The organism is Nocardiopsis mangrovi, assembly GCF_042653925.1.
GTDB lineage: Bacteria > Actinomycetota > Actinomycetes > Streptosporangiales > Streptosporangiaceae > Nocardiopsis_B > Nocardiopsis_B mangrovi.
The window spans coordinates 57216-114886 of sequence record NZ_JBHSFQ010000015.1 but is presented as its reverse complement, the minus strand read 5'-3'; the positions used below and the strand labels follow the sequence as shown (position 1 = coordinate 114886).

The 57671-nt window shown below is 69.7% G+C and carries 32 protein-coding genes (2 of these 32 cut by a window edge); 23 read left to right on the top strand and 9 right to left on the bottom strand.

Translation table 11 applies throughout. The features are described from left to right. Positions 1–430 carry the end of a S9 family peptidase gene (locus ACFO4E_RS16430; protein ID WP_378575790.1) on the top strand. 1481 nt of this gene lie to the left of the window's left edge, so 430 of the gene's 1911 nt are visible here — the last part of the coding sequence; its start codon lies off the left edge, out of view; it ends in the stop codon at positions 428–430. Between the two features lie 61 nt (positions 431–491). Here ACFO4E_RS16430 and ACFO4E_RS16425 read toward each other — a convergent pair whose 3' ends face one another. Both ACFO4E_RS16425 and ACFO4E_RS16420 read right to left on the bottom strand, forming a co-directional pair. Further along, positions 492–1214, bottom strand: a complete 723-nt coding sequence (locus ACFO4E_RS16425; RefSeq protein WP_378575787.1) for a CE1759 family FMN reductase — start codon at positions 1212–1214, stop codon at positions 492–494. A 59-nt stretch (positions 1215–1273) separates the two neighbouring features. Next, entirely contained in the window at positions 1274–2458 is a 1185-nt protein-coding gene (locus ACFO4E_RS16420; RefSeq protein ID WP_378575784.1) for a CE1758 family FMN-dependent luciferase-like monooxygenase, read from the bottom strand. Positions 2459–3005: 547 nt separating this feature from the next. Between ACFO4E_RS16420 and ACFO4E_RS16415 the strand changes: the two genes are divergently transcribed. Then, the gene (locus ACFO4E_RS16415) at positions 3006–3731 is read left to right on the top strand and encodes a flavodoxin family protein (RefSeq protein ID WP_378575781.1); all 726 of its coding nucleotides are present in this window, start codon (positions 3006–3008) and stop codon (positions 3729–3731) included. A 24-nt stretch (positions 3732–3755) separates the two neighbouring features. Then, a complete protein-coding gene (locus ACFO4E_RS16410; protein ID WP_378575778.1) occupies positions 3756–4697 on the top strand; it encodes a DUF5996 family protein in 942 nt (313 codons plus the stop codon). A 21-nt stretch (positions 4698–4718) separates the two neighbouring features. Here the strand turns inward: ACFO4E_RS16410 and ACFO4E_RS16405 are convergent, their stop codons facing one another. Further along, a complete protein-coding gene (locus ACFO4E_RS16405; RefSeq protein WP_378575775.1) occupies positions 4719–5105 on the bottom strand; it encodes a MerR family transcriptional regulator in 387 nt (128 codons plus the stop codon). Here ACFO4E_RS16405 and ACFO4E_RS16400 point away from each other — a divergent pair. The 7 genes from ACFO4E_RS16400 to ACFO4E_RS16370 all read left to right on the top strand — a co-directional run bounded on the left by ACFO4E_RS16400 (position 4995) and on the right by ACFO4E_RS16370 (position 10750). Next, positions 4995–5807 carry an NmrA family NAD(P)-binding protein gene (locus ACFO4E_RS16400; RefSeq protein WP_378575772.1) on the top strand — a complete coding sequence of 271 codons (813 nt, stop codon included), beginning with the start codon at positions 4995–4997 and terminating at the stop codon, positions 5805–5807. The two genes, ACFO4E_RS16405 and ACFO4E_RS16400, sit on opposite strands and share 111 nt — an antisense overlap. A 184-nt stretch (positions 5808–5991) precedes the next feature. Beyond that, positions 5992–6459 (top strand): MarR family winged helix-turn-helix transcriptional regulator, encoded by a 468-nt coding sequence (locus ACFO4E_RS16395; RefSeq protein ID WP_378575769.1) that lies wholly within the window; start codon positions 5992–5994, stop codon positions 6457–6459. Between the two features lie 207 nt (positions 6460–6666). Beyond that, positions 6667–6975 (top strand): GNAT family N-acetyltransferase, encoded by a 309-nt coding sequence (locus ACFO4E_RS16390; RefSeq protein ID WP_378575766.1) that lies wholly within the window; start codon positions 6667–6669, stop codon positions 6973–6975. A 37-nt stretch (positions 6976–7012) separates the two neighbouring features. Continuing rightward, on the top strand, positions 7013–7258 hold the full coding sequence (locus ACFO4E_RS16385) for a (4Fe-4S)-binding protein (protein ID WP_378575763.1): 246 nt from the start codon (positions 7013–7015) through the stop codon (positions 7256–7258). Between the two features lie 206 nt (positions 7259–7464). Beyond that, the gene (locus tag ACFO4E_RS16380; RefSeq protein WP_378575759.1) at positions 7465–8592 is read left to right on the top strand and encodes a serine hydrolase domain-containing protein; all 1128 of its coding nucleotides are present in this window, start codon (positions 7465–7467) and stop codon (positions 8590–8592) included. Positions 8593–8671: 79 nt separating this feature from the next. Next, positions 8672–9511, top strand: coding sequence for an alpha/beta fold hydrolase (locus tag ACFO4E_RS16375; RefSeq protein WP_378575756.1), 840 nt, complete (start codon positions 8672–8674; stop codon positions 9509–9511). A 201-nt stretch (positions 9512–9712) separates the two neighbouring features. Beyond that, positions 9713–10750 (top strand): extracellular catalytic domain type 1 short-chain-length polyhydroxyalkanoate depolymerase, encoded by a 1038-nt coding sequence (locus tag ACFO4E_RS16370; RefSeq protein WP_378575753.1) that lies wholly within the window; start codon positions 9713–9715, stop codon positions 10748–10750. Between the two features lie 142 nt (positions 10751–10892). Here ACFO4E_RS16370 and ACFO4E_RS16365 read toward each other — a convergent pair whose 3' ends face one another. The 4 genes from ACFO4E_RS16365 to ACFO4E_RS16350 all read right to left on the bottom strand — a co-directional run bounded on the left by ACFO4E_RS16365 (position 10893) and on the right by ACFO4E_RS16350 (position 14396). Next, a complete protein-coding gene (locus ACFO4E_RS16365) occupies positions 10893–12176 on the bottom strand; it encodes a glutaminase (RefSeq protein ID WP_378575750.1) in 1284 nt (427 codons plus the stop codon). Between the two features lie 220 nt (positions 12177–12396). Continuing rightward, positions 12397–12855, bottom strand: a complete 459-nt coding sequence (locus ACFO4E_RS16360) for a carboxymuconolactone decarboxylase family protein (RefSeq protein ID WP_378575747.1) — start codon at positions 12853–12855, stop codon at positions 12397–12399. Then, positions 12852–13244 (bottom strand): GNAT family N-acetyltransferase, encoded by a 393-nt coding sequence (locus ACFO4E_RS16355; protein WP_378575744.1) that lies wholly within the window; start codon positions 13242–13244, stop codon positions 12852–12854. The genes ACFO4E_RS16360 and ACFO4E_RS16355 overlap by 4 nt, the downstream gene beginning before the upstream one ends. Before the next feature lie 99 nt (positions 13245–13343). Further along, positions 13344–14396, bottom strand: a complete 1053-nt coding sequence (locus ACFO4E_RS16350; protein ID WP_378575741.1) for a pirin family protein — start codon at positions 14394–14396, stop codon at positions 13344–13346. Positions 14397–14835: 439 nt separating this feature from the next. On the opposite strand from ACFO4E_RS16350, the gene ACFO4E_RS16345 reads away from it, so the two are divergent. The 3 genes from ACFO4E_RS16345 (at position 14836) to ACFO4E_RS16335 (ending at position 17701) form a co-directional block, all read left to right on the top strand. Continuing rightward, positions 14836–15492 (top strand): hydrolase, encoded by a 657-nt coding sequence (locus ACFO4E_RS16345; protein ID WP_378533056.1) that lies wholly within the window; start codon positions 14836–14838, stop codon positions 15490–15492. A 1-nt stretch (position 15493) separates the two neighbouring features. Next, complete coding sequence (locus ACFO4E_RS16340) at positions 15494–16687, top strand: amino acid ABC transporter substrate-binding protein (RefSeq protein ID WP_378575738.1); 1194 nt, start codon at positions 15494–15496, stop codon at positions 16685–16687. 261 nt (positions 16688–16948) lie between these two features. Next, the gene (locus ACFO4E_RS16335) at positions 16949–17701 is read left to right on the top strand and encodes a helix-turn-helix domain-containing protein (RefSeq protein WP_378575735.1); all 753 of its coding nucleotides are present in this window, start codon (positions 16949–16951) and stop codon (positions 17699–17701) included. A 7-nt stretch (positions 17702–17708) separates the two neighbouring features. Here the strand turns inward: ACFO4E_RS16335 and ACFO4E_RS16330 are convergent, their stop codons facing one another. Beyond that, a complete protein-coding gene (locus ACFO4E_RS16330) occupies positions 17709–18101 on the bottom strand; it encodes a MerR family transcriptional regulator (protein WP_378575732.1) in 393 nt (130 codons plus the stop codon). A 358-nt stretch (positions 18102–18459) separates the two neighbouring features. After that, positions 18460–19977, bottom strand: a complete 1518-nt coding sequence (locus tag ACFO4E_RS16325; RefSeq protein ID WP_378575730.1) for a helix-turn-helix domain-containing protein — start codon at positions 19975–19977, stop codon at positions 18460–18462. Positions 19978–20437: 460 nt separating this feature from the next. On the opposite strand from ACFO4E_RS16325, the gene ACFO4E_RS16320 reads away from it, so the two are divergent. The 10 genes from ACFO4E_RS16320 to ACFO4E_RS16275 form a co-directional block, all read left to right on the top strand. Continuing rightward, positions 20438–21199, top strand: a complete 762-nt coding sequence (locus ACFO4E_RS16320; protein ID WP_378575727.1) for a helix-turn-helix domain-containing protein — start codon at positions 20438–20440, stop codon at positions 21197–21199. Then, a complete protein-coding gene (locus ACFO4E_RS16315) occupies positions 21196–21363 on the top strand; it encodes a DUF397 domain-containing protein (RefSeq protein ID WP_378575724.1) in 168 nt (55 codons plus the stop codon). Before ACFO4E_RS16320 ends, ACFO4E_RS16315 begins: the two co-directional genes overlap by 4 nt. 558 nt (positions 21364–21921) lie before the next feature. After that, a complete protein-coding gene (locus ACFO4E_RS16310) occupies positions 21922–22245 on the top strand; it encodes a hypothetical protein (protein WP_378575721.1) in 324 nt (107 codons plus the stop codon). Between the two features lie 77 nt (positions 22246–22322). Then, on the top strand, positions 22323–22622 hold the full coding sequence (locus tag ACFO4E_RS16305; RefSeq protein WP_378575718.1) for a WXG100 family type VII secretion target: 300 nt from the start codon (positions 22323–22325) through the stop codon (positions 22620–22622). Positions 22623–22683: 61 nt separating this feature from the next. Beyond that, complete coding sequence (locus ACFO4E_RS16300; protein ID WP_378575715.1) at positions 22684–23109, top strand: hypothetical protein; 426 nt, start codon at positions 22684–22686, stop codon at positions 23107–23109. A gap of 86 nt (positions 23110–23195) precedes the next feature. Further along, positions 23196–26333 carry a hypothetical protein gene (locus tag ACFO4E_RS16295; RefSeq protein ID WP_378575712.1) on the top strand — a complete coding sequence of 1046 codons (3138 nt, stop codon included), beginning with the start codon at positions 23196–23198 and terminating at the stop codon, positions 26331–26333. Beyond that, positions 26269–26595, top strand: a complete 327-nt coding sequence (locus ACFO4E_RS16290) for a YbaB/EbfC family DNA-binding protein (protein WP_378575870.1) — start codon at positions 26269–26271, stop codon at positions 26593–26595. Before ACFO4E_RS16295 ends, ACFO4E_RS16290 begins: the two co-directional genes overlap by 65 nt. A gap of 51 nt (positions 26596–26646) precedes the next feature. Further along, a complete protein-coding gene (locus ACFO4E_RS16285) occupies positions 26647–27009 on the top strand; it encodes a hypothetical protein (protein ID WP_378575709.1) in 363 nt (120 codons plus the stop codon). A gap of 17 nt (positions 27010–27026) precedes the next feature. Next, positions 27027–57212: a hypothetical protein gene (locus ACFO4E_RS16280; RefSeq protein ID WP_378575706.1), complete on the top strand. Its 30186-nt coding sequence runs from the start codon at positions 27027–27029 to the stop codon at positions 57210–57212. A 233-nt stretch (positions 57213–57445) separates the two neighbouring features. Next, positions 57446–57671, top strand: the start of a protein-coding gene (locus tag ACFO4E_RS16275) for a TIGR03086 family metal-binding protein (protein WP_378575703.1). 383 nt of this gene lie beyond the right edge of the window; 226 of the gene's 609 nt are visible here — the first part of the coding sequence; it begins with the start codon at positions 57446–57448; its stop codon lies beyond the right edge, outside the window.

The window sequence follows — 57671 nt, the reverse complement described above, 5'->3', positions numbered from 1 at the left end:
GTTCGCCGCGGTCATCGACGTCGTGGGCATCTCGGACCTGGCGAACTACCTGCGGACCCAGCCCGAGTTCGTCCGCCCGGGCCTGGTCAACAACTTCTACCGCTATGTCGGCGACCCGGCCGTCCCCGAGCAGGAGGCGGACATGCTCGCCCGCTCCCCGATCACCCGCATCGATCAGATCCGCGCGCCGCTGATGGTGGCGCAGGGCGCCAACGACCCCCTCGTCGTGAAGGCCGAGTCCGACAACATCGTCGAGTCCCTGCGCTCGCGCGGTGTCGACGTCGAGTACCTCGTCTTCGACGACGAGGGGCACGGCTTCGTGAACCCGGAGAACCAGATCACCCTGTTCGAGGCCGCCGACCGCTTCCTCTCACGACACCTGGGGAGCCGGTCCGTATCCGAAGAACACGGGACACACCACCTCGAATAGACCCGGTACGAACCACTTCATGAGTCGTGTCTCCGCGTGTCCTCGTCGTCGGACCGGAGCCTCACGAAGCGGGCCGTGACGTGCCGCCGGTCGCCAGGCGCATCAGATCGGTGTCGAAGTCGACGTCGTCGGCCGTGTGCTGCGAGCGGGTGGCGTTGCCGGCGAAGCGGTGCTGATAGCCGTCCCATTCCGAGTCGGCGATGGTCGTCCGGATCCCGGAACCGACCAGGTGGGCCAGCTCCCCGGCGGCGCGTTCGATCCGCCGGGTGAACGCCGGTGAGGCCCATTCGCCGGGCGCCGCGAACAGCGACGTCGGGACCGGGAGCGCCCGCAGGAAGGCGAACAACGGGCGCATCTGGTCGTCCACCACCATGGCGTGGCGCTCGCTGCCGGCGGTGGCGGCGAGGACGACCGGGGTCGCGATGACCAGGTCGTCGTCGAGGACGTCGATGAACGACTTGAACAGCCCGCTGACGCCGGCCTTGTAGACCGGCGTGCTCACGACGAGCCCGTCGGCGGCGGCGATCCGGTCGACGGCCTCCTGCACCGGGCCGTCGAGGTGGCCCGAGACGACCGCACGCGCGATGTCGCCGGCGATCGGAGCCAGCTCGATCACGCTCGCCGTCGCGTCGCGGCCGCCGCGGCGCAGGGCCTCCAGGGCCTTGCCCGCGACGCGGTCGGCGAGCATCCTCGTGCTCGAGGGATCGCTCACCCCCGCGCTGACGACGACCAGCCGGACCGGCTCGGGCCCGCCCGCGCGGGGCTGCGTCAGGTGATCGTTCATGACTGTCCTGCCTTCTTCCTACCGGGTCCGGGAGCGTCTGCGGCCGGGGGGGGCGATGGTCATAGGGCCGGGTAGCGGGCCGACACCTTGGGGTCGCTGTCCTGGTAGGGGGAGTCCCCGGACAGGTTGTCGCCCCGGTTCGGATTGGGGCGCGGCTGACGCGGCTCGGCGTCGCCGTACTTCGCCCGCACCAGCGTGGCGTGCGCGGGCGCGTCGGGGACACCGGGGGCACGGCGGGACTCCAGCTCGCGGCGCAGCACCGGGACGACCTCGGTGGCCAGCAGCTCGACCTGCTCGAGCGCCGCCTCGATCGGAATGGACAGAGCGTCGAGGGCCCACAGCTGGCGCTGGTAGTCGCCGAACCCCTCCTGGAAGGTCAGGGTCTTGTCGATGACCTCCTGCGGGCTGCCGACGCTGAGCGGCGTCCCGCTCGCGAAGTCCTCAAGGCGGCTCCCGCGGAAGAGAGCGCTGTTCTCGAAGTAGGGACGGAACGCGGCGTAGGCGTCCTGGGAGCGGCGGGCGATGAACGCCTGTCCCCCGAGCCCCACGATCGCCTGGTCCGCGGTCCCGTGCCCGTAGTGCTCGAAGCGCGTGCGGTAGAGGTCCACCAGGGGCTTGAAGTGGAAGTTGGGCGCCAGGATGTGGTTGGCGAAATAGCCGTTTCCGTAGAAGGCGGCCTGCTCGGCGATCTCCGGAGTCCGGATCGCGCCGTGCCAGACGAACGGCGGCACATCGTCCAGCGGTCGCGGGGTCGACGTGAACCCCTGCAGCGCCGTGCGGAATTTGCCCTCCCAGTCCACGACGTCCTCGCGCCACAGCCGGTGCAGCAGGTTGTAGTTCTCCAGCGCGAGCGCGACGCCGTCGCGGATGTCCTTGCCGAACCACGGGTAGACCGGCCCGGTGTTGCCCCGCCCGAGCATGAGGTCCAGGCGGCCGTCGGCGAGGTGCTGGACCGTCGCGTAGTCCTCGGCGATCTTGACGGGGTCGTTGGTCGTGATCAGCGTGACCGACGTGCTCAGGACGATGGTGCGGGTGACCGCCGCGACGTGGCCCAGGATCGCCGGTGGGGAGGACGGCACGAAAGGCGGGTTGTGGTGCTCGCCGAGCGCGAAGACGTCGAGGCCGAGCTCGTCGGCGCGCCGGGCGATACGGACGATGTTGCGGATGCGTTCGGCCTCGCTCTGCGTCCGCCCGGTGACCGGGTCGGGGGCGATGTCGCCGACGGTGAAGATGCCGAACTGCACGGTGGGGGTCCTCTCGGAAGGTGTGGCCGCCGGGCCGGGATCGGCCCGGGGGGATCGCGGGGGTTCAGTTCCGTCGTTTCCGGTCTGCTCCGGCAGCGGTGTGCCCGGAGGGACGACGCCGGTGTTGTTGCGGGATGGTGCGAGCTCGGCCGGTGCGCGGCGCGCAACGTCCATCGGACCGCACCCACCACCCCTTAGGGACGATGCTGGTCAGTGGCCTTAAAGGGTGGAAGGGGTGGTGAGTTGGTTTAGTTGACCTGTCCACTTCCATCACTGTATAACAGCCACCGGAGCCGGAGGGCGTGTCGGCGGCCGAGCCCATGACCGGCGGCCATTCGGGTAGCTGAACCGCGTTGGCCGGCCGCGTCGCCGGGCCGGCCGGATCGGCGACGGGATCCGCCAGGGGTTCGTCCGGCTTCTCCGGCGTGCTCGGCCCTTCCGTCCCGGACCCGGCCGGTGGCCCGGGAGGTCCACTCCTCCGGGTTGCCGACCGGTCTGCCTGCCCGCCGCACATCCACTACGTCGCCACCATCCCGGAAGGACACCCATGACCGCACCCGTGACCGAGAAGCCCGACTTCACCGGGCTGCGCGCGACCTACATCAACTGCACCCTCAAACGCTCCCCCGAGCGCAGCCACACCCAGGGCGTGGTCGACCGCAGCGTGGCGATCATGGAGGCGAACGGGGTCGGCGTGGACCAGATCCGCGCCGTCGACCACGACATCGCCACCGGCGTCCGCCCGGACATGACCGAGCACGGGTGGGACACCGACGAATGGCCCGCACTTCTGGACCGGGTCCTTGCCGCCGACATCCTGGTCATCGCCGGACCGATCTGGCTCGGCGACAACAGCTCGGTGACCCGCCGGGTGATCGAGCGGCTCTACGGCTACTCCGGCGTGCTCAACGAACACGGCCAGTACGCCTACTACGGACGCGTCGGCGGCGCCCTGATCACCGGCAATGAGGACGGCCTCAAGCACTGCGCGATGAGCATCCTCTACAGCCTGCAACACATCGGGTTCACCGTGCCGCCCCAGTCCGACGCGGGCTGGCTCGGCGGGGTCGGCCCCGGCCCCTCCTACCTCGACGAGGGCTCCGGCGGCCCGGACAACGACTTCACCAACCGAAACGTCGCGTTCATGACCTACAACCTGCTCCACCTCGCGTCGATGATCCGACGCGCCGGCGGCTTCCCGGCCTACGGAAACCAGCGCGCGGCCTGGGACGCCGGTTCCCGCCCCGGCAACTCCAACCCCGAATACCGCTGAGCGCCGCGAAGGAAGCGAGAACCGATGTCCATCCCGGCAACGATGACCTGGCCGAGCCTGCGGGTCTCGGACTGGACCCCCACCCGCGACACCCTGCACATGTGGACCCAGATCGTGGGCAAGATCCGCATGGCCCACGCCCCGCTGATCAACCACTGGTGGCAGGTGACCCTCTACGTCAGCCCGCGCGGGTTGACGACGTCGACCATCCCGTACCGCAACGGTGCCTTCGAGATCGAGTTCGACTTCGTCGACCACCGGCTCGAGGTCCGCAGCAGTGACGGCGGCGCGCGGAGCCTGCCGCTCCGTCCGATGCCGGTCGCCGAGTTCTACACCCGGATCATGGACATGCTCGGCCAACTCGGGATCGAGGCACCGATCCGGCCGCACCCCAACGAGGTCGAGCCGGCCATCCCCTTCGCCGAGGACCACGACCACGCCTCCTACGACGGCGAGGCGGTCACCCTGTTCTGGCGTCAGCTGCTACAGGCGAACCGGGTGATCGGCGAGTTCCGGTCGCACTTCGTCGGCAAGGTCAGTCCGGTGCACTTCTTCTGGGGAGCGATGGATCTCGCCTGCACCCGCTTCTCCGGGCGGCCGGCTCCGCCGCACCCGGGCGGAGCGCCCAACTGCGGGGACTGGGTCATGGTCGAGGGCTACTCCCGGGAACTGTCCAGCTGCGGGTTCTGGCCCGGCGGTGGTGAGGAGGGCGCCTTCTACTCCTACGCCTACCCCGCACCCGACGGGTTCGCCGATCAGCCGATCGGCCCCGAAGGCGCGTACTTCAGTACCGAATTCCAGCAGTTCCTGCTGCCATATGAGGTCGCCCGCGCCGCACCCGACCCCGACCGCGCGGTCGCCGAGTTCCTCCGCACCACCTACGAAGCGGCCGCGGACCGCGGGCACTGGGACCGCCCCGCGCTGGAGGACAACCCCTTGCGGTGGCAGGAACCCCCTGCGCTTTGAGGAAACGACACGGGCAGGCGATTAGTGAGGGCCCGGGTCCTGCTCGCGGGCCTCGGTGATGCAGGCGTGCAGCCGGGTGCGTGCTTCCCATAGGTCCGTCATCTGCCGGTCGAGGCGGTCGCGCTCGGCCTCGAGCAGCTCCAGCAGTTGCGCTGGCTCCTCACCGGAGTCGGCGAACGGCAGGACCTCGCGGATGGTTCTGCTGGACAGGCCCTGGGCGTAGAGCCGTTGAATCAGCCTGACCCGTTCGACGGCACCGGCCGAATACTCGCGCTGGCCACCCGGATTCCGGGTGGAGTGCAGCAAGTCCTGCTGTTCGTAGTAGCGCAGCGCCCGGACGCTGACGCCCGCCTTCGCGGCGACCTCGGCGATCCGGAGTCGCTGCGCGCGGCCTTCTCCGGCGCCCATGGCGTCTTCAGCGTCCAGCCGAACTCCGGCCAGGCCGGCTCCGGCGTGACCGACGAGGACGAGCTCCGCTTCGGCACGACGGTGGCCGACACCGCCGAGCGCTGCGGTGTCACCCACCTCGTCTACAGCTCGACGGTCGCCGTGGGGCCCGCACCGACGGGCGTCGCCCATCTCGACGTCAAGAGCCGTATCGAGGCCCATATCCGGGATCTGGACATCGCCGGCACCATCATCCGGCCGGCCACGTTCATGGAGGTCCTGGTGCAACCCGGAACGGGCCTGGACCGGGGCCACCTGTCCTTCCTGATGCGCCCCGACCAGGCCATGCAGTTCATCGCCGTACGCGATATCGGCCGGATCGCCGCCGCGGTCTTCGGCTCACCCGACCGCTACGCCGGCCGCACCGTGGAGATCGCCGGTGACGCGCTCACCGGCACGGCCCTGGCCGGGCATCTGACCCGGGCCGCCGGCCGGCCGATCGGCTACAGCCGCCTTCCGGAGACGCTGCTCGCGCAGGATGGGATCCTCGGCAAGGTGGCGGCACTCGTCGACGACGGCCGACTGGTGGGAAACGCGGACCTCGACGCGCTGCGCGCGGAGTTCCCCTTCCTGCTGCGCTTCGACCGCTGGCTGGCGGGCCCTGGTGCGCGCCTCCTCGAAGAGGCGCTCCGCTCCACGGACACGGGCATCGCTCTGCGCTGAACGAGGCCCCGTGGGCGATCCGTCCCGCCCTCGGGGGCCGGAGACCGAGTAAGCCGGACACTCTGAGGCAGCAACGGGGGTACGAGATCCTCCGCGTCACATGCCGCCGCGGACCCGGCCATCGGCCCCTTCCGGACATACGCTCAAGTGGATGAGCTGTCAACAATGTCGTTACACTGCGGCTATGAACGCGACGCCACGCTGGCTCGATGCGGATGAGCAGGCCGCCTGGGACAGCTTCATCCGCATGCAGGAGACGCTCGTCGGACGGCTGTCCCGACTTGTCCAGGCAGACTCTGGAATGTCCGCCTCCGACTACCTCGTGCTTCACAAGCTCACCGAAACCGACGGCAGGCGGATGCGCATTCTGGAGCTCGCCAAACACCTGGAGTGGGAGAAGAGCCGGATGTCCCACCAGACCAGGCGGATGATGAAGCGCGGGCTCGTGGCAAGGGAGGAATGCCCGGACGACGCGCGCGGAGCGTTCATCGTCGCCACTCCGGACGGCTGCAAGGCGATCGAAACCGCCGCACCCCTACACGTCGAGCACGTCCGCCGTCTGTTCATCGACGCCCTGACCCCGAATCAACTCAGGACACTCGGCCGGCTCTCCAAGCGCGTCTCCGACCACATGGAGAAGCAGCCGGACTGAACGGGGGGCGATACGAAGTTCTCCGCGAGAGGTTCAGTTGACCTGTCATCAATCGTGCGTGGGACTGTCGCGGATGCTCGCTTGACGTGGGGATTCGATGTTGCCGTGAGCTGCGACGGCTCGAGTCGTCCTACTGAGAATAAGTTGATAGATCAACTGAATCCCGTTAGTGTGGTGGCATGGTCGAACGACCCCGGAGGAGGACGTATGGCGGTCGAAGTGAGCGACGTGCCCGAGGCGAAGCGCTACCAGGCCCGCGTTGACGGAGAGTCCAAGGTCGCGGGCGTCGCGGAGTACATCCGTACGTCAGAACTCGTCGCGTTCGTGCACACCGAGGTCACGCCGGAGTACGAGGGCAGGGGAGTCGGGTCCGCGCTGGCCCGCACCGCCCTTGATGAGGCGCGGGCCGCGAACCTGCGGGTGCTGGCGACCTGCCCCTTCTTCTCGGGCTGGATCGCCCGTCATCCCGAATACCAGGACCTGCTGTACCGGTCGCGCAGCAAGGTCAGCGACTGAACGACCGGAGTCGGACACGATGGTGACGGAGGCCGGTATGAGCGGCGGATCCGAGAAGAAGGCGTACGAGGGGCGGTCGATCACGGTCACCTTCGAGGCCCGGCGCTGTCTGCACGCCGCCGAATGCGTCCGCGGTCTGCCTGAGGTGTTCGACACGGCCCGGCGCCCGTGGATCCAGCCGGACCGTGCCCCCGCCGACCGCCTGGCCGAAGTGGTGCGGCGCTGCCCCTCAGGCGCACTCCAGTACCGGCTCGCGGACGAGGGCATCGACAAGGTCACCTGATGGTGTGACGGCGATGCACCACGGCCCTGATCGCCACCACCGTTCATCGGATCCGTGTTCCTGATTATCACTCGCTGATTCGCGGTCGGATTGCGGGAGTCCGTGACCTCGGGGGGCGCGGTGACAGTCCGGTGCACGGGAATGAGCCCGCGGAGCGCATTTCTGCTGTATCGAAATGTCCGTGACAGTGAGAAAGGGGCTGCTCGGTGCAGGTGCACGGGTGGCACGACCCCTCATTCCGGCCGGTGCGGGAGGTGTTCGCGCAGCAGTTGGAGACGGGGAACGAACTGGGCGGTGGCATCGTCGTCGATATCGACGGGCACGTCGTCGTCGACATCTGGGGCGGTTGGCGCGACGCCGAACACCGCGAGCGGTGGGCGGAGAATACGATCACCAATCTCTGGTCGACCACCAAAATGGTCACCAACCTCGCCGCGCTGATGCTGATCGACCGAGGCCGGATCGACCCGTATTCGCCGGTGGCGCGGTATTGGCCGGAATTCGCCGAGAACGGCAAGGAACGCGTCGAGGTCCGCCACATCCTCGGCCACACCTCAGGTGTCGCCGGCTGGGACGCGCCGTTTCAGGTGGAGGACATGTACGCCACCGCCATGGCCACCCGCCGGCTGGCCGCGCAGGCACCGTGGTGGGAACCGGGGACGGCTTCCGGGTATCACGCGCAGAGCCAGGGCCATCTGGTGGGTGAGCTGGTTCGCCGGGTCAGCGGCAGGTCCCTGACGGATTTCGTCGCCGGGGAGATCTCCGGTCCGCTCGCCGCGGACTTTCAGATCGGCGCGACCGAGGCCGACTGGGGCCGGATCGCGGCGGTCACACCTCCACCGCCGCTGGACATGGACCTGGACCGGGACGGTCTGCCGTACAAGGTCCTCATGAGGACGCCCGTCCCCGCCGAAACGGCCAACACCGCCGCGTGGCGTCGCGCCGAATTGGGTGCGGTCAACGGTCACGGCAACGCGCGCTCGGTGGCCAGGATCCTGAGTTCACTGGCACTGGACGGCGTGGTGGACGGGGTGAAACTCCTCTCCCCGGACACCATCTCGCTCATCTTCGATGAGCAGAGCCACGGCGTTGATCTGGTCCTCGGTGTCCCGCTTCGATTCGGCATCGGCTACGCCCTGCCCGAAACCGCGACACTGCCGTACGTGCCTCAGGGGCGCGCCTGCTACTGGGGAGGTTGGGGCGGGTCGCTCTCCATCATGGATCTCGATACCCGCACGACGATCAGCTATGCGATGAACAAGATGGCGCCCGGGATCATCGGATCGGACCGATCCGAGGCCTACGTGCGCGCCATTCACGACTGCCTGCGATAACGGACGCGCTGATAACAGGAGGCGGCTCCAAGCCCCTGCCCTCCAAGGCGCACCCACCGGGAAACGACGGGAAGAGACCATGGGATACATCAATGTCGGAAACGAGAACAGCACGCCGATCGACCTCTACTACGAGGACCAGGGCACGGGTCAGCCGGTCGTGCTCATCCACGGGTACCCGCTGAACGGCCACAGCTGGGAGCGCCAGACACGGGAGCTGCTCGCCGCCGGTTACCGCGTCATCACCTATGACCGTCGCGGCTTCGGCAGTTCATCGAAGGTCGGCACCGGCTACGACTACGACACCTTCGCCGCCGACCTGAACACCGTGCTCACCACCCTCGACCTGAGCGACGTCGTCCTCGTGGGATTCTCGATGGGCACGGGCGAGCTCGCCCGCTACGTGTCCCGCTACGGCCACGTGCGCATCGCCAAGCTCGCCTTCCTCGCTTCGCTGGAGCCGTTCCTGGTCGCCCGCGACGACAACCCCGAGGGGGTGCCGCAGAAGGTCTTCGACGGCATCGAGGCGGCGGCCAAGGGCGACCGCTACGCCTGGTACACGCAGTTCTTCTCCGACTTCTACAACCTTGACGAGAACCTCGGCGTCCGGATCAGCCCGGAAGCGGTCACCGGCAGCTGGAACACGGCGGTCTCCAGCGCTCCGGTGGCGGCCTACGCCGTCGTCTCCTCCTGGATCGAGGATTTCCGCGCCGATGTCGAGGCGGTGCGCGCAAGCGGCAAGCCGGCCCTGATCCTGCACGGCACCGCCGACAACATCCTTCCGATCGACGCCACGGCCCGCCGCTTCCGCAGGCTCCTCCCCGAAGCGCGGTACGTGGAGGTCGAGAACGCCCCGCACGGGCTGCTCTGGACGCACGCCGACGAGGTCAACACCGCGCTTCTCGATTTCCTCGGCTAGATCGGCAGGGCCGGCGGTGTGGCCACCGCCCGCTGACCGCGCGGCGTGGACCGGGCCCGTCCGGCCCCGCCGCGCGGCCTGATGCCCGGGCGGTCACCCGCACGACGCTGAAGACACCCCCCGGACGAGCATGCTGGAGCCCGGATGCCGACACCACCCCGAGAACGGGACCCCGACCATAGCCATAGGGGCTCCGGCCGTGTGCGGCGCCGGCGGCGATGGCCCTGGATCACCGCGACCGCCGCCGTCGTGCTCATGGCCACCGCCGGGCTCCTCACGGCGGCCTTCCAGTTCGGCCTTCCCACGTGGATGGGGGAGGGAGACCGCAATCACGTGTACGCGAGCGACGAGGGCCGCCAGCGCTACCAGGTGCACCTGCCGCCGCAGCATGACGGGACGACCCGGCTGCCGGTCATCATGGCGATCCACGGCTGCGGAATGACCGGCTACGGCTGGAACTCGATGAAGTCCACGACCCGGTTCAACCGGCTGGCCGACCGTGCGGGATTCATCGTCGTCTACCCCACCCAACGGCTCTTCCGCAGCGCGATCAACTGCTGGAACTCCTCCGATCCGCGACAGCAGCGGCGCGGCTCCGGTGAGCCCGCACTCCTCGCGGGTGTCGCCCGGGAGGTGGTCGAGGAGTACAACGCCGACCCGGCGCAGGTGCACGCCGCCGGCGCCTCGTCGGGCGCGGGGACCGCCGTCATCCTCGGTGCCACCTATCCCGACGTCTTCGCGACGGTGACGTCGGTCGCGGGCGGTGAGTACGGGCTGAACCAGGTGGACCCGGACCACCCGGACATCACTCCGCCGACCGCCACCGCACGCCAGGCGTGGTCCCAGATGGGCGAACACGCGCGACCGGTCCCGCTGCTCGTGGTCCAGGGAGGGCGGGACGAGGTCGTGCCGCCCATCGTCGGTGAACGGCTGGTCGAGCACTGGACGGCCGTGAGCGACCTGGCCGACGACGGCATGCTCAACGACAGCCTCGGCCTGCGCGAGGAGACCACGCGCGTCTCACCGGCCGGCGGCAGGTACGGCGGTACGCACACCACGGTGTCCACGGCGGAGGGGACCTCCGTCGTCGAGGCGCACGTCGTCGACGGTCTGGGGCACGCATGGCCGGGACCGGACGGGGCCGGCGTGTACATCGACCATGCGGGGCCCGATGCCACCGCCCTCGTCTGGGACTTCGCGCGGCGCCACCCGATGCCCGACGGGCGCGGCAACGGCTGAGCCGGACGGCTGATCCGCGCATCGGGCGCGGTGCGCCGGGATAGGCGACGCGGTGCCGCTCAGGGCCGTCGCCACGTGCGGGCCGGGGCCGGGGCACCCCGTGTGCCGCCCGGGCCGCGTGCGCGGGCGAGCACGCGGCCGGTCATCCATGACGGTGCACGAACTCCTCCACGGTGCGAACGGCGACAACGCGGCCACCGTCGCCGGGATCGGGATCGGGCACCATCGTTTCGGGGTCGACCAGATAGACGTCGTGGCCATCGAGGGTGAGCCGCCGCACGACCTCCAAGAGCATCCTGCGAGCCACGTCGTCGATGGAGTGGACGTGTGTGAGGTCCAGGGCCACCCCGGGCTCACGGGGCGCGATGGACACGATTTCGCGCACGAGCCGCTCGGCACCGGTGAAGCGGATCGCGCCCTGGATCTCCACGACCCGGCCCGCGGCCGTCCCGGTACCGACGACGCGCGTACCGCGTACGACCGCGCGCGCCGATGCCGGAACCTCCATGAGATGCAGCCCCATGTCGGAGGAGAAGCGTTTGAACAGTGAGACCCCGCGGACACTGTTGCCGTGCGCGTCGAGCCGTGGGGAGAACGTGGCGATACCGACCTGCCCTGGAAGGGACCCGATCAGCCCTCCGGCCACACCGCTCTTGGCGGGGATGCCGACCTGGGTCGCCCAGTCTCCGGCGGCGTCGTACATCCCGCAGGTGGACATCACGCTCAGGACCTGTCGTACCACCGGGCCCGGCACCACCCGCTGCCCGGAGACCGGGTGGACGCCGTTGTTGGCCAAGGTCGCGGCCATGACGGCGAGGTCGCGCACGGTGACCAGGACCGAGCACTGCCGGGTGTAGCCCTCGACCACCGTTGCGGGGTCCTCGGTGAGGATGTCGTGCGTCCGCAGCATGTGCGCGATCGCGAGGTTGCGGTGGGCGTGTGCCATCTCCGAGGCGAACACCGACTCATCGGTCGCCAGGCTGCGCCCGGCGAACGCGGACAGCCCGTCGATCACCCGTTGCAGCCGGTCGCCGGCCCCCATCTGCTCGGTGCCGGCGAGGGAGTGCGTGGCGATCGCGCCCGCGTTGATCATCGGGTTGAGCGGGCGGCCGGTCCCCGCTTCCAGGGAGATCTCGTTGAAGGCCTCTCCCGAGGGTTCCACCCCGATCTTGTCCAGCACGGTGTCGAAACCGCGGTCCGCCAGCGCGAGCGCGTAGACGAACGGCTTGGAGATCGATTGGATGGTGAACGCCTGATCGGCGTCGCCGCAGGCGTGGACTTCGCCGTCCACCATCGCGAAGGCCATGCCCAGGCGCTCGGGGTCGGCTGCCGCGAGCTCGGGGATGTAGCCCGCGGGCGCGCCGGAGCGGTCGGGTTCGACGGCTCCGCGTACCTCGGCGAGATAGTCGGGTATCGGTGATCGCATTCCGCGCTCCTTGGGACCGGGACACGACGACGGGTGAGCGGCCCTCACAACGGCGGTCGGCCCCTGCGCGTCACGGCCCGATGTCGGCGAACTGAGCGGCCGAGGCCGGGCAGCCCCGGCGATGAGGCACGCCATCGCGAAACAGCGCGCCCCGGCCCTGCCGCCGTGGCACCGTTCATTGAACCCGCTGGCCACGGCGGCAGGGCCATTCTCCTATCTCCTACGATGTCAGCGCCGGGTGGCCACTGGCGATCGAGACGCGGTTGAACGCGTTGATCATGGTGGTGATCCACTCCACCGCGGAGATCTGGTCCTTGGTCAGGTGGACGGCCGCACGCGCGTTGACGGAGTCCCGGTCGATCGCCGGATCGATCACCGTGAGGGACTCCGCCAAAAGGAGCGCGGCCTTTTGCTCATCGGTGAAGACGCCGGCCTCCCGCCATGCCGGCAGCAGGTCCAGGGTGCTCTGCTCCACCCCGGCCTTGAGCGCCTTGGGGAAATGGACGCTCAGGCAGGTCGGGCACCCGTTGATCTGCGACACGCGGATGTTGATCATCTCGATCGTGTCGTCGCCGAGGCCGGCCTCGTGTGCCGCGGTCCGGGAGGCCGCCGCCGCCTTGACGGCGGCCTTGTACACCTCGGGGTGTTGCTTGTCGATGTAGGGTCGCTCCGCGCTCATGCCGCACCCTTGGTCGCCTGCTGGACGGTGGCGAGGTCGGCCGGCCGCGGCCGGCGGAACCGCCCTCCTTCGGCTGTGTAGTCCTCGCCGTGCTTGTCCAGGTGGTTGCGGAAGAGCGGGCACACGGGCACGACGGTGAGGTCCTTGCGGATGCTGTCGGCCAGCGCCTCGCGGACGAGGAGCCCCGCCAGGCCACGACCGCCGAACTCCTCGGCGATCTCGGTGTGGTAGAAGATGCGCTCGCCGCCGGCCCCCGGCGGGTCGACGAAGGCCGCACGGCCGGCGAGGGTTCCGTCGTCCAGGCTCACGGTGTAGGCGCTGATGGCGTCGGTCTCGTCGAGCGCGATACGCACGGGGGCGCCGGTTCTGTCGGTTTGTTGTCCGGTCACTTCGACTACCTCTCAGTGGGGATTGGGGATGGTGTCCAACTCGGTGGGGTGGGCACGGCGGTTCGCGGCGCCTGGCGGGGCAAGCGGCGGCGGGGCCTGTCAGCCGTCGAACCGTGCGTGCGGTGCGGGGTTCTTCCTCGGTAGCATCGGGACCTGGGGCAGCTCCGGGGCCGGTATTCTCGCCATCTGCTCGCGGTTGCGTCCCGGGCCGCCGTGTCCCACGTAACCTTCGACACGCCCGAACCGCTCGCCGTGGTTCTCCCACTCCTCCCGGTACCGCCTGATCTCCTCCGTCGAGCGGCCCAGGAAGTTCCACCACATGAGGACCTCCTCGCCGAAGGGGGTGCCTCCCAGGAGCACGAGCCGGGCCGGTTCGCCGCCGCCGTTGGCGACGCGCAGTGTCCGCGACCCCACCCCGGTGTAGCCCACGGCGTCCTTGGGCACGTGCACGCCTTCGAGCGTGACGGACTCGCCCGCGTCCACCAGGAGGCCGTGTTCGAACCCGGGATCGGCCTCGACATCGATCTCGGCGCCGGGCGCGAGCCGGAGTTCGGCCCCCACCACCGGCGTGTACGTCTTCACCGGCGACCGCGAACCCAGGAGCGAACCGAGGAAGACCAGCGCGTCCCCTCCGGGAAACGCGACGGGTTCGGGCACGAAGCGCTCGAATCGGCGTTCGGTGGTGTGACGGGCCTCCTCCGGCAGGGCGAGCCACAGCTGCACCCCGTGGAGCCGGCCTGAGGCCGGGTCAGAGGTCTCGGAGTGGCAGATGCCGGCCCCGGCCGTCATCAGGTTCATCTGCCCGGGGAGGACGTCCGCGCTGTGGCCGCCGGAGTCGAGGTGGGCGACGGCGCCCTCGAAGAGCCACGTGACGGTCTGCAGCCCGGTGTGGGGGTGCGGCGCCACGTCCATCCCGCCGGTGGCCGCCACGTCGTCGGGCCCGTAATGGTCGACGAAGCACCAGGCTCCGATCAGCGAACGCTGCCGTTGGGGCAGGGTGCGGCGCACGTTCATCGCGCGCGGCCCGCCCAGCGGAACGTCACGGGCGCTGATGATCTCGACCGGGGCTCTGCCCGCGCGTTCCGCCCACGGCCCCGGTAGACCGCCCTCGGTGCACACGTGGGGAGCCGGGCGGGCCTCTGGGTTGGTCATTGCGGTGTCCCTTCTGCCTCGCGGGCGCGACTGCGAACCGTCCGTCCCGGCTCATCCTTGACCAAGGAGGGGATGCCGGCCTACGGCGGGACCGCCTCTCATCCCTTGTCGGCGCACGGCCCCAAGCTGCTCTCGATGGATGATAGATGATGTATCAACTCTTGGCTCCAGGGTGCGCCCGTGGGGCGGACATAGGGTTGGCCTGCATGGTTGACACATCATGTATCTGCCCTAATGTAGGTGAAGTATCAACTACTTGGCCGGGCCGTCACCGACGCGAAGGCCGTGCTGGTCGCCGGAGCCGGCAACCGGCACGGCGCGATGTTCCACCGATTCGGCTCAGGTGCGTCGGCGTGGACGCACACGGCCCTATCTCCCGCGCCGAGAACGACGGTGTCCCGCCAAAGCCCCCAGAACACCGACCCCTGGAGAGGGATCCATGAGCGCTGCAGCGAAGTCCGGACTTGAGGCACTGCTGACGCCCGAGGAGAGCGTCCTCGTGCTGATCGACCACCAGCCGTTCCAGTTCGCCAACCTCCACAGCCACGAACCGTCGATGGTCGTCAACAACGTCCTCGGCCTCGCCAAGACCGCCAAGGTCTTCGACGTCCCGACCATCCTGACGACCGTGCTGGAGGAGCGCGGCGGCTACCTCATCCAGGCACTGCAGGACGTGTTCCCGGATCAGAAGCCGATCAACCGCACGCTCGTCAACACCTGGCAGGACCCCAACGTCGTCGACGTCGTCAAGGCCACCGGCCGCAAGAAGCTGATCATCGCCGGCCTGTGGACGGAGGTCTGTGTGGCCATGCCGGCGATTCAGGCGGCGGGCGAGGGCTTCGAGGTCTTCGTCGTCACCGACGCGTCGGGCGGGGCCTCGGCCGAGACCCACGACATGGCCGTGCGGCGCATGGTCCAGGCCGGCGTGGTGCCCATCACCTGGCTGGCGGTGGCCAGTGAGTTGCAGCGCGACTACGCCCGCGAGAAGACCTTGCCGGGCCTGTCCGAGATGCTGATGCAGCACGCCGGTGGCTCCGGCATCGCCCTCACATGGGAGACGCAGCTGCTGGGAACCCACCTGGGAAGCGGCGCCTGACGTGAGCGGGGGACAGGCTCCTATCCGCATCGGGTACTGCCTGTCCCTGACAGGCCCCCTCGCGGACAACGGCCGGTCGGCCCTCCTCGCCCATGAGATCTGGCGCGAGGACGTCAACGCTCGCGGCGGCCTGCTCGGCCGCCGGGTCGAGTTCGTCCGCTACGACGACCAGGGGAATGCCTCCCTGGTGCCCGGTATCTACGAGCGGCTGATCGACAAGGACGAGGTCGATCTCGTCATCGGTGGTTACGGCACCAACACCCTGCTGGCGGCCATGGGGTTGATAGCGGAGCGGGAGCGCTTCTTCGTCGGGCTCATGGGCCTCGGCGTCAACAACGCGCTCGCCTATCCGAACTACTTCGCCATGATCCCGACCGGACCGGATCCCAACGCCGCGCTCACCGAGGGGTTCTTCGAACTCGCCGCGCGACAGGACCCGCGGGCGGCGACCGTGGCGCTCGTATCGGCCGACGCCGAGTTCTCGCGCAATCCGATTCTCGGCGCCCAGGCCAATGCGGAGAAGTACGGGATCCGGGTCGTCCACGAGGCCACGTATCCGCTCTCGACCGAGGACTTCGCGCCCGTCATCGACGCCGTCGCCGAAAGCGGCGCTGATCTGCTGTTCCTGTGTTCCTACCTGGCCGACTCCATCGGCCTGGCTCGGGCCCTCCGGGCTCACCGCTACCGGCCGCGGATGGTCGGCGGTGCCATGATCGGCCCGCAGAACACGGCGGTGAAGACGACGCTCGGGCCGTTGCTCAACGGATTCGTGAACTACGAGTACTGGGCTCCGGTCCCCACGATGATGTTCCGGGGCGTTCGGGAACTGCTGGACGCCTACCAGGCGCGGGCCGGCGAAGCCGGCGTCGACCTCCTGGGGCATTACATGGCGCCGCTCGCCTACGCCCAGATGCAGGTGGTCGCCCAAGCCGTCGAGGCGACCGGCGGTTTCGACGACGCGAGCCTCGCGGCCTACGCACGCAAGGAGACCTTTCCGACCGTCATGGGCGATGTCCGGTTCGGTGCCAAGGGGGAGTGGTCGCAGCCGCGGGTCCTCCAGGTCCAGTTCCAGGGCATCTCCGGCCATGAGGTCGGGCAGTTCCGGGACGGGTCGCGGCAGATCGTGGTATCGCCGCGGGAATCGTCCTCCGGAGAGCTGGTCTTTCCCTACGCGCAAGCCCTCGCTGCCGGGTAACGGGGCCGATCGCCATGGTCATGACGGGTCGCCGAGTTCTCCGGGTGACCCGTCATGCTCGGCTCGGAGCCCCGGTGACCGGGTGCTCGGCCGCCAGGGACGGCGTTCGCGCCGCCGGCCGCAGGAATGCCGGCGGCGCATCGCCCGGGGGAGCACAGGCACGATGCGTCCCGGCGACGCCGGCATCGAGCGCCGGGCGCATGAACCAGGAACCGGACGAGTGCGTCTCGCTGCCGGCCACTGTGAACGAGGAGAGATGTCGTGGCATGGAGCACCCGTGAACTCGCCGAACTGGCGAACATCAAGGTGAGCGCCATCCGGCACTATCATCGGATCGGGCTGCTCAAGGAACCCGCGCGCCAATACAACGGATACAAGAAGTACGGCGTACTGGATCTCGTGCGCGTTCTCCACATCCGCCGGCTCGCCGACCTGGGAGTCCCGCTCTCCCAGGTCGACGAGTTGACCGACGACCGCGCCAGAGCCCCGGATGTCCTGCGGGAGATCGACGCCGAGCTGGCGTTGGCCATCGAGCGCATCCAGCGGACCCGCGCCGATATCGCGGCCATGCTGCCCGACAGCGCCTCGGTCGACGTGCCCGCAGGATTCGAGCCCATCGCGTCGCGCCTGTCGGCGGCCGACCGCGCGCTGCTCCACATCTACACGCAGCTCTACGACGACGCCGCGATGTCGGACCTGCTGCAGATGATGAAGACCGGCGTCGGCTCCGTCGACGACGACATCGAGGCCTTGCCGGCCGACGCCGACGAGGCGACCCGGCAGAGCCTCGCGAAGCGGCTCGCACCGATCATCGCCGAGAGCCTCAACGACTATCCCTGGCTGAGCGACCCGGCGACGCACCTCTTGAAGAGCGAGCAGGTCACACGGGAGACCTTCATCAAGGCGATCCTCGAGCTGTACAACCCCGCCCAGCTCGACGTGCTCAAGCGCGGCAGCACCCTGGCGCACGAGCAGGTGCGCGCCATGCGGGAAGCCAATGAGGACGCCGAATGACGCGCCGTCAGCCCTTCCCCTTCACCCCGTGGCCGGTGGGCGCCTGGTCGGCAAGCAAAGCGCGGGCGTCGGCGTCGCTGACCAGGATGCGTCCGGTGGGGGTACGGAGGTGGGGCACGCGCCGTTGCTGGACTATCCACCTCCACACCGTGATCCGGCGCACGTTGCAGGCTGCGGCGATCTCACTCGTGCCCCACCACCAGTTCCGTTCCGGGGCCGAGTAGCGCCGGTCCTCGCTGGGCGCGTCGGCCAGCCGTGCCGGTGTGATCGGTGGGGCGGGGTGTACACCCGGGCGGAACGTGTTCGTGCCGCGGTCTCGGCGCGGCAGGGGCTCTGTGGTGTCGGCGTCGGTCATGCCGCCGGCCTCGACGGTGCGGGCGGCTGGGGGAGCTGCTGCCATGACCACCCGCCCAGGCACACCGCGGGGGCGTGGCTGCGGGCGCACGTGCAGTGGGAGAAGGGCTTTCCGCACCCCGTGCAGATGTTGGTCGGGGGGTACTCTGTCATGCGAGAGATCCGTTCGTGTGAGCGAATGGGCGTCGCGTGTCCCGGTCCTGGTCAGGTGTGGGACACGCTCGTGAGGGACCGTCCGGCGGCAACCGTGGCGGTCCCTTCGTCGTGTGCGCTTCCGTCCCCTGCCGGGGCCTGGAACAGGACGGAAACGGCCGTCCGGCCCACAGGGGGACCGGTCCGGCGGAGCCAGCCGCGTGTTTCTGCCCCTCCCTCTCCTGCTGCCGGGTCGGGACGCGCGCGCGGGGTCAGGTACGGGCATCGGGGCCGCGGCGTTCCTCGTCGGCGCGTTCGGCCATCGCGCGGATCTCGGCGCTGTAGAAGCGGCGCGTGTGGGTGAGGGGCCAGCGGATGGACCGGATGATGCCCTGGTTGGCGATCCGGTTTACGAAGCTGCTGCTCCTGCCCAGTAGGCGCGCGGCTTCCTCGACGCCCATGTCCGGCACCACCCACGGTTGACCGGTGGCGGTGGGCGTCGCCGGGGCGAGCCACTGTGCCTCCAGCTCGTGCACGGCATCGGCCACGATGCGGAAGCGCCTGTACAGGGACCGGACGGGAAGGACCCCGTTGTGCACCCAGCGGCGTATGACGCTCTCACCGGCTGCGAGGATGCGCGCGGCCTCGGCGACCGTGTAGGTGTCGTCCCGGGTGCCCTCGGCCGTCACCCGGGTTTCGAGTCGTCGGCTCACGATGCCGGCGAGGTCGGACTCCCGGTAGCAGCGCGGCGTCTGCCCGGGGATGCCGATGCCGGGAAGTGTGCCGCCTACCGCCCAGCGGCGGATGGTCGCGATGGTGACCCCGGCGATCTCCGCGGCCTCGCCTGTGGACACCTCGTCGATGGCGGTGGGCGCTAGGGCTGTCGATCCGGGGTGCACGGCCGCCACGCGCATGACGTCGGAGCGCCGGTAGCGACGCAGCGAGCTTGCGGGGCTGCGGACGACGGGGAGAACGCCTTGATCGGCCCACCTGCGGATGTCGATGGTGTCCACCCACGCGAGATCCGCGGCTTCCCCGACCCACAGCAGGTCATCGCTCTCGGCGGTGAGGGCGTCGAGATCGGCGGCCATGCGGAAGATGGCTTCGCGGTCGAACCAGCGGCGCCCGTCCGGGGCCTGTTCGGTGGGGATGTGGCCCTTGAGAGCCTTGGCTCTGACGGTGCATGGGGCGAGATGCAGGATGCGGGCGACCTCTTCGGGGTGTATGGCGTTGGGGGGAAGGGGCCGCATGGTGGAGGCATCGGCCGCGCTGCGTGCTGCGGTGTGGGCCTGCGATGTGTCGAACATGGGGGGCTTTCCATCTCGGGGGGTTGGGGGTGCCCCCTCCCGCGACCGGGGGCGGGCACGGGAAGGGGCTGCGGTCGGGCGATCGGCGACCCGGCCCGGTGGGCGTCTTTGGGTCAGGTCTGCCAGTTGAGGAGGAAGTACCGGCCTTCGTCGGGGAGCGCCCCCCCACTGGGTGGTGAACGCCTCCATGAGCGCGGTCGCGTACATCTGGGTGTCGGCGTCGGCGACGGTCCGGGGCGCGCGGGTGCGCACGCCGGTGGTGGGGCGGGACTCGACGTAGAGGTGGTCGGCGCCCACCGAGACCGACAGCTTGGCCGCGCCGGTGCGGGCCGTGGTGGCGGTCATGACCTCCGACAGGCACAGCGCCGCCGCGGCGGCCATGTCGTCGGGCATCCCTGCCTCGATGGGCAGGAGCGCGGTGAGCCACGCGCGGGCCTCGGCGATCTCGGCTCCGGCGTGGAAGGTGCGGGCGTGCGTGCTCACATGCGGTGCGTGGGTCGCCATCACGCGCCCACCAGTTCCCCAACGCTGAACGCCCCGGTCTCCCACGCGATGAGTCCTCCGCGCACGACTTCGGCGGGCGGCGAGACGTTGTCGGGGTCCACGACCGGCGCGGGCCGGCGCTGGACACCGGGGCGGATCGGGTCGGGCTGGGGCGGTGGGGAGGAAAGGCGGTGCCGGGCCGCATACCTCCGGTTTCGGGTCCTGGTCCCGGTGTGTGGGGGCCATACGAACCGGACGATCAGCCACAATATGGCGGTAATCTGCATGACGTCATCAGCTCCGAACTGGTGGCCACGCCCCCGGGTGATTCGCCGTCACCGCGGGGGCCTCGCCGTTCAGAGTCGTTCATAAGCGGGGAGATGCGCTATCAACATCAGAAGCTCCCGTTATTTTCGAGATTCGCTGTTCGTTTCCGAACGCTTCCTGAATACTTGTGGCTATGAGTGACTTCACGAGCGCGCTTCGCTCTCTGATTCGACAGTCCGGGATCAGTCAGGCGAAACTTGCGCGAACGGTCGGTTGGTCCCCTGCTCAGATATCGGCGCTGGTGAATGGCAAGGCGAACCCCAAGAGGGATCACGCGGAAGCACTGGACAGGGCGCTTGGCGCTGAGGGTCTGTTGGTGCGCCGCTGGCTTGAGCAGAAGCGGCGCGAGGCCGAGCCGGAATGGATGCAACGGATCTCTGATGTGGAAGACCACGCGGTTGAGATCCGGATCTGCCAGCCGGTCATCATCCCGTTCGTCCTCCAGAGCCCCGACTACACGCGAGCAGTGGTGCGCATGGGCCGTCCGCTGGACACAGACGAGCAGGTGGGCACGATCGTGGACCAGCGCATGCGACGCAATAAGCACCTGCTGCGAAAGGACGGCCCCAAGATCTCTGTGATGGTGCCCGACGCCGTGGTCCGGGCCGCTCCGCAGATAGCCCCCGATGCGCTGTCCCACGTGCTCGACCTGACAGAATCGTCCGTGTGCTTGCAGCTCATCCCCGACGCTGTGCACCTGGCTGCCGCAACAGGAGCGTTCCGCCTCATCAGCTTCGAAGACCGCCTGCCCGTGCTGTTCGCAGAACATGCCATGGGAGGAACGCCCTTCGATCTTCCCCGAGAGGTAGCCGCGTTCAACGCGGCGGCCAACCAGTTGCAGGCATCGGCGCTCAGTCCTGAGGAATCCCGCAAGAGGATCGAGGAACTAACGTGAACGACTTCCACAAATCCAGCTACTCCCACTCTTCCGGTGAGTGCGTAGAGGTTGCAGAGGGCCCGACGACCCTCGTTCGGGACACGAAGCACCGTGACGGCGTGGTCCTCGCCGTGCCCGCGTCGGAGTGGCGTGCGTTGCTGGCCGACCTCGACTCCCTGTAGCGCCCGCGCCCCCTGGCCTCCCCTCCCGTCGACGGCGAATTCCAGGGGGCGTTGCAACACAAGTGATCCACTGGCTGTCGCCAGGAGCTTAGCGAGACGCTCGGCTGGGGTTTCCCAGCCGAGCGTTTTACGTGGCTGGCTGTTCATCTCCGCCGTGACGGCGTCCCGGGTACCCAGACCAAGCCACCGTCCACGACCTGCGCTCCCCGGGCCACAGCATCCGCTCGCTCCGACGTCGGCCGCGCATGGGCACCGGCACCGTGCCCCGCTGTATCCGCGCGCGCTTCTGGGCTCACGCTGGGTAACCGCTCCATGGAAACCGGGCGAGAGCAGCCAAAACGCGAATAGCACCAACTGGATCTCCGCAGCGGGTTGACCATGCTCTAGGAGCATGGTTTTGGCTATCCGTGCGCCCGCTGTTTCGGGGGAACGGAGTAGACGCCGGATCGCGCGTCATGGTCGCGCGCTCGCATGCGCGTAGTCGGCTCGATCCAACTGGTCTGTGACCACCTCCCCGCCCGGGCAGTGCTGCCCCATATGTCGCGAGGAGGAGCGGATATGAGTCTGACTACCAGTACCGAATACGGGATGACGACCGGCAGGGACGCCATGGAGGAGGCCCATGGCGAGTGCAACGCCGTCTACACCAAGGTGGACTTCCTGCGCGACTCGCTGAAGTCGAGCTGGCAGGGCGGCGCGGAGGCGGGCTATGAGACCGCGCTGGTCAAGTGGCTGGAGGAACTCCGGCTCATCGTCAACGGCATGAACAACATGATCGGCACGTTCGGCGGGACCACGCTCGGCATGTTGAACCTGGAGGACGAGAACCTCGTCACCTCCAACGCCTGGATGAGCCAGCTCAACCCCAACCAGAGCGCCTGAACGCCACCTCCCCCTTTTCCATTCTGAACCAGGCCGTCCCCTGGGGCGGATCCGGGAAACGAAACGAGCAGCAGCAAATGAGCGATTTTTCCGTCAAGTATTCGGGCATGGACGATTCGGCGTTCGACCTGCGTGCGCGCACGCAGGAGATCCGCGAATCCCTCGACAAGCTGGCCTCGAAGATGGCCCGGGTCCGCGGCGAGCTCGACGGTGCCACGGCCGAGAACTACGACAACAGCATGGCGCAGTGGCAGCTCAACGTGCAGGACATGGAGTTCCTGCTCACCCGGGCGGAGCAGGCGCTGATCCTGATCCGCGACAACTACCAGAACACCGACAACAAGCTGTCCCTGGAATGGGTCTCGCGGAACATGTAGCCGCCGCCCGCCGGTGACGGGTACGACCGGCCGGCGGGTCGAGGAGTGAGGAGATCGAGTAATGGCGGAGCAGACCGAGATCACTTTCGGGTACCTGCGCAGATTCCGTGATGAAAATATCCAGGGCATGTTGACGGACCTCCGTGATCAGAGAGACAGGCTGAACGCCTACGTCGACGATGAAGTCTCCAAGGATAAGCCGCCGATCAATGGAATTCACTTCGGGAACCCGGAGGTCTTCCCTCAGGCGGGCAATCTCGGCGTCACTCTGAATAACAATGTGCGACTGATTCGCGAGCAGCTCAACGGACTGATCAAGGAGTTCGAGGGGTTGGACTACCGATTGGAAAAGGTGCACATAAGGTTCGAGAACACCGAGGACGACCAGGTGGTGACCGCTCAAGAACTCGCGTACATCATCGACCCCGAGAACGTCGCGCAGGCGCGCAATACCCTCGGCGATGACAGCGGCGAGGATGCCGGCTGATCAGTCAAGATTCACCGGGTCGGACGCCTAACGGTCCGGCGGGAGGTCGCGTGGCGGCGCTGAGGGAGATCGGGTGAGGAGGAGTCATGCCGAAGGGAAATGAAGGGGATATCCCCCTAGAGCAGGATGAGGGGCTGGGTGAAAAGGATCCCGAAAATCCCGATCTCTCAGCGCATCCGGTACCCACTGAACTCCACCATATTATCAACTCCATCTCCGACAAAGGGATGGGCGACCCATACGCGCCGATGATGTCCGCCGGGGACGTCCTGAAGGCCGACTGGTTCCAAAGCTTCAAGTCCGACCAGAAAAGCCCGGACGGACTCACTCATTGGCTGGAGTCGCATCTCGGACCGACCGAACCGACATGGGTCCCGAACCCGGCGGGTGGCCCCATGGGCGGATCGTTTGTCGGGGGCTCCGACGCGAAGACGTACTACTCCGGGATCGCCATAGGAACCTTCTTCAACGAAGACGACGGCCAATCCTTCTTCAAGCATTTGGCCACCAACCTCGGTGGGCCGTGGGCGGGGAAAGACAGCAATACCTTCAGCCCGACGAGAATGGTCGAACTCGAAGCGGTACTCGAGGACGTGGTGGCCCTGGCGAACCGCTCGGCCGACGATGCCGGGGACTGGGTTACCAGTGCCGGCGACGCTCTGAAGGGGGCGACCGGCGACATTTTCGTGGAGCACCTACGCAACTTGCATGCGCGCTTCGATCACCTCGCCACGCAGGTTGCCCCCTACCCTGGTGCTCTCCAGGAAGCCAGGCACACGATCCTCTCCGGTGGCATCATTCTGAATGCAGCTGCCACTCACTGGCTCAAGACCCCCAGGGGGATCCCCTTAAAGGCCATCGACGACTGGTTCGAGCGGAACCGGACGATCGCCACCATCGAACCGGGCGACAAGACCACGTGGATCGGGTTTCTCGGTAAAGCCAACAATCCCGACACGTGGAAGTTCATCCAGGAACTGATCAAAAAAGAGTGGACCGATAACCTGAATGACAACTTCGCTGCAATCGCCTCGGAGACCATGCAGGTGGTCGACAGCCACTACAGAGATGTAGGCGGCGAGCTCACGGCGATCACGGATGCGGAAGGCCTGATGCCGCTCGACTGGTCCGGCGGGAGCGGCGGGGGTGGCGGCTTCGGACCCGACGACGATGACGAGAGTGAGGACAACGACAAATCCGACACCCAGAAGGAGTACGAGGAGCTACTCGAAGATTATTACAAGAATGAGATCGAAAACCTCAACGATCTCATGAATGACGACGACGGCGATGGAGAGGGAAGTGACAACGATGACGACGGCGGGCCGTCCGACTCCCAGAAAGAGTACGAAGAGGCGCTCGATAAGTACTACCAGGACCTGCTAAAGGATCTGGAGAGTGGTCCCGAGAGCAGCGAAGACGACCTCACGGAGGACGGTGGCGGGGGAAATAACGATGGCCCCGACATGGAGGACGAGTACAACAACGCGCTCGACGACTACTACCAGAACTCGATCAACGATCTGAACTCCGGTCCCGAGGGCGGCGGTGGCGACCTCGACGAGGACGGCGGTGGCAACGGCGGTGACGGCCCGGCCTCGGAGGACCGGTTCAACCGGACGCTGGACGACTACTACAACCGGCAGTCCGACGACCTTGAATCGGAGATGAACAGTGGACCGCCTCCGCCGGTCGGTGGCGGCGGGTCTCTGGGCGGTGGCGGAGGCGGGAACAACAACCGCCGGTCGTCGGAGGAGCGCTACAACCGGCAGCTGGACGAGTACTACGACCAGGCCGCCCGCGACCTCGACCGGGACCTGGACTCCGGCCCGAACGGTGGCGGCGGCAGCCTGGGGGGCGACGGTGGCGGAGAGCCGCCCACGGCCGAGGAGTACGAGCGCCGCCTCAACGAGTACTACGAGGAGCAGTCCGGGGGCCTGGACCGGCTGATGGCCGAGTCACCCGACCCCGACGGCGACGGCCGCAACGACGACGGCCAGGCGCTGACCCCGGCGGAGCAGGAATACCAGCAGGCACTGGACGAGTACTCCAAGAATCAGCGCGAGGACCTCGAACAGCTCCGGTCGGGTCCCGAAGGGGGCGGCGGCGACCTCGGTGGCGGGGGCGACGCCGCCGAGTACGAGCAGCACGTTCAGGAGTACGCCGACCAGGAGAAGGCCAACCTCGACCGGCTGCGGGACGACGTCAACGGCATCACCGACGAGAACGGGAACCCCGCGCCGGAGCTGGAGGAGTACCGGCAGCAGCTCAACGACTACTACGACCAGCGCTCCCAGGAGCTGGACGACCTCGTGTCGGGACCGGACTCCGGCGGTGGCGACCTGGGTGGTTCCGGCGGGGACGGTTCGTCGGCGGATGAGTACCAGGACCGCCTGAACGAGTACTACGACCAGCAGGCCGCGGACCTCGAAGAGCGAATGAATTCCGGCCCTGAGGGGGGCGGTGGCGACCTGGGTGGTTCCGGCGGGGACGGTTCGTCGGCGGATGACTATCAGGACCGGCTGAACGAGTACTACGACCGGCAGACGGCCGACCTCGAAGAGCGGATGAATGCCGGCCCTGATGGCGGTGGGCTCGGCGACTCCCTGGGGCGCGACAACGGCGGGGACCAGGAGGGCTCACCTCCGCCGTCGTACTCCATCGGCAACGGGTGGGACAGCCCGGGGTCCAGCGAGGACCCCAACGCTGCGGGCGACCAGCCCGACGCCAACGGCATCACGGGCGGCGGCGGCGACCTGCGCAGCAACCCGCCCGCCGACGAACCCGACACGTTCACCGGCGGGGTCGACAACGGCAATGGCAATGGCCAGGGCGGCGGCAACTTCAGCGGCCTCGGCGGCGGGATGGGGGGCATGGGCGGCGGGATGCCACCCATGATGCCGCCGATGGGCGGCATGGGCGGGGGTATGGGCGGCGGCGCCGGTCAGGGCGAGAACGCGCGCACCCGTGCCGCCTGGATGTCGGAGGACGAACGCGTCTGGGGCACCAGCGCGGGCGAGCGGATCTCGGTGCTGGGCCGCCCCGGCGCCGACGGGAACACGAAGGGAAGTCCAGATGAGTACGTACCCGGAGGAGATCGAGCAGGCGCTCGCACGTCTACGGGAGGACCAGGAGAAGCTCACACAGGCAAGCGCAAGCCTGGCCTCGGCAACCGAAGAGGCCGTCTCCAAGGATCGGGCGATCAGCGCGAAGATCAACGCTGAGGGCCAATTGGTCGAGCTGAAGTTCCGCACCGGCTCCTACAAGTCGATGGCGCCGGCCGAATTGTCGGCGGCCGTCATGGACGTGGTCGAGCGCGCCCGCGACCGGATGCAGGACCGGGTGCTGGAGGCCTACGCCCCCTTCGCACCCGAGGGGACGGACATGGAGGCCGCCCGGGCGGGCGGATTCGACCCCGCCAAGATGATGGCCGATCTCGGCCTCGACAAGTTCGACTTCCCCGGCCCGGGCCGCACCGGCCGCTGACACGCGCGGCCGTCGGCCACATTGACCCGAGACACCCAAAGGGGCCCCAATATGTCCGGCGATTACATGCGCCTGTACACCGAACTGATGGCGAAGGAAGGCTCGATGCTGTATGAGCCGGCTGATCTCGTCGAAAAAATCCGGCAGGAACTCCTCCAGGAAGTAGAGACCCATCGTGTCGCCGCCTGGGGCCACGACGACGAGATCGCCAAAGCAGGCACGACAAATTACGATCCTGTCGTTGAGCAGATGGAGGAATTCTTGTCCGCTTTCGAGGAGGCCCTCAGGGGAACTGCGGACAACTTCGTGCGAAACGCCGGGCTCGGAGACCGGACCGAGGACGGCAACCTGGACGTCACCGAAGGCCTGGACAGCCTGATCAACGGCGGGCCCGGCAACGGGTCCAGGAAGTAGCGGGCAGGCGGTCAGGGATGCGGATTCCGGAGGGGCTGGCGGAGCTCTTCTATTGGTTCACGGGCACGGAGTGGTTCGACGCGGACACAGCGCGGCTCGGCCTGCTGCGCGACGCCCATCTCAGGACCGCCGAGACGCTGGAGGCCGAACTCCCCGAGCTCATCAGATCGGTCACGGGCCGGATGCGCTCGACCTTCGACGCCAAGTTCGCCGATGACTTCTCCGAGGCGATGGGTCAGTTCATCTCCGGGAAGAACAACTATGTCCAGGCCGGCGCCGACGCGAACAAAGAGACCGCCAAGTTCCTGACCGATACGATAGAGCAGGTCGAGTACACGCAACGCACGATCTTAGGGCAGCTCGTCCAGCTCTTCCTAGAGATCCAAATGGCCATCTTCATGGCCAAATTCACCTTCGGTGCCACCGCGCTCAAAATCCCCTTCCTCAGGCGGCTCGGAAACCTGCTGGCCCAGAGGATCATCCTCTTCCTGATCAACTGGCTGCTGACGCAGTTGGTGATCAGCGTCTCCTTCTCGATGACGCTGGACCAGGTCGTCCAGCGATCCCTGATTGAGCAGGGACTCGCCAAGGGCAATAACAAGGACTTCACCAGGGACGCGGGCCTCGGCGGCATCTTCGACGGCTTCTTCGGGGCCGTGTTCGGCGCGCTCGGCAGTGGGCTCAGCCACTGGATCAGCAACAACTTCGGCGACATCCTCAAGCTCAACCTGCGCGACGGAGGACCGGACCCCACGCCGACCCCGAACACCATCAGAGGGCTCGGAGACGACATTCCGGCTCCGCCACCGCGCAACGCTGTCGACGCGCCGAACGGCAGCCCGTCGCCGGACGGCGGCCCCGCGCCCAAGTCGGACCGCGACGTCGAGACCGGCCCGTCAGGCGGTCCGGGGCGCAACCCCGATGACGTCCCCGGGGGCGGGCCGGTCCCCGTTCCGCCGCCGGTCCGTGGGGCCGACGGGAGCCCGCTGCCTCCGGTGCGCGACACTCCGCCCCCGCCGACGCGCGATGCCCCGCCTCCGCCCGGCGGTCGCGAGGGAGTGCCCGAGCCTCCGCCCGGCGCCGGCGGGCGCGACCTTCCGCCGAACCTCGTCGATGACGTGTCCCGCGTGTTCTCCCGCAACGTCGAGGACCTGATGGGGCCGGTGGGGCCCCGCCCGCGCCCGTGGGACAACGTGGCCACCGTGAACCGGTTCCGCGACGACATGGGCACGGTCTTCGCCAACAACTTCGGCGATCAGATCGGCCGCGATGCCGCTCGCGACCTGGGGCGCGACTACGCTGGCGCCTTCGCTGCGAACTGGGGCCGGCACGACATCGGCGATGCACTGGCGCGGGTCCTCGACGACGTCCCCGGCGGCCCGGCCGGCCGGCTGTCGCCGGAGGTGAACCAGTTCCTGTCGCGGAACCTGCCCGAGGGGATCGGTTCCAGTCTGTCGGAATTCGCCGGGAACTGGCGGCGCATGGCCGCGGAACTCGTCATCAACCCCGCGGAGGGCGCGGCGACCAACGTCTTGGCCGAGGGCACCACCAACGTGGCCGTCTCCCCGGAGCACAAGTTCGTGGTGACCGGCGGGACCCCCGTCGCCGGGGCCTTGAACTCGCTGGGCGCCATGGCCGGCACGGCCGGTGGGATCAAGTTGCTGGACGGGGTGGAGAACCTGTTCTCGTCCACGCCCGGCGGGCCCGGTGCCCCCACACCGCCGCCGGCCATGGAGTCCGACCCCACAACGGGCTCCGGCGCTCTTGGAGCGTCCGGCGACGGCGGCGGGCCCGCCGACCGTAACGGTTGGGGAGGCAACGGGGGGCAGGGCGGGGACCGCGGCAACGGGCCGCACGACCGGCAGGGCCCGGCCGACGATGAGGGCATCGGCGGAGCCCGGGACCGACTCGACCTCCGTGAGAGCGACGACCTCGCCGACGACGCCCCCGACGCGGGCCCTGGACACAGGGACCTGCCGGGCACCGGCGACAACGCGCGCTCCACCTTGCCGCCGGGGCCCCTCGTGCATCCGGCCCCGCCGCCCGGCGACCCCGCGGCCCAGGACATCCCGAGCCGGCCTCCCGGCCTAGAGGACTCGCCCACACCCGTGCGCGAGAACGACCCCGGCGTGGCCGTGATCCCGCCCGCCGGCCTACCGGGAGACGGGGACGCCCGCGGCGTGGACACCCCTGCCGCCCCGCCCCGGACGTCCACCGAGTCCCCGGCGCCGCCGCCGAGCGAGGACGCTCTCGCGGACGGGGCCCTCGTAGAGGGCCCCGACGAGGTCGCCGGGGCCCCGCAGGGCAACGGCGACGGGGGGCAGCGTCCCGTCGGCGACGTCCCCATCGCCCCGGTCGGATTCGCGGGCACCCCGCCCCCCGCGTCGACAGCCCCGCCCGCGCAGGGCGCGGACGGCGCGGGAGCCCCGCGGCCCAACGCCACCGCCCCACGCGCCGGCGCCGACAACGGTGCGCCGCGTGGTGAGGGCGCGTCGGCGACCGCACCCCGGCCCGCACCGGGCGAGGAGGGTGCGCCCGGCGTCGCGGACGACGCCGCCGTCGTGACCACGGAGAATAGGCAGGACGGGACGCTCCTGCCGGAGGGGTCGCCGACCCCGGAGACGGCCCCCACCCCGTTGGCGAAGGAGTTCGCCGAGGCCCTGACCCCTCCGGTCACGGAGAGCGCCGACCAGCCCCGGATGGACACCGGGGCGGATCAGCAGGTCCCGGACCTGGCTGCGGACGATGCCGTGGCCGATGCCCGCGAAGAGGCGACCCGGTTGCGGGCCATTGCCGATGCCGCGAGGACGCGTGCGCAGGAGATGGCCGCCGGGGCCGAGTCCGAATCCGTCGTGCAGGAGGCGCAGGCCGCCGCGCGCGCCGCGGAGATCGCGGCTGATGATGCGGAGTACTTCGCCGATTTGGCCGAGGTGGATGTGCGCACCGCCGAAGAGCGCTTGGAGAACGCCCGCCGGGCGGCGCGGGCCGCCGAGCGGCACGCCGCCGACCTCGCCCGGGAATCGTCCCCCGAAGCCGAGGCCGACGAGCGGACAGTTATCGACGACGCCGCCGACGATGCCGGGAACCCGTATGACAGCCTGTCGGTGAAGTCGCCGGCCGTCTCCGAGCCTGTTGATCCCGATGCCCCGTTGCACGGGAAGCCGTTCACACCGCTGGATCTTTCGGCCCTCATCGGTCCCAAGCAGGAGTCGGGGGACGGGCCGGTCCTCCCGGGCGGGCTCGCTGACCCCTACGGTCAGTTCTTCGGGGGGCAGTCGCCGCTTCAGGTCTTCATGGCGGGCCAGCGTCGGCGCCGCCCTCGCCGCTACGCCGACGCCACGCAATACATGCAGCCCGGACCTTCGTCCCAGGAAACCGGATACCCGGCGACCTTCCCCGCTGAAACGCAGATCCCCCAGAACACGGAACCCGAGCACTCCGAGCAATCCCAGTACCCCCAGCAATCGCCGTACTCCCAAGACACCGGGCAATCCCAGTACTCCCAGTACTCCGCCGGGTCCTACGACGCCTCGGCGGTAATGCACGACCAGCAGCCCGAAGCTTCGTCCCGGGAAACCGCGCAGGCCCAGGTCGATCGGTCCGAAGTGCTTGAGCGGTGGAACGGGACCTTCGAGGGCATCGAGGACCTCTCCGCCGGCATCCAGGACCTCGTCGCCGCCGCCGCATCGGGGCCCGTGCACCGGCAGGTGTTCGACGACCAAGGTGACGACGGCCGCACCGAACTCGTGCACTTCGCCAATGGCGCACAGGCGGTCCACAAGGACATCGAGACGAGATGGGACCGCAGCAACCGCGCCGACGCCGAACACCTCGCCTCACTGGTCGGGCGCTCCATCGGCGCCAACGTCCCCGGTGTCCTCCGGCTCGGCGAGAACGACCTCTACATGCACTTCATGTACGGCGAATCGGGGTTCACGCACTTCGGCAACCCGGAGTCCCCCCTCACCCACACGCGCGACGGGCATGTTCTGGGCCTGCTCGACGTGCTGATCGCCAACGGCGACCGCAGCCCCGGGAACTGGCTGGACCAGGGCAACGGCCGCGTCGCGGGTATCGACCACGCCAGGGCGTGGCTCTTCACACCCGAAGACCCCACCGACCTGGAGGGAATGCGCCACACCGACTCCATGCGGCCGTTCTACGACTTCGACCAGAACAGGTGGATCGCCAACCCGCTGACCCAAGCCGACATCGAGTGGCTGGGGCCGCGGCTGGACCGGCTGCGTCCCGAGTTCGAGCGCCTGGGCCGGGCCGCGTGGTTCGACGAGATGATGGCGCGCTTGGACATGCTGGCCCGCAACGCGCGGGGGACGACCGGCCTACTGGGGCAGGACACCGATCTCCCCGGTTCTCGCCGTGATGACGACCCGCCCGCGCCCGGGGGCGGGCGGGGTGGGTCCTCTTCTGCCGGGCCCGCGTCGGGCTCCGGGGGAGGTACCCGGCGGCCGGGCCACGGGTCGGGTCATGGGGGCGATTCCCGGCATTGGTACTCGGGTTCGGGCGGGTATCGCAGGCACGATGTCAGTGAAGCACCGCTTCAGGACTCCATAACCGCGGATCGGCAGGTCCCGGACCTGGTTGCGCATGACGCCGTCGCCAATGCCCGCGAGGAGGCGGCCCGGTTGCGGGCGGTTGCCGATGCCGCGAGGACGCATGCGGAGGAGGTGGCAGCTGGGGCGGAGGCCGACTCCGTCGTGCGGGAGGCGCGGGCGGCCGCGCATGCCGCTGAGGTCGCGGCCGATGATGCGGAGTACTTCGCCGATTCCGCTGAGATGAACGTGAGCAGGGCCGAGGAGCGCGTGGAGGACGCCCGCCGGGCGGAGCGGGCCGCCGAGCGGCACGCCGCCGACCTCGCCCGGGACTCGTTCCCCCGAGCCGAGGCCGACGAGCGGGCAGTTGTCGACGGCGCCGCCGATGATGCCGGGAGCCCGTACGACAGCCTGTCGGTGAAGTCGTCGGCCGTCTCCGAGCCTGTTGATCCCGATGCTCCGGTGCACGGGAAGCCGTTCACACCGCTGGATCTTTCGGCCCACGTCGATCCCAAGCAGGCATCGGGGGACGCGCCGGTCCTCCCGGGCGGGCTCGCCGACCCCTATGGTCTGTTCTCCTGGGGGCAGTCGCCGCTTCAGGTCTTCATGGCGGACCGTCACCGCTACGGCTACGGCTACGGCGCCGATGGCTACGGCGCGGACCCCGGCCCCTCCGGCCAATACCAAGGTGCGGACGGATACGACAACCCCGCTGAAGCCTCGGGCCCGCAGTACCCCGCCGGGACGCAGATCTCCCAGTTCGCAGCCCCTCAGTACTCCCGGTACTCCACGCAGGACCAGTACACCCAGTACCCGACGGCCGACCAGTACACCCCACACTCCACTGGGCCTTACGACGCCTCAGCACTGACGCACTACCAGCAGCCCGCGGCTTCGACCGCGGAAACCGGGCAGGCCCCCTACTCCGCGTACTACGGCGCCCCCGACCAAGGCCACGCGCCCACGGCGCCCCCGCAGTCCCGGCAACCCGCGGGCAGCCACACCCAGGCGGGACCCGCCAGATGGCACGGGTCCTACAACGGGATCGACGACCTGGTCGCCTCCGCGCACACCGGAATCGCCCAACGATGGGCGTTCGGCGAGGGAGGAGGCGAGGGCGAACTCACCGAACTCGTGCGGTTCGCAGATCGGGATGGCACGCTGGCGGTCCACAAGGTCACCGAGAACACCGAACTCACCGCGGACCCCGAAGCCGACCCCGAGGACGTCGCCAACGAGTCGGCGTCGGCCCGCCAGCGCGCCGACGCCGAGCAGCTCGCCTCGCTGGTCGGCCGCGCCATCGGCGCCGACGTTCCCGGCGTCTACCGAGTCGGCTACAACGAGTTGTACATGCACTACATGGCCGGCAGGTCAGGGGAGGAGCTGGGCGGCCGGCTCGGCCCTTTGCTGACCGGGACGGCGTCCGGGCGCAGATTGGGGCTGCTGGACATCCTCATCGGCAACAGCGACCGCAACCCCGGAAACGTGCTGTACACCGACCACGGGACGGTCATCGGCATCGACCACGGCGGTGGCTGGACCCTCGTGGACGACGAGCCCTACGATCCCAACGATCCACCGGACCTGAGCGAGACTCGCCACACGACGGCGATGGAGACCTTCTACGACTTCGCGAACGACCAGTGGATCGCCAACCCGCTGACCCGGGCCGACATCCAGTGGCTGGGTACCCGGCTCACCTCGCTGCGACCCGAGTTCGAGCGCCTGGGCCGGACCGACTGGTTCGACGGGATGATGGCGCGCTTCGGCATGCTGGCCCGCAACGCGCGGGGGACCGCGGGCCTGCTCGTGGAGGACAGCGGTCCTCCTCGTTCTCGCCGTGATGACGACCCGCCCAGGGGCGGTCAGGGCGGGTCCTCTTCGGGCCGGGGCGCGTCGGGTTCCGGGGGAGGTACCCAGCGGCGGGACCACGGGTCGGGCCATGGGGGCGACTCCCGGCATTGGCACTCGGGTTCGGGCGGGCATCGCAGGCACGATGTCAGCGAGGCACCCCTTCAGGACTCCACGACCGCGAATCAGCGGGTTCCGGACTTGGCTGTGCACGACGATGCCGCCGATGCCCGTCGGGAGGCGGTGGAGCTGCGGGCGGTTGCCGATGCCGCTCAGGAGCGTGCGCAGGAGGTGGCCGCTGGGGCCGAGGCCGAATCCGTCCGGGGGGAGGCGCAGGCCGCCGCCCATGCTGCCGAGATCGCGGCCGACGATGCGGAGTACTTCGCCGATTTGGCCGAGGTGGAAGCGCGCACCGCCGAAGAGCGCGTGGAGAACGCCCGCCGGGCGGCGCAGGCCGCCGAGCGGCACGCCGCCGACCTCGCCCGGGAATCGTCCCCCGAAGCCGAGGCCGACGAGCGGGCAGTTATCGACGGCGCCGCCGACGATGTCGGGAGCCCGTATGACAGCCTGTCGGCGAAGTCGCCGGCCGTCGCCAAGGCGGCTGATCCTGATGATTCGTGGCGCGGGAATCCGCCGACGTCGTTGGAGCTTTCGGCCCTCATCGGTCCCAAGAAGGCATCGGGAGACGCTCCGGTTCTTCCGGGTGGGCTCGCCGATCCCTATGGTCTGTTCTCCGGGGGGCAGCCGCCGCTTCAGGTGTTCATGGCGCTCGGCGGCGAGGGGGCGTCCTCTCCCTTCCAGCTGACCCGGCCGCTCCCCGGCGCCTCTGGCGATGACTCCGGTGGTCAGGCGCGGCCATCAGCTGGTGACGACAGCACGAGGATCTCTGTGACGGCCCTGGAAGGGGAGGATCGCACCATTGTCGCCCTCATCGGGGAGCAGGGTGAGGGGGAGCGCGACCCCATCAATAGCGTCTTTCGGCAGATGGCCAGAATAACGGAGACCCAGGTCGACAGCCGTCTTGGCAACATCCGTAGCAGGGTGGGGGCGCAGGACAACGCCGCCCTGGGGCGGATGGCCCGCGAGAGCGGGCTCAAGCCCGAGGCCCGCTATCTCCGCGCTACGCCCATTGTCCTTGTCACGGACCTGGATGGGGAGGATCGCACCATGGCCGCCCTCCTCGGGCAGCAGCAGGGCGAGGGGGGGCGCGTCTCCGTCAACAGCGTCTTTCGGCAGATGGCCGGAGTGTCGTTGAGTACGGTCCGTAGGCGCCTTGGCAACATCCGTAGCAGGGTGGGGGCGCAGGACAACGAGGCCCTGGGGCGGATGGCCCACGCGGCCGAGCTGGTGCCCGAGGCCCGCTACCTCCGTGTCCCCACCGGCGGCCAGACCACTACCGCGGGCGCGGTCCCCGAGTCCGCGTCCCACGAGGTCACCAGCCCCGATCCTGAGAACCTGCCTGATGCCGGCGATGTCGTGAGTGGTCCCGGTGATGGCGAGGTCGGCCGTGTCCTGGTGGCCCCGCCTGCGCAATGGTTCGGCCGTGACCCGGACCAGGATCCCGGCGGGGGCATGGGCAACAACGTCCGTGCAAGGGACGACGAGGCGGCCGATCAGTGGGCGCGGATGCACCTGCCGATCGTGGAGACCGTGGCGGGGGCGGTGTCTGGGGTGGAGGGTGCCCACGTCCTGGGTATCACCGCCAACCAGGCCGGATCCTTCCTGGAGTACACCGGTTATGTCGGCGGCATGGTCGATGAGGGGCTGGCCGGCGGCTATGTCGTACCCGATGACCGCGACGATTTCGCGTGGATCGTCGGCGATATCGATACGGTTCTGGGGTCGGCGGCGCTGCCGGTGGCGGTCACCGTGCACCTGGGGGCCGGGGCGGGGTTGCTAGAGCGATTGGGTATCGACCCCCACCGTCCCCTTGATGCCGCCGTGGGCACGGTGGCGGATGTTCCGCACTACCTCGCCGGCACGTTCGGTTCACGCGCGGTCGAGGATGCGTGGGCCTATGTGATGGTCCGCGTCCCTGGGGGGTTCCCGGCCGTCCACGTGGCCGGGGAGCCGGCCGACGGGCCAGGGCGTGTGCTGGTGGCGCGGGGGTCGCGTCTTGTCGTCCATGCCGTCTACCGGCATGCCGGTGAGCGTGTCCCGGGTGGGGGTGTGGGGGACCTGTTGTTCGTGGAGGCCGAGGTCGTGCCCGCGGGGTGGGTGCCTATGCCGGGCTGGGTGCCCAGCCCTTCCGGCGATGCCTACCACGGCTACCAGGTGGTCGCTGATACCACTTCGCGGGAGCAGGACGCTTTCAGCGGCGGCTTCGGTGACTGGGGGACAGCGGGCGAATCCGGCGTCGGTGGTGACATTGACCGTGCCATTAGCGAGGACCCTTTTGCTGTCCTGGATGCAGCGGGCGTATTGGATGACGCGGAGGACATTTTCGGCGGTGCCGGCCGGGGGGAGGTGTCCGGCTCCCTTCCCCCTGCCGTCGACGACCTTTACGGCTTCTTGGGCGATGCGGGCGCTGGTGCGCGCCATACCACGGACTTGGGAGACCTGCCCGATGCGCCTGACGATGCGGACCGCGGCTCCTCCGATGCCAGCGACAGCGACGACCTCTATGGCGTCTCCGACGACGAGGGTCGCGATGGCATCCGGTCCCGGGCACCGGAACCGGCCCGATCCGCCGACTATGCCCTCGGCCGTGGTGGCGATCCCGAAAGCCTTCCCGACGCCCCTGCCGCCCTGGCCCCGGTCAGGGAACTCACCGCCGAGCAACTAGAGCGGGCTCTCGTCGGCATCAGTAAGCTGAGCAACCGCGAATTCGACTTCTTCGTGGCTTTGGGGGCCGGGCGCACCGACGAGGACATCAGGACCGGACTCGATATCCGGACGCGCCAAGCTTTCTTCGCCCTCATGGAGGGGGTCACGGGTTCTCTCGGTGTGGAGGGCCGCGAACAGGCGGTCGCCGTAGCTCGTGCCGCCGGACTGACCGATGACTCCGTCCCCACCGATCTGACACCCCAGAAGCGACAGGAACGGGCCCTCATACGGGTCGGCACCCTGGACGACGACGGGCGTCGGCTCTTGAACCTCCTGCCCAAGAGAGACAGGGATATCGCCCAGGAGTTCCGCTCGACCCGCATCGGGGCCAAAGACCGCGTCAGCAAGCTCGTTCACCGCCTTGGGGTGCTGGACCGCGCCGAAGCGATCTCCGTCTCCCACGCCGCCGGACTGGCTCAACTCACCGCCGAGCAAATAAGCCGGGCTTCGGACAAGATTAACGACCTGAACGACAGGGATGTCGAAGTCTTGCGGGATCTGGGGGCCCGGCGGGATATCGACAAGATCCACAAGCGCCTGAAGAAGCGCGGAGGCTCAGCCCTCAAGAAGGAGTCGGTCGCCAGATACGTCCGGGAGGTCGTCCGTACCTTGGGGGTGAACAACGCCGCCGAGGCGGGCGCCGTCGCCCGCGCCGCCGGCCTTGCCCCTGCCACCGCCGACAGCGGCCAGGCGTCCGCCACAGCCGCAGCAGCCGACCCCGAGCCCATCGTCGTCGACGACGATTCCGACTCCGATTCCGACGATGACGACGGGGACTTCGGTGATTTCCTCGGCGGTGAGGGTGGTCCCGGCCCCGGGCGTGGCCCGGATGATGACGGTCCTCCGGCTCCCGCGGCGGCGGGCGGACAGGGCGGATCCTCCTCAGCCGCCGGCCGGCGCACCGGTCCTACAGGCGGCGGCGGTGGCCGCACGGGCGGCGCTGGCTCGGGTCGAGGCGGCTCCTCCGCCGATCACCGTAAGGACGACGTCCGCGGCACCTCCGACGGCCTCTCCGACGGGCGGGGCCCGGTCGGCGCCGAGGCGGGCGCCGTCTCCTTCGCGTTGGAGCGGCAGGTGCCGTTGCCTCCGTCTCCCGCCCCCGCCCGGTCGGTATCAGGGTCTGCCACCACCGCTGGCGAGTTCCCGCATCCCCCAGAGGTGTCGCGGTCGGCGCACGGCCAGGGCCTTGCTGAGCTGTTCAGCAGCGAGCTCAATCGTGAGGCCGCCACGTCGCGGGGCCCGGCCACCGAGCCGGAGGCACGGGCTGAGGTGACCGGTGCCGCGTCCGAGGGGAGCGATAACCGCGCCGTGCCCCCGGCACACCAGACCCCGCTCCTCGCCGATGACCCGCGAGACGGTCACGACCCCGACGACTCCAGCCACGACGACCTGTTCGCCCCTTCGCAGGCCGCCGCGCGCGCCGCGGAGGTCGCGGCTGATGATGCGGAGTACTTCGCCGATTTGGCCGAGGTGGAGGCGCGTACCGCCGAGGAGCGCGCCGAGAATGCCCGCCGGGCGGCGCAGGCCGCCGAGCGGCACGCCCACGACCTGACTCGGGACGTGTTCCCCGAAGCCGCGGTCGAGGAGCGGGGCGGTATCGACGGTGCTGCCGACGATGTGGGGGGCGCGAATGTCAGCCTGTCGGTGAAGTCGCCGTTCATCTCCGAGCCTGTTGATCCCGATGCCCCGTTGCACGGGAAGCCGTTCACACCGCTGGATCTTTCGGCCCCCTTCGATCCCAAGAAGGCATCGGGGGACTCTCCGGTTCTTCCGGGTGGGCTCGTCGATCCGTTCGGTCTGTTCTCCGGGGGGCAGTCGCCGCTTCAGGTGTTCACGGCGCTCGGCGGCGAGGGGTCGTCCTCCCCTCTCCAGCCGACCCGGCCGCCCGGAGCGGCCTCTGCCCAGGCGGGACCGACTCAGGGGCGAGGGCCCTCCCAGGCAACAGGAGCACCTGCTCCCTTCGGGGTTCCTTCCCAGATCCGTCCGGCGGAGTTCAGGCCGAGCCAGGACACGGGCGAGGGGGATGGTGAGGGGCAGAACCCGGCGGTGGCCTCCGCCGATCCTGCCGCGTTCCCCCGCGCTCTAGCGGAGTCGGCCGCCGCGACGGCCGGAACGGACCTGTCCGAGAGCGGTCCGGTCGAGGCGGACCCGGACCTGCCTCGGCCCGGCGTCGACGGTGGCGCCCCGCCACCCCGTCCCCAGGACACCGGGCCAGACGGAGTCGATCCCGTGACTCGGGCGGCCGAGGCCCGGGGCGAGGCGGACGCGGCGCGCGTCGAGGCCATACGGCTGCGCGACGAGGCCGCCGACGCCGGCGAGGAGGCGGAACAGACGCGGGCCGAGGCCCGGCGGTTGGACGACGCGGCCGAGGCCGCCCAGGAGGACGCGCGGGAAGCCGACGCCGCGGCCGAGCAGGCGCACGCCGCGGTGGCGCCGCGGCGCAGGGCGTCGCAGGAGGCCGCCCAGGCGGCATCGGAGACCGCCGATCGCGCGGACGAGCTGGAAACCACCGCAGACGCTGCCGAGGCCGAGGCCGACCGCCTACAGGAGGCGGCCGAGGACGCCGACGCCCACGCCGACGAACTGCGCACCGAGGCCGACGGCGCCCATGCCGCGGCGGCCCAGCGCGCGGCGGAACTGGAGGACATCCTCGCCACCGCCACCGGTGCCCAGCGGTCCGGCCTTGAGGCCGAGCAGGCCCGTGCCGACGCCGCCGATCTGACCCGGCGGGCCGAGCGGATCGACGGCGAGGGGAGGGGGTTACGGCGGGAGCTGTCCGCGCTGCGGGCGCAACCCGAGGGGGATCGGTCCGCGCCGGACGCGGATCCCGCGCAGGACACGCCCGATCACGTCGCGCGGATCACCGGCCTCGGAGCCGACATCGCCGAGGCCGCCGCACAGGCGGCCCGCCTGCGCGAGCAGGCGGCCGCCCGGTCCGGTGCCGCTGAGCAGGCCGACCTCCGTGCCGCGGACCTGTGGGAGCGCTCGGGCATCGGGCCCGATGAGGTCGAGGGCCTCCGCACCGAGTCCGAGACCGTCTTCGACCATGCGACCGAGCTCGACCGGGCCGCCGACGCCGCACGCGAATCCGCCGACCGGGCTCAGGACGACGCCGACGCGGCCTGGGACACCGCGGACGGTGCGCGCGAGGCGGCCGATGCCGCATGGCGCGCCGCCGAGACGGCCACCGAGGAGGCCGACAGCGCGCGGCACCGCCTGCACCAGGCCGAGCAGGACGCAGTCGACGCCGAGACCGCCCGGACGGAGGCGCGGGCCGCCGCCCATACCGCGAAGGTCGCCGCCGACGACGCGGACTACTTCGCCACCGCCGACGAGCAGCGTGCGCGCGACGCCGACGAGGTCGCCGAGACCGCCCGGGCCGAGGCGCAGGCCGCCGCCCACCGGGCCGACGACCTGGCCCGCGATGTGTTCCCGGAGACGGCGCGGCTGGGGTGGATGCTGCTGTCGTCCTGGTTCGGCACCCATCCCGTGGACACCACCGGCCTGCTGCAGGACCTTGAAGACCGCATCAACGGCAGCACCGTCCCGGGCCTCACCCCGCGGATGCGCGCCGACATCCTGGACCAGGTCCGCGCCCAGGCGAGGCAGGACATCCGGCCGTTCTTCCGCAAGGGCGGATTCACCGTCACGGTCCAGGGGCCCGGTGGGGAGTGGAAGGTGCGGTTGCACGTCGATCCCGACGCCGAGTACCACCGCGTCCCCGCGGCCTCACAGCTGCCGCCGCCGGGGCGTCGTCCCCGGCCCGTGTTGATGCACGGGGTGGGCGACCCCGCCTACGCCTACGATTTCGGTGGCGGCCACGGCGGCAACAAGTCGGTCTCGCTCGGCGTCCTCGTCACCCCGTTCTACATCGCCCCCATCGGCCCCGGCATACCCGAGGTGGACATGGTCGGCGCCCGCCTGGTGTTCCGCGGGGGGATCGGCTACCGGGTGCGCACCAGCGCGCTGGGGGTGGACGGTTCCAGCGGCGATTTCACCTACACCGAGGTCGCCGGGACGCCCGTGCCCTACGACGCCGATCTCCTTGCCACCCTGACGGTCACCCCGCCGCAAGCACCGCCGCTGGTTCAGTCATGGCCGTTGCCGGTGCGGTTGTTCGTTCCGGGTGGGCCGGGCACCAACCCGCCGGATGCCCCCGAGCGCATCACCCTGGCCGACCCGCGTTCCCCGGACGAGGCAGGGGTGCCCGGGCCCGGTGCCCGGGCGGTCGACCGCAGCTACCCGCTCTATGTCGGGGACATCTCCTCGGCCACGCCAGAGGGGCGTATGAGCCTGGCCGACTGGGTCCGGGACCGCCTGCTGGGCTACTCCTCGGCGGCCGTGAAGGACCGCCCCAACCCCTCTCCCGACGCCTCGGGGCGCAACCGCCTGGTCAAACAGCCCCCGAAGCCGTCCGCGGCGTTCACCCGGCACAACGAGACCACCCTCAACGGGTTGCGGAACGGAAGCGTCGTCCGGCACCGCCTGGGCGCCATCACGACCGGCCACGCGGACCTGCCGTTCGTCGACTACGCGGGCCGCCACCGGCGGTTGCGCCTCACGTCTTCGCCGACGTCGTACCGGCGGCTGCCCACCCCGCCGAAGGCGGCCGAGTTCTCCAACATGACCCGGGTGGACGCCTCGGTTGCGCAGACCGCGAGCAAGAGGTCGTGGTGGACCGTGCTGTTCGGGGGCGGGGCCGATTTCCGTATCTCCGACCGCATCTTCCGGTTCGCGCCCGCGGTCGTGGAGTATGCCTACCGCAGGGTCATGCGGCAGACCCACGACACGCGCCAGGACGACGCCGGGCGCTACCCCCTGATGTGGGGGGCGACGGACACGGTGGCATATGAGGTGGAGCGGACCTACTACGTCCAGTTCGACGGTGACCCGGTGCCCAGGGTGTTCCGCGGGACGACCATCGAGGTCCACACCCTTGAGGACGCCCGGCTTCTGAAGACCGCCGACACCTCCGTGCCCGAGATTCCCACCGGGACGGGCACCCCCCCGGTTCCGCAGGACACCACTGTCCCGGCGGAGCCGCCCTTCCCGCACCTGCGCGGGCCCCGCCCCAAGAACTTCCATGGCGCCGTGCCGCGGTCGTTCACCTACCCGGACGGATCCCCCTTCTTCACCGGGGGCCCCGCCACCCAGCGCGAGGACGCCACCGGCGCACCGGTCGCTGAGCCCGGGAACAGCACCGAGGGGGGAGGCGCCGCCGACGGCGTGAACACGCGCGACGCGGAGGGCACGCGCGACGGACAGACGGATGGCACTGTGGCCGTCCCCGCGCGGGGTACGCCCTTCACCGAATGGCTCGCTGACCGATTGGTGCAGGCGGTCGCCCGGCGCTTTCCCGGGCTGGTCGTCCCGGAGACGTCGCGCGGCGAGTCGGACTTCGCCCACCGGCCCGACGGTCCGACCTCGCGGGTGGGCCGGGAGCACCGCCCGTTCCGGCGGGACTACGCCACCGCCCTGGAGAACACCCACCGCATCCGCACCGCGGTCGCACCGCCCGTCCTCAAGAGCAACCTGGACAAGCTCACCCACGACGGCCTGCCCGTACACCTGGAGGAAACGGCCAGTGTGGACGCCAAGGACCTGTTCCGCAGCGGGAAGAAGTTCATCCGCCCCGAACTGGTCACGGTACGGATCTTCGCCGTTTCCGACGAACTGCTCCACAGCGGGACCAGCGACCGGAAGACCGGCGTCTACGTGAGCGGTAGCTCACAGCGGGGGGCCTCCCACGGGTCCGGGGACTCCCACACCCTGGCTTTGCGGTTCGTGGCGGGCTACGCCGGGCAGGGGGACCCGGACACCTCCGGGACGCCCACGGGCGGCGCATTCCAGGGGCAGGTGCGCGCGGGGCTCGTCGGCGAATCCACCACCGGCCAGGGCATCTCCACCGGGTTCGGGACCAACGCGTTCCTGCTCTACACCGGCGCGACCGACACGTGGTCCAGCGGCATCACGTTCATCGCCGTGGTCGACGACACCAAGCGCTACCACGGTACCGACCTGCTGCGCGATCGAGGTGACCTGCTGGAGCAGGGCATCCGGGGTCGCATGGAGATCTCGACACCGCGTCTGGAGCGGCCCCTGCCCGCCGACGTCACCCCCCTCACCATCGACGGCGGCCCCGGATCCACCACCGGTGACCGGCCTGGACCGGCTTACGAGCGGCTCACCTCCGAGCAGGCCCGGGCCATCATCACCGGCCGCGGGATCACCCCACCGGTGCCGGTCGCGGAGGACCGCGACGCCGCCATCGGCGATGGCGGCGATGGCGCCATCGCGAGGGTCAACGGCCGCTCGCTCAATGACCGGCTGGACGGCGCGGTGTTCATCGACTGGGTGAACACCGGCGGTGAGACGCCCGAGCAGCCGTCCCTGCTCGACCTGATCCGCAGTATGTTCTCCGCGGAGTTCATCGGTGCCCGCTACGCCGACCAGCGGGACGGCTTGGCGCGCAAGGTCGACTACTTCACCGGCGAGGGCGAGGCGGGCCGGGAGCTCTTCCCGCAGGTGCTGGGGAACCTCGCCAACCACTTGTTCAACGGGATCGTCATCCGGCCGGAGTTCGACGGCGGCATCTGGTCGCCCCACACCATCCGGCCCACGGTGGTCACCGACAGCGTGGTCGAATCCCTGACGGCGGTACCGGTGGACATGGTGATGTACTTCGAGGGCACCGCCAAGACCGCCCTCAACCACACCCGGGAACGCATCTGGCGGGTGGCCCTGGGCGGCGTCTTCCCTCCAGTCGGTAACACCAACCCCTCCAACGCCGACCCCGCCTCGACCCGCGGTGACGCCGCCGCTCCCACGATCTTCACCGGGCCCAGCGCCGGGTGGATCCGGATTCTCAGCTCCGACTCGGAGACCACCACCCGCGGCTACAGCATCCGTACCACCTTCATCCACGCGGCGGCCATCTCCTTCCTGATCCGGGCGTCCGGGATCATCCGCCAGATCGCGGAGATCGCCCGGGAACTGGACATGGTGGCGACGTTTTACCGCTCACCGGTCTACACCGGGTGGCAGATGTGGATGGACGAGTTGTTCACCGGGTTCACCCACGCCTGGGACGCCATCGCCAACCGCCTCGTCCTGGACCGTTTCACCGGAACCGACGGCACCAGCCCTCTGACCACCCGGCCCCTCCCTCCGATCCCCATCTCCGTCGACACGCGCCCCGGCCTGGCGGGCACCGGCGACACCCTGCGCCCCATCGACGCCGAAGCCGCGATCACCGACCTCGACACCAAACTCAGGGAACAGGGCCTGGAGCTGACCGCGGGCAGCCGCAACCGGCTGAACCACACCCTCAACTCCCGCCTGGCCAAGAACCCCGACTCCGGAGTCCCCGTCTCGGTCAACATCCGCCGCATCGTCAAACGGACCGACTTCCCGAAAACCCCGGTGGAGCCGCCCTCGATCGCCGCGGTCATCCACATCGGGGTGGCCACGCGGCAGGGCGCGCCCGAGGTGGGCTATGTGGGGGGCCAGAGCGAGTTCCGCGAGACCCGCTCGTGGACCATCTCCACCACCACCTCCGGTACCCGCGGCGGGCTGACGACCACAGGCGTGGGCGGATTCGGGACCCTGGTGCCCAACAGCACCTCCACCAACCCCGACGCCGGCGCCCACCACTCCCAGGATGCCTCACCCGCCGTACTGTCCACGCTGGCCACCCCGCACGACACCACCGTGGGGTCCTCCGAGACCACCACGGCGGCGACGACCGACGCGCGCACGCGCACGATCACCCTGTTCGCGCCCGGCCCCTTCGCCCGCCTGGGCACCGACAGCGACCTCACCCTGACCCTGGAGATCGTGGGAGACGGCCTCTCCCCGCGGGTGGAGCTGCCGCGGAACGTGCGCACCGAGGGGATCACCGCCAGCGGCGACGGGGGACGGGTGCAGACCCTCTACCCCGCTGCCTATCTCCACCTCGGCCCCGATACCCCCGACACCGGTACCCCCCAGGCCCCGAGCGGGGGACCGGCGCCGTCCGCGCAGAGCGATCACGGCCCCGCCGAGGTCACACCCGAGCCCGGTGCCGCCACCCCCGAGGTCGCGCTGGCCCAGTGGAAGCACCCCGCGACCGGCAACGATCCCGCACCCGATGCGCACAACGAGAGCGACCTCGTGCTCCCGGTGGCCATCGAGAACGGCGGCAAGGCGGTCCTGGACCTCGCCCACACCGTGCTCGCCGCCGCCAGGGGATGGAAGCCCGACGCCGGCGCCGTCCACGACGGCCGCTACACCGACGCCGCCATCGCCGCCGCCCGCGGCCACGCCGTCCGGGAACTGGGCCTCAACCCCCGCTCCGACGCGGTGCGCCACGAACTCGCCGCCTCCGTGCTGCCCTCCCACTTCATCAGCGCCAACACCAGCGGCGGCATCGGCTTCGACGACATCTCCCGCACGTCGTGGGCCATGGCGGTGCGCCCCGACTACGCCTCGGCCAGGGTGCTGTACGTGGCGCCCACCGGCAGCATCACCGACACCGACTCCCAGGGGGCGGCGACCTCCATCACCTCCGACCACAGCGGCGGAGTAAGCGCCTCGGGTGGTGTCGCCCTGGCCGACACCACCACCGGCGGGTTCAGCGAGCACCACTCGGGAACCCAGTACACCTCCGGCGAGGCCAACCGGACCTCGCACAGCGGCGGATCCCACACCGAGACCGTCGCACCCAAACGGCCCCACAAACTCCACGGGGTCCATGAGGGGCCGTTGTATCTGGTGGAGTTCGACTCCGAGTGGGCCATCGCCGCCCAGCACACCCCCGGCGCCGTATCCAGGCTGGTCGGACGGGGCGCGACATCTGGCCCGCACCTGAGCCAGGCACGGGCCAAGGTCACGGCATGGGTCTCCCAGGACGTGGCGGTGCGGCTGGGCATCCTCGACGGCGGCCGCACCCAAGCGGCGGCCGGCCTCGTCGACGATGTCGCCGTGAAGCAGCAGGCGCTGGCCGAGGCCGAGACGGACTACCTCAAGGCGCGCCGCGACCTGTGGTGGGCCGCCCACGATGCCAAGGATCAGCCCGCCGACAGCGACGCGTTCAGCGCCTACCAGCGGCTCGACAAGACGGTCGAGCGCCGCGGCGCGGACTACAACCAGGCGTTCACCGACTGGCTGACCGCCCAGAACACAGCGGTCGCCGCGTTCACCGGCGCAGCCGCGCCGGCCACCGGCACCTCCCCAGGGACGGACGACGCCCCTGGCGGCGAACGCGGTCGCTTCGGGCGCGGCGGTGAGGACCGCGGAGCCGGAGGCGGCCGAAGGGCCGCCCGGGACGGTCATGGCGACGGTCCCGGTGCCCGGAGAGGACGGGGCGGTACGACCGGCGACGGCTTCGGGGGACGCGGAGGCCGCGGATCCCGGGGCAGCGGACCGCAGGATTTCGACGTCGCGCCACCGCTGCGGACCGAAAGCGCCGGCGTCCCCACCGCGGGGAGCGGTACTGCGCAGCGCCGCGCACCGGTGGACGCGGACGCGGGGACCGTTCACCCCCTCGACGCCGACGACCGCGGGCCGGCCGGTATCGAAGCCGATGGTGGACATCCCGCACCGGAGCGGCAGGCGCCGGCACAGCCGTCGTCCACCCGGACCACGTCGCTGCCGGAGCCGGCCACAAGCGCCGAGGCCCTCCCGGGATCACCTCCGCAGGCACAGCCGGCGACGCCCGGCCAAAGCCTCGACGATCTCTTCGGAGCTGCGCTCAACCCCGCGGCCACACCGCGGTCTCCGCGCACCCAGGAACGGGAAGCGGCCGAGGCCACCGGTGCCGGCACCCGCTCCGGCAGCGAAACGCAGGCGGCCGCACGACCGAGCGAGACCGACACGTTCTCCGACGGGTTCCCGGACCCCGCGCCCCCCGTGCCGGAATCGGCCCGGTCCGACGATCCCGGCGGTCAGTGGGACGGTAACGCCCCGGCCTCGCTGGATCTCAGCGCGCTGGCCGGTAGTGAGGCCAAGGAGCCGGAAACGTTCAGGTCCACCGACGAACGCTACGAGAACCAGCTCAAGGAGCTCGGGATCTCCCCGGCCGAATATGCGCGGCCCTGGGAGTTCATGGTGGGCACCGACGACGCCGAGCAACCCATGGACCCCTACGCCTACGCCGACCTCGACGCCGCCGCCAACCTGAACTTCGACCACTTCCCTGACCCCAACGATCTCCGATTCAGGGCCGACTCCGACGAGGAGATCCCCGACGCCGATCCGAACCAGAACCCCCCTGACGACCCCGACGGGATCTTCGGCGGCTTGGACGACCTCCCCGGCGGGGAGTATGTCGGCTCCGGCGGCGGATTCGACTCCTTGGATCCCGGCAGCCTCGGCGGCCTCGGATACGACCCGGCCGGGCTGGACGAGGGTCCCGTTGAACTTGGGGGCTGGGGGGAGGCATCCGCGGAGAGCGGGAGGGGCGCCCCCATGGGCGATGACGTCGTCTCCGGTTTCCCTTCTCGCGCTCCCGTCGAGGCGCAGAACGCCGATCCTGGTGCTCTTCCCGATGATCCCGACGTCGGTCCGGGAGGGGCGGTCGACCGTCTTTGGGCCGACGACGATGGTCGTTCTTCCGCTCCCGCGGCGGACGCGGAGCCTGGCCCGGGCCAGCGGGCCGGCGCATCCGGCGGTGTCGCCCCCACGGCCGGGTCTGCTGGTACCGGGAGTGGTGGTCGTGCCGTGCCTCCGGCGCGCGAGAATGCGCTTCCGCCGGGCCCTCCGCGGCCTGCCCCCCGGTCGGCGGCCGCCGCGGAACTCACTCCCGCCCAGCGAACCGCCGCTCTTGCGAAGGCGAAGGACCTGACCCTCGAGCAGCGTCGGGCCCTTGCCCTGCGCCATAGCGGTCTGAGGTTCGGCGAGATCGGTAGGCTCCCCGGCTTCACTGTCAACTCGGCCATGGATCTCGTGGCGCGTGCCGCCCGCCGTATGGGAGTGAGTAGGGCACAGGCCGTTGACCTCGTCGGCGACCCTCGATTCCCGTCCCTGCCCGGCCCGTTGTTGTCCCGCGCGCCCGAAACGTCCAGGGGAGACCTCACCCCCGCCCAGCGAACCCACGCATACGCCAAGATGGATTCACTCACCGACCGCCAACACACCGCCTTCGGCCTCCTCGGCGCCAAGCTGAGCAAGGCCGAGATCATCACAATGATCCAGGAGCGATACGGGGTGGAGCGCAGAACGGCCGAAAATGACATCTGGTACGCCCTTCACCATCTGGGGCTGAACCGCGACCAAGCGGTCAACCTCGCCAGCGGGGCCCTGCCGGACTACCGGGACACCGCCCTCGCCGACTCCAGCGGGGAAATCGATGCTCGCGCACTCGTGCAGCGGCTCGAGCCCCGCCAGCGCCGGACCCTGGCTCTCCTCCTGCGAACAGACCTTTCACCGGCCGACATCGGTGAGGGCGTCGGCGCGCACCAGGGGCAGTTGGAGTCGGAGGCGGAGGGTGTTTACCGCCGCTTGGGCGTGGACCGCGACGGCGCGGTCGGCATCGCCCGCGCGGCCGGGCTGAGACTGGTGCCGGAGCAGGACTTCCCGCCGGCCCGGGCCCGCGAACTCTTGGAGCAAGCGGGCCTGTCAACCGTCCAGCGCGAGATCCTGCGCCTCCTCGTCCAGGGGCAGACCCGCTCCCAGATCGTCGAAAATACGCCGTGGGCAGAAGGAACCGTCAAGAAAAACCTGGTCAGGCTCTATAACCGATTGGGGGTGTTCAGCAGCGCCGAAGCGGTAGCCATCGCCCGCGCGGCCGAGCGCACCGTCGACCCTCAGGCCCTGCCCGACGCCCTCGGCGAGATCTTCCTTGACGTGCGTGACGACACGTTCCTTCTCGACGGTGCCCCGGCTGCCCGCAGTGGCCTGGCCGCCGGTGAGCCGGGCACGGCACAGACCGACCGGGACCGCGCACGCGAACACGTCGGTGAACTCGCCCGCAGATACCTGGAGGGGCTTAAGCCACTCCAGCGCAAGATTGTGAACCTTCTGAGACAGAGAGTGGACAAGAAGGACATCGGCGCCAGACTCACGCCGAAGCTGGCGCAATCCACGGTCGTCAACAACATCCACCACATCCGCAGCCACCTGGGTGTGCCCTCCACCGACCATGTGACCACCATCGCCCGCGCGGCCCAGGGAGACATGGATCCCGACGTCCAGAGCAGCACGCTGGCCCTCATCAAGAGGGGCTTGGCGGACAGCGCCCGGCCCGACATCCGGCGCAGGCTCGATGACCGCAGCCCAGGCTCGGCTCAGTTGCTCGTTGAGGACATCGATCGCCATCTGGAGGCGGCCGAGCGCGCTGAAGCCGACGACTCCGGCAGCGAGGACGGGTCTGTTTCCGACGCCGACGATATGGACGTCGACTCTTCGGATTCCGATGATGATGACGACCCCGCGCCCGCTCCCGTGGCGGTCAGCACTGAGCAGATGCTCAGGGCTAAAATCGGCGAGCTGGACCTTAGGCAGCGCGAGGTTCTGTGGTATCTGGGGGACGGGCTGGGCGACCAGGAGATCGCCAGGAGCGTCAGGCCGCCTATTGGCGCTGCCGTTGGGGACTTCCCGGTCGCCGTGTACGTCGGCCAGATCATCGACACCCTGGGGGTGAACAGCCGCGCCCAGGCCGGTGCTGTCGCCCGCGCGGCTGTCGCCGTCGGCGTGCTCTCCGCTGCCTCCACCGCCGGCGGCGGCCCGGAGCGCACCTCGGTCCCGCGAGCCGGAGACGAGGCCATGGTCGATGATGACCGCGGTCATCTTCCCGACGCCCCCGATCTCCCCGCTGGTCCCCGTCCCGCCCTGGAGCAGGCTGCTGGATACCTGTTCGTGGGTCCCCAAGGCGGCCCCCTCCTTGATTTCCGGAGGGACGCAGGCCCCTTCGATGACCCCGGTCCGGAAAACGCCGTCGGCCACAACGGCGCCGACGACCTGTATCGCTACTCCGGTGACGAGGGCGGTGCGGGGGATCGTTCCGGCGGGCCCGCCACCCCTCTGGAGCTTCCTGGTGATTCCCGCGGTGAGGATGGCGACTCCTCCGATTCCGACTCCGAGGGCGAGGACGGGAATCTTTCCGACGCCGACGACATGGACGTCGACTCTTCGGGTTCCGACGGTCATGACGACCCTCCCGCACCCGCTCCTTCCGCGTCGGGTGGGCAGGACGGGGCCTCTTCGGCTCCGCGCCCGTCGCGCTCGGGAGGAGATACCCGGCGGGATGGCACCGGTGGTACCGGCGGCGCCGGCTCGGGCCGGGGCTCAGGGGAGTGGGGGACGCGTGGCCCGGCTGTGGACGACGGCGAGCAGGACGGCTCCGACAGTGACGCGGACGGTTTCAGCGACCTCCCCGATGCTTCCGACCCTGGCCAGGGTGAACCGAGCTCTTCGCTGACCGGGGAGGACGGTGTTCGCGAACTCATCGGTGAACTCGCCGGTATATTCCTGAACGTACTCACGCCCGGCCAGCGCGAGGCCCTGGACCTCATGAAGCGGGGGCGGAGCAACAAGGACATCCCGGCTTCCGCGAGCACCATCAGCAATATGTACGATCGCCTGGGCGCGGGCGATCGTGACGATGCGGAGGCCATTGCCCGCGCGGCCGATGCGACCAGCGACCTCGAGCCCGGCGGTCTTCTCGGGCCCGACCCCGGGATCGGCGACGGACGTCTGAGTGTGCTGTCGCCTTACCAGCGCCGACTCCTCCAGCTTCTCGACAGGGATGATCGACCTCCGGGGCAGATTCTCCGGGCCCTCGGCAACAAGACGCAGACCTCCGAGGTTGTCGGGGCCGAAAGGATCTTCGGGCGCCTAAACGTAAACAGCCGGGAGCAGGCGACCGGCGTCTTCCGTGAGTCCATGGAAGCGGCTATGGACGCCGCTGATCGCGCAGCGGTCGCACCCGGCCGCGCTACCGCCCGGGAACTCGCGAGCGGGCTGACCCCCTACACGCGCAGGGTGCTTTACCTCATCGAGCGGGGCTTGGCGCACCCCGGCATCGCCGGCAAGCTCAAGGACGGAGAGCGACGCTCGGCCGCCGACCTCATCGACGAAATCCATCGCCGTGTGCAGGTGACCGCCCGCGTTGACGCAGACGCCGCCGGTCGTACGGCTGTCGCCGCCGGCGTGCTCTCCACTGCCTCCACCGCCGGCGGCGGCCCGGAGCGCACCTCGGTCCCGCGAGCCGGAGACGAGGCCATGGCCGACGACGACCGCGGTCACCTTCCCGACGCCCCCGATCTCCCCGCTGCTCCCCGCCCCGCCCTGGAGCAGGCTGCCGGAAACCTGTTCGTGGGTCCCCAAGGCGACCCCCTCCTTGATTTCCGGAGGGACGCAGGCCCCTTCGATGACCCCGGTCAGGAACACGCCGTCGGCCACAACGGCGCCGACGACCTGTATCGCTACTCCGGTGACGAGGGCGGTGCGGGGGATCGTTCCGGCGGGCCCGCCACCCCTCTGGCGCTGCCTGATGATTCCCGTGGTGAGGACGGCGACTCCTCCGATTCCGGCTCCGACAGTGACGCGGACGGTTTCAGCGACCTCCCCGATGCTTCCGACCCTGGCCAGGGTGAACCGAGCTCTTCGCTGACCGGGGAGGACGGTGTTCGCGAACTCATCGGTGAACTCGCCGGTATATTCCTGAAGGTACTCACGCCCCCCCAGCGCAACGCCCTGGACCTCATGAAGCAGGGGCGGAGCAACAAGGACATCCCGGGCTCCGGGAACTTCTCCAAAATCTACGATCGCCTGGGCGCGGGCGATCGCGACGATGCGGAGGCCATTGCCCGCGCGGCCGATGCGACCAGCGACCTCGAGCCCGGCGGTCTTCTCGGGCCCGACCCCGGCTTCGGCGACGGACGTCTGAGTGTGCTGTCGCCTCACCAGCGCCGACTCCTCCAGCTTCTCGACAAGGATGATCGACCTCCGGAGCAGATTCTCTGGGACCTCGGCGCGTCCGGGACCGCCGTCTCCGGGGCCAACGGGATCTACAGGCGCCTAAACGTAAACAGCCGGGAGCAGGCGACCTACATCTTCCGTGAGTCCATGGATGCCGCGATGGACGCCGCTGATCGCGCAGCGGTCGCACCCGACCGCGCTACCGCCCGGGAACTCGCGAGCGGGCTGACCCCCTACACGCGCAGGGTGCTGTACCTCATCGAGCGGGGCTTGGCGCACCCCGGAATCGCCGCCAAGCTCAAGGACGGAGATCGACGCTCGGCCGCCGGCCTCATCGACGAAATCCATCGCCGTGTGCAGGTGACCGCCCGCGTTGACGCCGGCGCCGTCGGTCGTACGGCGGAACAGGACTCCGACTCCGAGGGAGACCTCTACGACGTCTCCGACGTCGAGGAGGGACACGGCCGTGGCCATGGCGGGCGTGGGCGTGGGCCCGATGATCCTCCGCCTCCGGGCGGCGGTGCGGGTGCCCTGTCCGGTGGTAGCGGCGGCGCTTCCTTCTCTGGGCAGGGACCCACCGCTTCTGGGGGTGGGAGCGGTGGGGCCGGTAGCCGTGGCTATGGCCACGCCGGTGGCTCGGGGACCCGGACCCGGCAAGGCGCACCCCCGGCCGGCCTTCGCGAGAACGACGTCCACGACACCTCCGATGGGCGGGGCCGGGACGCCATTGAGGGTGTCGCCGTCTCTGTTGCGCGGGAGCGGCAGGCGTCTTCGCCGTCGTTGCCCGGGGAGAGCTTGGCCGACGTGTTCAGTAACGCGCTCAATCGCGAGGCCGCACCGCAGGCACCGCGCGGGCAGGAAGAGGTCCGGGACGGGGCGGATTCTGACGGTGGCCGGGGTGGCGTGCAGAGGGATCGTGGCCGGGCCGTGGACGATGAGTCCGACTCTGATGGCGATGTGGACGGTTTCTATGCTCCTGGCCCGGTGCGGTCGCGGGAAGCCGCCGGTGCCGGTGGTCCGTGGGGTGGCGACCGTCCGGTCGCGCCGGGTTCGAGCGCTTCGGGTGATCCCAAGTCGGGCGGGGAGCGGGGTCCGGAGTTCGAGGGGTCCGTTGATGGCCTCGTCCGCCGGTACCGGCTTGAGGAGTTCGGTGATGTGGACGGTGTCCGTGGTGCGGACGTGGGTGTTCATGGGGAGGGGGGTGCCCCGGAGGAGGGGTCTGATGCCGGGGTTGGAGGTGTTAGCGGCGTCGTGGGTGGTGATGGGCTGCTTCCCGGCGTTGCTTCTCGTGCTGCCGGCGCTGGCGGTGGTGCGATTGAGGGTTCCGGTGCGTCGGGCCGTGAAGGGCTGTCCGGCGGTGAGGGGGTGTCTCGCGGTGATGTTTCGGGTGATTGGGTCTTTGACCGTTTTTACGATCCCGCGCCTGGCTCGGAGCCGGTACGGTCGGCCGATGCCGATGCCGATGCCGATGCCGATGCCGATGCCGATGCCGATGCCGATGCCGATGCCGGTGATCGGGGGGCGGGTGTCCCCCTGAAGGGTATTGATCTGTCTGGGCTGGCAGCTGGCAAGGACGGCAAGCACAGTGAGGATGCCCGCACGTTTGAGGAGTTCCTCGCCGACCTGGTCTACCGGTACCGGCTGGAGGACATCGGGTACCACTCCGCCGAAGACGCGGAGCTCCAGGTCTTCCCGGCCCGTCCCGGCAATCCCGGACAGCGCTCGGACGCCCTCAACGATCCCCCCGCCTACGCCCCCGATACCCGAATCATCCCGGTCACGGCGCTCGAGGGTGACGACCGCAACATCGCCTTCCTCGCCGGGAAGGGAAAGACCATCAAACAAATCCAAGCACTGACAGGAATAGCGCAGGGCACGATCGGGCATCGCCTTGTCGAGATCTACGCCCGCGTGAGAGTGGACGGCAAAAGCGGACTGGCCCACGAGGCCCGCGTCAACAACCTCCAGCCCGACCTCCGCCACCTCAACCCCGGGGCCGTCCGTCGTCTCATCGCCGGCTTCGAGCCTGCCTCCCACGCCGACACCGGCACGCCCCGTATCGGCTCCTCGGCGACGAGTGACACTGGACAGTTCCCCGACGCCCCCCGCCCCCAGGGCGGTTCTGTCGATGGCCAGATCGGCCGTACCCCGTTGCCTGCGCCTGCGCTTTGGGATGGCGTTGACCGGCACCAGGATCCCGGCGGGGGCATGGGTAACACTGTCCGTGCGCGGGTCGATGATGTGGCCGCTGATGAGTGGGCGCGGATGTACCTGCCGATCGTGGAGACCGTGGAGGGGGCGGTGGCTTCGGTGGAGGGCGCCCACGCCCTGCACACCACCGAACTCCAGGCCGATTCCTTCAGGAAGTACATCGACCATCTCCGGGACATGGTCGATGAGGGGCTGGCCGGCGGCGATGTCGTACCCGATGACCGCGACGATTTCGGGTGGATCGTCGGCGACGTCGACACTGTTCTGGGGTTGGCGGTGCTGCCGGTGGCGGTCACCGTGCACCTGGGGGCCGGGGCGGGATTGCTGGGCCGGTTGGGTATCAACCCCGGCCATCCCCGCGATGCTGTGGGCACGGTGGTGGACGTCCCGCACTACCTCGCCGGCACGTTCGGTACGCGCGCCGCCGACGACGCCCCCGCCCATGTGATGGTCCGTGTCCCTCAGGGCTTCCCGGCCGTCTACGTGGCCGGGGAGCCCGAAGACGGGCCGGGCCGTGTACTGGTGGCGCGGGGGGCACGTCTTGTCGTTCACGCCGCCTACCGGCACCCCGCCGAGCGGGTGCCGGGCGCGGGTGTGGAGGATTTGTTGTTCGTGGAGGCCGAGATCGTGCCCGCGGGATGGGTGCCGATCCCGGGCTGGGCGCCCAATCCTTCCGGTGACGCCTACCACGGCTACCAGGCGACCGCTGATACCGCTTCGCGGGAGGAGGACGCTTTCGGCGATGGCGACCTCATCGGCGCCTTGGATGCGGAGGGCACGTTCGGCGGTGGCTTCGACACCGACATGTCCGTTGACGGGGGGGTCGGCGCCCAGGGGGCGCCCACCGCCGAGGCGGCCGAGCGGACCGTCGACTCCGAGGTCCTGCCAGACGCTCCTGGCGACGTCTTCCTTGACATTCCTGAGGTGAGGGGCGAGGACCGCGCTCGCGAACGCATCCGTGAACTCGCCCGTAGATACCTGGCCGGGTTGACGTTTCGCCAGCGCGGGATCCTGAACCTCATGAGGCAAGGGTTGGATGACGAGGCCATCTCCGAAACGTTCAAGCCCCGGATGTCGCCAAAAACGGTCGGGGGTCACGTAAGCGACATCAGCAGGCACCTGCACCTGCACTCCCGAGACGATGTGATCGCCATCGCCCGCGCGGCCGAGCTGGGCGCGGATCTCGCTGCCGGCCAGGGGCCGGGGACCGCGAGCGGATCCGGCCGCGGTACCGCCGGGGCAGGCGGGAGGGGGCTGACCGACGACCACCGCAGGGCGCTGGACCTCATCGAGGAAAACTTGAGGAGTCCCGTCATCGTCAGCAGGCTCGATGTCGGTGAGCCGGGCTCGGCCGCGGGCCTTGTCAATGACATCCGTCGCCTTCTGGGGGAGGCTGACCGCGTGGACCTCGATGCCGTCGTTCGAGCGGTACAACAGGACACCGGCGGCCAGGACCAGGATCCCGGCGGGGGCACGGGCAGCACCATGATCGCCGCTTTGGATGCGGCGGGCACGTTCGACGGTGAGGGGTTCTCCTTCGACTTCGACGGTACTTTCCAGGAAGGGGCATCCGACCCGGAGCCCATGGTCGTCGATGACGATGATTCCGGCTCCGACTCAGAAGGTGGCGACGACGGGGATCTCTATGTTTACTCCGGCGGTGGTGGGCGGAGGCCCGACCCCGGGCCTGGCACCGGCGCTACAGGCGGCGGCGATGGCCGCACCGGCGGCGCTGGCTCGGGTCGACGCGGTGCCGCTACCGACGACATCCGCGACACCTCCGACGCCGTCCTCTCCGACGGCCGGGGCCCGGTCGGGGCCGAGGACGGCGTCGGCTCCTCCGGGCCGGAGCGGCAGGTGCCTGTGCCGCCGTCTTCCGCCCCTGCTCGGTTGGTATCAGGGCCTCCCACCCCCGACCGCGACCTCCCACGACCCCCGGCGCCTTCGCAGTCGTCGCCCGGCCAGAGCCTTGCCGAGCTGTTCGGCGGCGCGCCCAACCGTGAGGCCGCACCGCGAGAACCGCGTATACCGGGAGAGGGCCGGGACGAGGTGGATTCCGACGGTGGCCAAGGTGGCGTGCAAAGGGATCGTGTCCGGGCCGTGGAGGGCGAGTCCGACTCCGGTGGCGCTGTGGACGGCTTCTACGCCTCTGCTCCGGTGCGGTCGCGGGAAGCCGCCGACGCCGACCGCGATGCCTCCGATGCCAGCGACAGCGACGACCTCTATGGCGTCTCCGACGACGAGGGCCGCGATGGCACCCGGTCCCGGGCACCGGAACCGGCCCGATCCGCCGACCCCGGCTATGCCCCCGGCCGTGGTGGGGATCCCGAAAGCCTTCCCGACGCCCCCGCCGCCCTGGCCCCGGCAAGGGAACTCACCGCCGAGCAACTGACCCGGGCTAAGGGCAACATCAGCAGACTGAGCGACCGCGAATTCGACTTCCTCGTCGCTCTGGGGGCCGAGCGCACCGACGGGGAGATCTTCACCAGACTCGATATCCGGCCGGGCCCCGCATTCTCCGCCCTCATGGAGGGGGTCACGGGTTCCCTCGGTGTGGAGGGCCGCGAACAGGCGGTCGCCGTAGCCCGTGCCGCCGAACTGACCGACGACTCCGCCCCCGGTGACATGGGGCACGGGGCTCTAATGGAACGGGCCCTCACCCGGGTCGGCGTCCTGGACGACGCCCGGCGGCAGCTCCTCGGCCTCCTGCCTAAGCAAAACGGCGACATCGGGGAAGAGCTCCGCATGAGTGTCTCCCGAGTCACACAGGGTGTCAGGAGCCTCGTTCACCGCCTGGGGGTGCGAGACCGCGGCGAGGCGATTGCGGTCGCCCGCGCGGCCGAGCTGGCCCCGGCTGAAGGACCCGCCGGCGAGCGCCTCGCCCAGGCTGCGGACAGGATCAACAAACTGACGGATCAGCAATACGAGGTCTTCGTCCATTTGGGGGCCGAACGGGATAATGGCCAGATTGCCCGGCATGTCAAGACGCGAAAGGGCACATTCATCAGTGAAGACCGGGCCGCTCGTCTGGTCAGCGCGGTCGTCGACACCCTGAAGGTCCACAACCGTGCCGAGGCGGGCGTCGTTGCCCGCCGCGCCGGCCTCGCCCGTGCCACCGCCGACAGCGGCCAGGCGCCCCCCACGGCCTCGGCAGCCGGCCCGGAGGTCCCGGAGGCCATTGCCGTCAGTTCCGATGAGACTGACAGCGATGCCTCCGATTCCAGCGACCGTGAGGACCTCCATGTTGTCCCCGGCGACCATGACGGAGGCCCCGACGCGCCCGACGACCGCGGGTTCCTTCCGGACGCCTTAGCGCCCGGCTCGGAGCGGACCGTCGACTCCGAGGCCCGGCCCGACACCCCTGGCGATGTCTTCCTTGGCGCCCCTGAGCCGAGCAGCGAGGACCGTGCTCGCGAACGCATCCATGAACTCGCCCGTAGATACCTGGCCGGGTTGACGGTCGGCCAGCTCGACGTCCTGAACCTTATGAGGCGAGGGCTGGACGACGAGGCCATCGCCAATGCGTCCGATCGATCGCCGGCAACGGTCAGGCGCCGCGTAAACGACATCAGCCGGCACTTGCACCTGTACTACCGCGACGATGTGATCGCCATCGCCGAGGCGGCCGTGGCCGAGCCGGGCGAGGATCGACCTACCGGCCGGCTCACCGACTTCCACCGCACGACACTGGCCCTCATCACGGAACGCTTGGGCGACCCCGAAATCGTCGGCAGGCTCGATGGCGGCGAGCCGGGCTCTGCGGCGGGCCTCGTCAATGAGATCCATCGCCTTCTGAGGGAGGCCGATCGCGTTGACGCCGGCGCCGTCGTTCGAGCGGCCTACCAGGACACCGGCGGTCAGGAATAGGCCCAGGGGAGGGAACCCTTGATGCTGTGGGCACGGTGGTGGACGTCCCGCACTACCTCGCCGGCACGTTCGGTACGCGCGCGGCCGAGGACGCCCCTGCCTATGTGGTGGTCCGTGTCCCTGGGGGGGTCCCGGCCGGAACACACACCCCTCCCCGCGGAGATCGCACGAATCCATGGGCGAGGAGCCTCTCGCGTCGGCTCTCGCCCATCCCTACGACCGAAAAGGAACTGATGTCCTCTCACCCAGTACTTGCCGTCCTGGACGACCTGGCGCGCGTGATCGGTGCGACGCCCCCCGAGCAGGACACGGCGCCGACGCCGTGCGCCGGCCTCGACGTGGTGTCATTGCGCCGGCACCTGCTCGGCGGGATCGGGTACTTCACCGTCGTCCTGGCCGACCCCGGCGGCGATGCGCGGCCCGACCCGCGCAACTACACCGGCCCCGACGACACCGGCG

Excerpts from the sequence above, each read along its gene's own strand:
- ACFO4E_RS16295 (WP_378575712.1), top strand. The coding sequence starts at position 23,196 with ATGCCGAAGGGAAATGAAGGGGATATCCCCCTAGAGCAGGATGAGGGG.
- ACFO4E_RS16345 (WP_378533056.1), top strand. The coding sequence starts at position 14,836 with ATGAGCGCTGCAGCGAAGTCCGGACTTGAGGCACTGCTGACGCCCGAG.
- ACFO4E_RS16395 (WP_378575769.1), top strand. The coding sequence starts at position 5,992 with ATGAACGCGACGCCACGCTGGCTCGATGCGGATGAGCAGGCCGCCTGG.
- ACFO4E_RS16330 (WP_378575732.1), bottom strand. The coding sequence starts at position 18,101 with ATGGCAGCAGCTCCCCCAGCCGCCCGCACCGTCGAGGCCGGCGGCATG.
- ACFO4E_RS16310 (WP_378575721.1), top strand. The coding sequence starts at position 21,922 with ATGAGTCTGACTACCAGTACCGAATACGGGATGACGACCGGCAGGGAC.
- ACFO4E_RS16350 (WP_378575741.1), bottom strand. The coding sequence starts at position 14,396 with ATGACCAACCCAGAGGCCCGCCCGGCTCCCCACGTGTGCACCGAGGGC.
- ACFO4E_RS16375 (WP_378575756.1), top strand. The coding sequence starts at position 8,672 with ATGGGATACATCAATGTCGGAAACGAGAACAGCACGCCGATCGACCTC.
- ACFO4E_RS16405 (WP_378575775.1), bottom strand. The coding sequence starts at position 5,105 with ATGGGCGCCGGAGAAGGCCGCGCGCAGCGACTCCGGATCGCCGAGGTC.
- ACFO4E_RS16410 (WP_378575778.1), top strand. The coding sequence starts at position 3,756 with ATGTCCATCCCGGCAACGATGACCTGGCCGAGCCTGCGGGTCTCGGAC.
- ACFO4E_RS16320 (WP_378575727.1), top strand. The coding sequence starts at position 20,438 with ATGAGTGACTTCACGAGCGCGCTTCGCTCTCTGATTCGACAGTCCGGG.
- ACFO4E_RS16425 (WP_378575787.1), bottom strand. The coding sequence starts at position 1,214 with ATGAACGATCACCTGACGCAGCCCCGCGCGGGCGGGCCCGAGCCGGTC.
- ACFO4E_RS16385 (WP_378575763.1), top strand. The coding sequence starts at position 7,013 with ATGAGCGGCGGATCCGAGAAGAAGGCGTACGAGGGGCGGTCGATCACG.
- ACFO4E_RS16305 (WP_378575718.1), top strand. The coding sequence starts at position 22,323 with ATGAGCGATTTTTCCGTCAAGTATTCGGGCATGGACGATTCGGCGTTC.
- ACFO4E_RS16390 (WP_378575766.1), top strand. The coding sequence starts at position 6,667 with ATGGCGGTCGAAGTGAGCGACGTGCCCGAGGCGAAGCGCTACCAGGCC.
- ACFO4E_RS16280 (WP_378575706.1), top strand. The coding sequence starts at position 27,027 with ATGCGGATTCCGGAGGGGCTGGCGGAGCTCTTCTATTGGTTCACGGGC.
- ACFO4E_RS16285 (WP_378575709.1), top strand. The coding sequence starts at position 26,647 with ATGTCCGGCGATTACATGCGCCTGTACACCGAACTGATGGCGAAGGAA.
- ACFO4E_RS16365 (WP_378575750.1), bottom strand. The coding sequence starts at position 12,176 with ATGCGATCACCGATACCCGACTATCTCGCCGAGGTACGCGGAGCCGTC.
- ACFO4E_RS16415 (WP_378575781.1), top strand. The coding sequence starts at position 3,006 with ATGACCGCACCCGTGACCGAGAAGCCCGACTTCACCGGGCTGCGCGCG.
- ACFO4E_RS16360 (WP_378575747.1), bottom strand. The coding sequence starts at position 12,855 with ATGAGCGCGGAGCGACCCTACATCGACAAGCAACACCCCGAGGTGTAC.
- ACFO4E_RS16300 (WP_378575715.1), top strand. The coding sequence starts at position 22,684 with ATGGCGGAGCAGACCGAGATCACTTTCGGGTACCTGCGCAGATTCCGT.